Source organism: Cellulosilyticum sp. (genome assembly GCF_982396655.1).
This window is the reverse complement of the sequence record NZ_CEVXFV010000021.1, coordinates 1-57,530: the sequence shown is the minus strand read 5'-3', so window position 1 is coordinate 57,530 and position 57,530 is coordinate 1. Positions and strand designations below refer to the sequence as shown.

Here is a 57,530-nt window from a genome sequence, read left to right as displayed (position 1 = left end):
AGAAACATGATATAACATAGTAAATAGGAGGCATGCCTATGAATGAGAGGATTTATTATGTATCGGATTATCACTTTTTCCATGAGCTATCATTAAAAAGAAGCAGGTCATCATATTTTAGTAGCATTGAAGAGATGAATAAGGAAATGATATATCGTCATAATCAAAAGGTTAAGGCAGAAGATCATATATTTATTTTAGGGGATATAATTGTTTGTAAGGAAACAGCATTAGAAGAATGTCTGATAGAAACAGTGGATAAATTAAATGGACATTTACATTTAATTTTGGGAAATCATGATTATAAGTTTAGGGAGGAAGATGCCTTTATCAAGCGATTTGAAACTGTGGATGAGGCGAAGCTTATAAAAGACCAGGAGAGGTGGATTCAATTATTTCATTATCCTATTTTAAGATGGTATCGCAAAAATAAGGGGGCTTTTCATATTTATGGGCATCTACATGATGAGCAGAAAGGAAAAGAAACGCAGTGGCTAAGAAGAAAAAATTATGCCTTAAATGCTTGCGTTGAGGTGAATGGGTTTGAACCTTGTACCTTGCAGGAATTAATTATTAATAACCAAAAAATAAAAGATGTTGCCCTAGATGAAAGCATTAAGAAAGTGCTGACATATGGTGAGGCATAAGTATAGAAGTAAAATAACCGTGAAGAGAAATGAGACATTGGAGAATGTCTCATTTTTTATGCAATAAGAATATATAAATAACTAGAAATGCCAATACTATATTAAATAACTAGAAATGAGAAGACGCTAGGCCTGTAGAAATGAATGAAAGGGAGGGTGTAATCTATATGGCAAGGAAGAGACAGTTAAAAATGAAAAAGGTTGGTGTTGAACATCTAGAACAATATAATCAACTTTTAAGATACGTTTTTCAAGTAACAGATCAGGAATTGCAGCAGATTGGCTGGGAAGAAAAAGAAATGATTAGGGCCAAATCACCTACCTTAGAAAAGGCAGATGTACTAGGGTGGTTTGATAGAGAGAAGCTTATTTCACAAGTAGCTGTCTATCCTATGAAGGTACGTATATTTAATAGGACTTATGAAATGGGAGGGCTTACTGGCGTAGGAACTTATCCAGAATATGCCAATCAAGGCCTTATGCATAAGTTATTGGAACAAGCCTTAAAAAATATGAAGAAGCGTCATCAAACCATATCTTATTTATTCCCATATTCTATTCCATATTATCGTAGAAAAGGATGGGAGATTATATCAGATAAGATTACATTTGAAATAAATGATTATCAGTTACCTAAGAATAAGCAGGTTTCAGGTGAAGTAGAAAGGGTGTCTGTAGAGAGTGAAGTGATTAAAACAGCATATCACCGATTTGCCATGCAGACTCATGGCGCGTTGCTACGTGATGAGCTAGCATGGAATGAGTATTTTCTTTGGGATCCGGATGACCTTATGGCAGCAGTTTATTACAATGATAAAAATGAGCCAGATGGTTATGTGCTTTATAGCATTAGAGAAGAAGTTTTTCATATAAAAGATATGATTTTTATAAATGAAGAGGCACGTACGGGTTTGTGGAACTTCATTAGCGCACATTTTTCTATGATTTCTAAAGTAATAGGTAACACTTATACGGATGAGCCTTTAGCCTTTTTATTAGAAGATGCAGATATTAAGGAGAGTATTTCACCTTATTTTATGGCACGTATTGTAGACCTAGAGGCGTTTATTGCCCAGTATCCATTTAAGCCAGATACAATAAAGCGAGAATGGACATTTACAATGGATGACCCTATTTTAGCTTGTAATCAAGGCACCTTTATTTTAACTATTTCTAATGAGGGAAAGGGCCAGGTTGTGCATACATCAGGCAAGACAAATGACCGCATTGATATTCAGACAATGACGACTATGTTATTGGGATATAAGCGGCCAGATTATTTATATAAAATAGGGCGACTTGTATGTAGTATGGAAACATTAGATATGTTAGAAGATGCTATTGAGCAGCAGACACCTTATTTCTCAGATTACTTTTAAAGATTATTTTTAAAGATTATTTTTAGATTTTATGAAGAGTTATTTTTAATAGAGTGGGAGACGTCACGAGAGCTATGTCGCGATGCCTCCTTTATTTTATAGATATCCTTGACAACGTAACATTGTTATGCTAATCTGAGTTTAATCAATAAAACAATGTTACGAAGGGGTGGTTGGAATGGAAAATAAGAAATTATATTCAGTTAATATAAATGGCATGGGTAAATACACAGGTGGAGAATTTGACTGTGTGAATATTGCAGGAACCGGAAAGGTTGAAGGAAACGTAAAGTGTAATGAGCTAAATGTATCAGGCACTATTGCAATAAATGGAGATTTGGCATCTAAGGTAAGTACAGTCTCAGGAACGGCTAAAGTAGGAGGCGATCTCTTCGGAGATGACCTTACTGTATCTGGTATGTTAAAAGCAATAGGGAGTGGCATGGTTAAAAATGTGACTATTAATGGGATGATGATGCTAGAAAAAACTTTTAAGGTAAGAAGGCTAGAGAATAATGGCTCAATTAAGGTAGATGGAGATTTAAGTGGTGAGCAGATTTATTCCAATGGCATGATTGAATGTAGTGGTCTTTTAAATTGTGAGAACTTAGAGCTTAGATTATCGGGTGTATCACATGTTCATGAGATTGGGGCAACTACTATAAAAGTAGAAGAAGGTAATTCAGGAGTTGGCGGGTTATTGAGTTTCCTAATACCTAAGCGATATAAAAATAATCAATTAGTAGTAACAACCATTGAAGGCGATGAGATTTACTTAGAAAATTGTGAGGTGGAAGTAGTAAGAGGTAAGCATATTACAATTGGACCAAATTGCAATATTAAAACCATAGAATACATTGAAACACTAGCAGTTGATGACAAATCAATCGTTAAAAATAGTATGAGACAATAATAGGAGGTGAAAATAAAGATGAGTAGTGTAGATATTAAGATTATGGGTGATGGATTTATTTCAGAAGGTGAATACGGCAGTATTAAGATTATGGGGAATACTTCTTCTGAGGGAAATGTAAAAGCAAGTTTAGTAAGTGATATGGGGAATGCAACGTTTAATGGGGATGTAGATTTTGAGACATTAAAGGTTATGGGAAATATGCAGCAGCAAGGTAATTTAGTGTCTCAGCGTACAAAGGTATTAGGCAGTCTAGAAGTAAAAGGAGATGCACAGATAGAGAACTTAGTTGTTGATGGCGAAACGGTATTGAATGGCGACTTAAAGTGTAACAATGTTACAGTTAGCGGCAAATTAACTGTAAGAGGGAATATATATGCCAAAGAAGTCAAAGTACAAGGGGAAATGAGAGCAGAAGGCAATATTTCATCAGAAGAAGTTAGCGTAGAGGGTGAAATATGCTGTCAGGGGTTACTTAATGCTGAAAATATCATGATTACGCCAAGAACAACTTGTTACTGCAAGGAAATAGGTGCAACTAAAGTAACTATTCGAAAACCTAAACATAATTTATGGGTGAGTTTATTTATAAATGGCCGATATGGCAAGTTAAAAAGCGAACTAATAGAAGCAGATGAGATTGAGTTACAACGTGTAGAAGCAAAAGAAGTTAAGGGGCATAATATCAATCTTATTGACGATTGCAAGATTAATCATGTAGAGTATTCAGGAACATTTACGATGTCAGAGACATGTAGCGTGGAAACACAGACACAAAGAGGGTAAGAGAAGTTAATGAGAAAGGGCGAGATCAATGGATGAACTTATTTCAAAAAAAGACCTATTAGAGACTGCAAAAATATCCTATGGTCAACTTTATAGATGGAAACGCATGGACCTTATACCAGAAGAGTGGTTTATTAAGAAGGCAACCCCTACAGGACAAGAAACATTTTTTGTTAGAGATAAAATTTTAGAACGCATTGAACTTATTTTATCCATGAAGGATACAACCTCTTTAGATGAGATTGCAGAGGTATTGGGCAAAAAAGAAGGAGAAAAAACTTATAAAATAGATGCCTTATTGGAAAAAGGGGCAATTAGTCCTTATACAAAGGAAGTATTTTGTAATATATATGAAGCAGAAAAAGGCATTGCAAAAAAAGAGCTACTAATCTTAGCTATTATTGAAAAATATATTTTAAAGTCTGTGATGACGGTAGAAGAACTTAAACTGATGGTTCAGATTATTGAAAAAGAGTTTGAAGGGCTTTATACAGAAGAAGGGCGCATTTATTTGCTTAGAAAATATGGCGTTTCATTTGTTATGGGATGTAAAGATTTTAAGCAGGTAGTATGGGAGGAACAAGCGGTAAAAGTGGTAGAAGTAGAGTTACTAAAAGAAGTTAGTCAGATGAATAAGGCATTAATTTAGCAAAGCCATAAAATTAATAATGCAAAATTAAAAAAGTAGTATTCTACATAAGGAATACTACTTTTTTTATGATTTTTAGTTGGTTTCTCTTTAAAGTCGATTAAGTAAACCTTGGAGCATGCTTGCGTGTCTTGCTTCATCTCGGGCAGCATGGTCAATAAAGGTATAGAGTTCTTCGAGGCCTGCAGCTTTAGCCTTTTGAGCAAGTTCGGCTTTAAATTTATTCGCACCGATTTCACCATTCATCATATTAGTAATATTGGTTTTTGTGCAGTCAGATATTTTACCTGTAAGTTCGGCGTACTGAGCGGCATGTTCAGCTTCTTCCCAAGCAATAACCTTTAGAACTTCAGCAGCTTCTGGATAGCCAGCACGTTGAGCTACTCTAGCCATAGCAAGATAGAGTCCAACTTCAGCAGTTTCACCTGCGAATTGCCCATTTAAGCTAGCTTTGAGTTCTTCATTATCCTTGGCATGACCAAGTTCATTTTCAAGTACAAAGTTTAATTTTTCCATGATATACACTCCTTTTAATGTAATATATATAGTATGCCAAGAAAGAAAAAATTTAATATTTTTTTAGGTAATGATTAAGGAAAAGAGGAATAGATTATAAAAGAGATAAGCTAACAAAAAATAGGGGGAAAATGATAAATAATTTTACATTCTAAGCACTATATTATCTGGCAGAGATAGTATAGAATAAATACCGAATGAAATAAAAGGTAACTTATACAAAAGACTATAGACAGGAATAAGGAGGATATGTATGCAGCAAGGAAAGGTTAAAAATATGACAGTAGGCTCACCTATGAAATTGATTTTGGGCTTCTTTATGCCAATGTTACTAGGGATGCTTTTTCAACAATTTTATAATATGATGGATACCATGATTGTAGGTCGTTTCTTAGGTGCAAAGGCATTAGCTGCAGTAGGTGGTACGGGATCGATTAACTTTATGATTATTGGATTTTGTATGGGTGTATGTAGCGGGTTTGCTATCCCGGTAGCAAAGGCGTTCGGTGCAGGGGATGAATCAGCTCTTCGAAAATATGTGGCAAATAGTGTATGGCTATCTGTGGTATTTTCAACAGTTACAACAGTTATTGTTTGTGTACTATGCCGTAAAATTTTAACATGGATGGATACACCAAGTGATATATTAGAAGGTTCATTTGATTACATATTTGTCATTTTCTTAGGAATACCAATTGTGTATTTATATAATTTATTAGCAGGTATTTTAAGATCTTTAGGAGATAGTAAGACACCACTGTATTTCTTAGTGATGTCATCTCTTTTAAACATTGTACTAGATTTAGTAGCTATTTTAGGTTTAAAAATGGGCGTAGGCGGTGCTGCTTGGGCAACCGTTGTTTCACAAGGCATATCAGGCGTTTTATGTTTAATCTATATTGCTAAAAAGTATCCTGTTTTAAAGATTAGTAAAGAGGAGTGGCGCCCAAGAGGACGTTTTATGCGTCATTTATGTGGGATGGGAATTCCAATGGGACTTCAATATTCAATTACGGCTATCGGAAGTATTATATTGCAAGTGGCTGTTAACTCATTAGGCTCTATGGCAGTAGCTGCAATTACAGCAGGTGGAAAGATTAGTATGTTCTTTGCTTGTCCATTTGATGCAATGGGAGCAACGATGGCAACTTATGCAGGACAAAATACGGGGGCAGGAAAATTAGACCGTATTACAGATGGGATTAAGGCATGTAGTATTATTGCAGTGATATATTCCATTGCTGCACTCATTATATTAGTGTTATTTGGTGAGCAAATCTCATTATTGTTTGTAGATGCAGCAGAGACGGAAGTCATTAGAAACTCAGCAATTATGCTAAAATGGACAGCTGTATTCTTTATTCCATTAGCTTACGTAAATATCGTACGTTTTACAATTCAAGGGATGGGCTTTGGAAACCTGGCAATGATAGCTGGGGTATGTGAAATGATTGCACGTGGTATGGTAGGATTTATCCTTGTACCAATGTTTGGTTATATTGCAGCTTGTTTTGCAGGGCCTGTGGCTTGGCTTATGGCTGATGCCTTTTTAATACCAGCATATTTTTATGTATTAGGTAAGTTGAAGAAGGAAATTGCAAGTAGAAAGATAGAAGCAGTAGATGCTATAGAAATGACTTTATAAATATAAAATAAGGCATTCTCTCTTAGGGGAGAATGCCTTATTTTATGTCTAAATATTTGATTGGATAAAAAACAAAATGGTACGAGTTATTTGTTTGTATATAAAAAAACGTCTAATTAGAATAGAAAAAAATGTTTGACAAAACAAAGGATATAATTGTAAAATGATTTAGAAAATAATAATGATTATCAAAGTCAAGGAAAATGATATAGGAGGTGCTTGAGGTGAAAGGTCATTTTAAGAGTCAAATAGATGAGTATATGACGTATTTATCAGACTGCGAGCATATAGAAAGCTGTAAATATTTTGTAGATATTGCTTCAAATTATTTTGAGAAAGCATCTAATGATAAAAATCAAATTGGTATAACGTCTACGACATTCCCGGAGATATTTATAAGGGCATGTGGCGCTAAGCCAGTTTATCTTTTGGGGGGATATGAAGGAAACATAGGAGAAGTAGATGAGATTTTCCCACAGATATCAGATCATACAACTAAAGCAGTAGTTAATTTATTACTGAATAAGGAGATGCCTTTTGAAAAGAGTTTGAAGGGAGTTGTTGTACCTATCACTAACGATAGCAACCGAAAGATTGCCCCTTACTTAGAAGCACATGGATATAAAGTGATACGCGTAGATAATACAGCATTTGTACTTGAACATACACCAAGTAATTATAAAAAACAGCAGAGCACATTTTTAATAGGACTCATGAAAGTGCTAAAAAGACCTATTACTAAGAAACGGCTTCTTGAAAGTGCTAGGCAGATTACAAAATCACATCAATTATTTGAAAGCATTGATAAAGCACAGCTTGCAACTAAGTTAAAGATTTTCCTCAAGGAGACCTATTATTTAACAAGCGATATGGAGACATGGCAAAAAGAAGTGGAAAAATTACTTAGCATTGTACCAAGGGCGGCGGAAGGAGAAAAACAACTCCACCTAGTAGGCGGCGATATTCAATTTCCTAACCATAAGGTGGGGCTCATATTAGAAGAGACTGGGATACAAAACTATACCAGTGCATGCTCGGTGCTATACCCATATGATTATAGCGCATTAAATGAAAAGGCATCGTTATACCAGCTATGTAAGCAGATTTATGATATTCATTATAAAAACGAGTACAGTAGTGAGGCTTTAGGAAGTCATAAAGTATCGTTTGATGAAAAGACGCAGGCTGTGATATTTCATTTACTAAAGGGGCAGTTATTATCTGCTTATTATGCGGATAAGGTGGAGAAGAACTGCATTGCACAAAATATACCGTTTTTATGTATTGAGACAGATTGTACCAAAGCGGATAAAGAGCAGATTAAGATTAGAATAGAAGCCTTTACAGAGTTATTGCAGGTAAATAGAAGGAGTGGGAATCGTGAAAAGAAGATGGCATAAATCAGGATATATATTACTGGGTATGATGTGCTTGAATTTATTAGCAGGACCTAGGGTGATATATGGTACAGAAGCTAATGAGCAAGCGGTAAGTAAAACAGTCATTACAGAAGGTAGAAATGGGCAGCCAAATCAAGTGGCACAGAATGGTCAGGGAAAGCAAGATACTAAGTCAGAGCAAGTAACAGAGTTACAATCAAAAGACCAAGGAAATGAAAGTAGCCAGAGCAATCAAAATATACAAAAAGAGCAAGGCAGCCAAAATGTCCAGGAGGCACAAAATAATCAAGGGGGTAAAAGTGGGAAGCAGCAGGAAGCTTCGGACCCTACACAAGTATGTTTAACCTTAGTTGCATTGTTTGGCATAGGAAGTTTTGCAGCTGTATTATCATCTGTTTTATATAAACTATACGTTTCAAAGAAGGTAGTGGCACTTCCGGTATTATACTATGGCAATAGAGAGGAAGGACTACATGAATAGTAATGTGCAGCAAGAGATACAAAAGAGGCCTGGGTATACCCCTAAAGTGAAGAAACGTAAGATACAATTCACAAGAACGGCAATTCAAGCTATAGCCACCTTTATATTATCTTATGGGGCATATATTACAGGAGAAAGTACAGGATTATTGGTACCAGTTTTTCAATGTGTGTATGTGCCAGAAAAGGTTGCTAGTGGAATTTGTAAGAGTTTGACTAAGTCAGGCAAGATATTTACAAATATGACTATGACTACGGCAATTGCGTGGGCCGTAATGCTTATAAGTATATTGATTCTAGGGAAAATCTGGTGTGGTTATTTATGTCCTTTTGGATTTTTCCAAGATATTTTAACAATCATCAGGAAAAAGCTAAAGATAGCCCCAGTTAGAATACCTGATAAAGGAAAGCCTTTGGTAAAGCTACTTAAATGGGGAATTTTGATATGTTTAATGTTTGGTATTGGCTTTTGTAGATTGTGTCCAATTAAGTATATTATGCAGCCTTTAGCAGGGTCTTTTCCTGGATTTAATGTATGGGGACTTATCATTGCAGGGGTGGTAGCTGGGATATGCTTTATGAAAGAAAGTGCTTTTTGTGAAATCTGTCCTTTAGGCGTGCTGATGGGATTACTACATAAGGTATCAGGGGCTAGAATCAAGAAAAATGGTAGTGCGTGTACACATTGTAGAGCCTGTTTAGAAGTGTGTCCTATGGGCATTGAATCTGTATATCAGTTAAGAAATCAGTCAGATGTCACCCATGCAGACTGTATCTTCTGTATGAAATGCATAGATGCTTGCCCAGAGAAAGATGCACTTTCAATCAGCGTATTAGGAAAAACAATATTAACTTCTAAGAGAGGAATAGTAGAGGATGGAAGCAAGAATTAAAGAGCGATATGAAAGAAATGTAAAGCGTATAGCTAATTCTACATTAGCAAACTTTCAGGATAAGATTGCGCAGTTTCCTAGTCTAGAGTATTTTACAGGTGTACTGAGTCGGGCTTTTGTAGAATTAAAAGAAGATGAGACAGAGTATATCGGAAGTTATTGTGTGATGATACCTGATGAGATTATATATGGATTTGGTTATACCCCCCTTAGGCTATGTGCAAGCCATAGTACAGCAGCATTAGTAGGAGATGATATTGTACCACGAGATGCTTGCCCTGTGGTAAAGGCTTCTGTGGCTTTTAATTATATGAATATTATGCCTATGTATAAGCAGTGTAAATGTGCGATTGTACCCATGACCTGTGATGCAAAACGTAAAAGTGCAGAACTATTAGCACAGTATATGCCTATTATTCCAATGCCTTTTTATGCTGCCAAAAATAATATGACATTTGAGCAAAATGTATATGACTTAAAAGGCCTTATTCAAACCATTGGACAGATGACAGGTAAAAGATTTTCACATAAAAATTTATTAAATGCGTATAGGGAGATTAACTTTGCGCAGCAGCAAGCTTATGTTTTATATAACTATTTGCAGATGGAAAATCCGCCTGTTGAGGGGGCCACAGTTATGATGGTCTTAAATAGTTTTTGCTATGCAAAGCCATTAGAATGGGCAGAAAAGGTCGCAGAACTTAATAGAGAAATTAAAGCACATTTAGCAGTAAGGCAGGAGCGAAAAAATAAAAAACCCCGTGTCTTTATAGCAGGTTCACCTATTAGCTTTCCAAACTACAAAGCCCCATTTTTATTAGAAGAATTGGGCGCTCAGATTGTAGGGGATGAGTCTTGTTTATCAGGAAGATTGCTTTATGATCCCGTGATGCCAAAGGATGAGAGCGAAGAGAGTATGATGAGAGCCTTGGCAGCGAGATATGTGGCGGCGTGTACTTGCCCTGTATTTGATGATGTAGAAGACCGCCAGACCGCTTTAATGGAAAAGGTGAGAAATGCTAAGGCAGAAGGCATTATTTATCATGTCTTAAGGGGATGTACACCCTATGATTTTGAACTGCCAATGATAGAGAAGGTGGCTAGAGAATATGATATACCGTTGTTAAGAATAGAGACGGATTTCTCCTCAGAAGATGTGGAGCAAGTGAAAATTAGATTTGAAGCTTTCGTAGAAATGATTGAAAAAAGGAGAAGAACTGTAAATGGAAAAGTATTATCTAGGATTTGATGCGGGCTCAACCTATGTAAAGAGTGCTTTAATTAGAGGAAATGAAGTAGTCTGTACGAAGGTACTGCCAACTGGTATTGATAATGATAGAACTTCAAAAATACTAAAAGATGAGCTCCTTAAGATGGCAAATATCACAGATGAAGATGTGGCATACATAACAGCAACAGGATATAGCCGTAGAAATATTGCTATTGCCAATGATACAATCTCAGAAATTACAGCTCATGCCTATGGGACTAAGCTTACAGCACCAGAAGGAATTAAGCCTACAATGATTATTGATATTGGTGGGCAAGATAGTAAAATTATTAGCTTAGATGAAAATCATGGCGTTAGAAACTTTACCATGAATGATAAATGCGCTGCAGGTACAGGTAAGTTCATAGAGGTAATTTGTGGCTTATTAGAAACAACCATTGATAAGGTAACAGAATTATCATTAGCGAGTACAGCACCTTGTACAATTAATAGTACTTGTGTTGTTTTTGCTCAGACAGAGGTTATTTCCCTTATTGCACAGAAAAAAGATAGAAATGATATATTAGCAGGTATTCATATTTCCATGGCAAAACGTATTGCAAGATTAGCCAAGAAGTATAAAAGTAGTGGGGATATCTTGATGACTGGGGGCGGGGCTAAAAATGGTGGCCTTAGAACAGCTATTGAAGATGAATTAATGTGTGATGTACATCCTGCAGTACATGCACAGTTTAATGGGGCAATAGGTGCCGCACTTATAGCAAGAGAACGAGAGGAAGAAGAATGTCAGTAACAATGATTTTTGCCACAGTTATGATGACAGGACTTGGCTGCGGCGTAGGTTGTGGTTCTTTATCTACACCACTTCTAGTTGGAAAAATGCTAGGAGAGGCAAGAAGTAAGAGGGGCTGTATGGTAGCAACCGGAGTCTTTTCATTAGGAAAGATTCTCATGTATATGGCATTAGGTGTATTAGCAGCGCTTTTTGGTAGTATCGTTATAGAAGGTATAGAAGAAATACTGCCAAATATTATGCAAAACGTTTTCCGCATTGTGAGTGTCTTTTTTGGATTAGTGATTATAAGAAATGCCTTTAAAAAAGATAAATGTAGCACATGCAAGCAATGCGGAGGCACCAATAAACTTTTGAGTAAGTTTAAGGATTCCTCATACTTTGTAATAGGATTGATTTATGCTGTGATTCCTTGTAGTCCATTGATTATTGCATTAACGTATGCCGCAGGAATGGACCCTGTGCTAGCAAGTATATTGATGCTATGCTTTGGGGTGGTGAATTCTATATTTACTGTAGTGATTTATGCACCTATTGTGGGAACCATTATCGGAAAGATGCAGGAAGAGATTCCACAATATTATAAATGGATTCAAGTATTTGCTGCTTTGATGTTTATGTGGATGGCACTTTTGGGCAATACCTGAAGAGCAAAGAGAGGATAAAGGCAGCGGATAGTATTTGTTTATGTTTTAAGCTGAGCTAAAGGATATATGAAAGAGGCTAGTGCACTTCAATTGAGTGCAGTAGCCTCTTTGCTATTTGGGAGTACAATTTAATGGTTTCGTGTATAATGTATATAGACTTTGAAAGGAGAGGCAGACAGAATTTTGTCTGTAAGTATAAATGGTAAGAGAAATTGTAAAAGATAACGAACGATTAGTATTAAAAGCAGTAGAAGCAACAAAAGAGGATTTACATATCATTGAGGATATGATTGATACAGCTAAGGCCAATGAAGATATTTGTGTAGGACTTGCAGCAAATCAGATAGGTGAACGTGCACGCATTATTATTGCTAAAATGGGAAAACAGTTTATTCCTTTAGTAAATCCTGAGATTGTGAGTCATAGTCAATCAACATTTGAAGATGACGAAGCTTGCTTATCACATGAAGGGACTAAGAAAGCAAAAAGATATGTTTGGATAGAAGTTGCTTATCGTGATAGACAGTTTAAAAAGAAGAAACAGAAGTTTAATGGCTTTGTAGCACAGGTTATTCAACATGAGATGGATCATTGTGAGGGGATACTTATTTAATGAATAATAGAAAAAGACGTATGAGATGGGAGAACATGGAAGGTAATAAAGAAATATAAGAGAGGCATAAGAGATGGACAAAGAAGGCATACAAAAGATTTTAGGAATTTTAGATCAGGAATATGGGACAAGCAAAGAAGGCTTTTTGCATTTTGCAGATTGGCAGCTGCTTTTAGCTATAATGCTTAGTGCACAGAGTACTGATAAGCAAGTATATGCAGCCCTTCCAAGATTATGGGAAAGATTTTCTAAGATAGAGCAAATGGCTGAGGCGCCAGTGGAAGAGATAGAGGAATATATTAAGTCCATTGGCTTATACAAGAGCAAAGCTAAAAATATGAAGAAGTGCTGTCAGCAAATAATAGAAGAATTCGGTGGGAAAGTGCCTATGACGGTTAATGAATTAGTGAAGTTAGCCGGTGTAGGTAGAAAATCAGCCACATTATTTCTAGCAGATGCTTATGGTATTCCAGGCGTAACCGTAGACACACATGTTTTACGCATTGCAAAAAGACTTGGCTGGGCAAAGGGGAATAATCCTGTACAAGTGGAGAAAGAACTAATGGAAGTATTGCCAGAAGAAAATTGGAATAGGATTAACTTCCAGCTTATCTATCATGGCAGAGATATTTGTACAGCTAGAAAATGTCATTGTGAGAAATGTCTACTAAGGGACTGGTGCGAAAGCAAAGGAGCAGAGGATAAGTAGGAGATAAGTAATAAGGTGAAGGGCGGTTTCCTAAACCGTATGTTGAAGGTTTGAATCCTTTCAGATGTACTAGGTTAAACATAATAAAATCAAGGCTTGTAGAGGTTGTTATAAGTCTTGATTTTTTTTGATGTTCATTTTTACGGTAAATTTACGGTAGTTATATATTTTGAGAGTAATAGATGCTTAAGTATAGATTAAAAGTAGACTATCATAAGCGTTAACGAGTACCTATCAATAGACGTCATTGTTGTGCTTGTATACATCGGCTCCACATTTAGCTTTTTCTTAATTTCATTAGTGAACCATTCCCATGTATGATGTGGTGAGGCTTGATGTGTCGTGAAAATACGAGGGCACTCCTTAATAGCCCAATCCTTATGTCTTCTAAGCTTAGCAATTGTCCATTCACGAGCATTTAAAAAATCTGAGGCAACCTGAATGGCGTTCTGTAAGGTTTTTTCTCTATCTCCACTTTCGCAAATTTCAATACCTACCGTAATTTTATTTCCATCTAAATTTCCACAGTGATAGGCCACTTCATCAAGAGGGACGACTTCAATTGCCTCTTTATAGTCAACAACAATGTGAAATGCTGTATCTGATGTATTTTCTGGGTTGAGTAGGTAACTTCTTTCGCCCCAAGCATCAGAATCTAGATTAGCTGTAGAATGAATTGTTAAATACACCGGGTCCATATGCATCAATGTTCTTTTTCCTGTAGAGTCTACTGGAATATGATCTACAGTATATGGCAGTTCAGCTCGTGGATCTCTTAGGGTGTTTCCTCCCCAATTCCCATACATACAAATTTCAGTAGGTCCACTACCTTCATCAAATAGGCCTGTATCTACAAATCCGAATTTATATTCATCATCATCATTATAAACTGGAACCTATGATAAATTGAAATTTTTCTGAAAGAAGTTAATTTTCTTATAATACGAATTACTATTTCCGAATTTTGCATCAGTACACGCAACTAACATATAAGTTCCGACCCTGCCCCAACTTCCGCCGGATGAATCATAAACACGTCGTTGTTTTTTTAATTGGAAAATATAATGTTGAGTGCCATTAATACTTTCCTTTCTAAACGCTCTATCCAAAATTGATGTTTTTTGATCCGATGTAATATTTGTTACGTAGCCTAAATATCGGGTATTATCTTTACAAAAATGAACTAAATTCTTATTTCCATCTTCACCAATAGTTTGCTTAATGATAGATACATGTCCAGATGGAATTGTATCTATTACTGAGTCATACAAATTAGCATCCTTTCTTACTCTGTATACAAAATAAGATGCCCCATTACTTACTTCTCTGGCATAGGGCCTCTCCGTAATGTCTTTCATGGCAGATGAAGCAAGTTCTTTTTTTATCTGACCTGATTGCAGCTTACCATCTTTTGAAAAATAAACATGATATGCAGATGATGTTTCCTTACTCACTACATAAACCTCATTATTTTCAATGTTCCCAACTTTACTAGCTATAGGAAGATCTCCATATACTTCTAATGGAGATCCTGATAAATTTAAATACATATAATTAGCCATAGTATATATTTGTAAAAGGGCATGTAAAAAGAGTGCATAAAAGACAATCTCTTATGCACTCTTTAGGATAGGTGAACGGGGAACAGTTCATTATTTTTTTTGCTCAATTGGCAAGTGGCTCCCTGATTATATAATTCAGAAACTCCATCATCATATAATTCAAATCATATGAATTTGAAAGATTAGAGAAAGATGTTTTATATTTTTCTAAGACTTTATCGTCGAAAGTTGTGTGAGAAGGGATAGCAATGTATCCGTGATTTTTTTGAAGATAATATCTTAACTGAAATAGTTCAGCATCTTTATCCTCTGGTATAGTTACGATATCAAAATATGGTAAACATATATATTGATTCAAATTATATTCGCTTATATTTAAGGTAAACGTGATGTTCTCTTTGAAGAAACCAATAACTTCAAATTTAGTAGGCTTAAATATGTAATTTAGTTCAAGAATATCACCCAAATGATAGAATTCCTTGTAGTCATAGCCCAATATTACAGGAACAGTGGCGCCATCCGTAAAGTCCGCATCAGTGAAGCCTACCCCCTCATAAATATCATCTGCATCAAATAAAAGATTAAAAGTTCTTTGTCCGAAGTGAACAGTTTTAAAGGGGGTAACATATTTTACATTTCCATCAACATTAACAACTTGGTTTGTCAGATCTTCTTCTACATCAAAATCTGAGAATTTTTTATCTCCAGCGTAGTAAGTATCTTGTTCTAAATGTTGGAATCCGAGTTCAAAGTATTCAAATTCAGTATTTAATTTAGCATTGAACTCTTTTAAATTGGACAGAGATGAATTATCACTAAAAAATTCATTATAGTTCATCATCCCTTTAGTATCATACAAATCAGCGACTCCTAGGCAATTTATTACTACTGATTCTTCTTTATCAATAACTTCAGTTGAAGTGATTTTAGTTGCTGATTCTTCTTTAGCAATAGCTTTAGTTGATAATTCATCTTTTAATAAACCAGGTGATAATCTTGTATTATTACCTAATCCATAATTTAAACATAGGAGGAAGGCAATACAAATAGAGAATAGTAGGATTTGATACTTTTTATTTTTTATCATCCATTAAGTGCTCCTTTAAAAACAATAATATAGTAGAGGAAATCCCTTACTGTATTATTATGTATAAGTTTCAAGTGATTAAATAATAATTACCATCCGTAGTAGATGCGTCCCTCATAGTTTTCACCTGGATAAGCTACGTCGCCTGTTTCTGCAGGAACTTTTCCTACTCCCCACTCAGTAGGACTTTTGGCATATACGCTAGAGCTCTTTTCTATTTGAACTCTTGTATAATGCTTATAATCAACGGTTCCATTTTTCACTGTTACGAAACCATCTGCATACACCCAGTTACCAGAGTTGTTACTCCACTCGTAGTTTACTTCACTATCGGTTACCTTTACTGCTCTTGGTGTTATCGTGTTTGTAACAGAACCTTCAAATACAGGAACCGGATTTGTTTTTAACTCAGGTCTTAAAGTACCTGCAAATACAGTGCTGGATAGCAGCAACATAGAACCTAGAGTTGTTAATAATACTTTTGATTTTTTTATTTTAAATTCCCCTGATTTTTTTTGATAAGAGCAATTATAAAATAATATTCCAAAAAAACAAATAAATTTATAATATAGAATATAATAAGATGATTAAGAATGGAGATATTGGCCTTGAAATATAATGTGGGTGTCATGGACAATACACCTGCTTCAAAGCTTATTAGAAACATATTCTTTGCTTTTGCAGAGTTTGAAAGGAATATGATTGTTGAACGTACCCAAGAAGGAAAAGCTATTGCGAGGACAAAGGATGGCTTTAAAGAAGGAAGACCAAAGCGTTATACAGATACACAGATTAATATGGCTTTAGAAATACTAGAAAATCATAGCTATGCGGAAGTAGAGAAGATGACAAAGATAAGCAAAAGTACATTGATTAGAGCGGTCAAAAAGCTGAGATAGAGAAATAAAGAAGGTGAACTTCTAGATAGTGCTTCTATTAAAGGAGAGTCAAATATGGGCTATCTTTTAACTATTATTTACTAGGAAACTATGATTGGATAAAAACGAAATTTAAGTATATATATTATTTCAGATAAGCTGAAATAATATATATACTTAATAAAATTTGGAATATACATATAAATATGTAATACTTAGGTGAAAAGAGCATTTATCAATAAAGAAATGAGGGGAAATATGGCAAGTAAAAAGTACTATGCAATAAGAAGAGGAAAAAAGGTAGGTATATTTGAATCATGGGATGAATGCAAAAAATATGTTCAAAGATTGTTTATGAAACGTCTATTAAAAGTGGCAAGATAGGAATGCCTAATATTAATTTTCCGTATAAGGGTGCAAACATATCCATGATGGATATACATGAAATTTTCAAGAAAAAATGTAAGAAATATAAAATTGTTTTAAAGAATATAAAGCGTTTATATATACAATTAAAACCCACATATGATGAAATAGAGTATTGTGTGGAAACTGATGTAGGTGAAGATTTAGTTATCTGCATAGGATTTGGGGAGGTAATATAAGTGGAATATGTAAATAATGGTCAATATAAAGGATTACCAACTATTCAATCAGAAGTAGAAGAGTGTTTTAATCAATATATTAATGATGTAATGCCAACATTAACATGGAAGATGGTTAAAGAAATTAATTGAGGAAAGCAGTACGAATTTACTTCAGAATTTAAGCTGCTTATAGGCTTTCATTGTACAAAGCAAGGAGAGGTTTGTTTATATGGCAAGAATTTAAATGATTGGCAGATTGAAAAGGCGAGGCGCTTGATGGCTTATGTTGCACAGGATACATATTTATTTGAGGGGACTGTTGCTGAAAATATTGGATATGGCAAGATGGATGCTACGTTTGATGAAATAGTTATGGCAGCTAAAAAGGCTTATGCGCATGACTTTATTATGGAACTGCCAGAAGGCTATCAGACGTTAGTTGCAGAAGGCGGGAGCAATCTTTCTGGTGGGCAAAGACAGCGCATTGGGATAGCAAGGGCATTTTTAAAGGATGCCCCTATCTTTTTGTTAGATGAAATGACATCAGCATTAGATGTAGAGTCAGAACGTTTAATTCAAAGAGCCATAGAGGAATATAGTAAGCGTAAGACTGTTATTTTAATTGCCCATCGTTTATCGACTATTAAGCAAGCCAATAAGATTTATGTGTTAGGAGACGGTAAAATCGTAGAGCAAGGAACGCATGAAGAACTCCTTCTAAAGAAAGGCGTATATAGTAAGCTTTATAGCAGATAAGACGGTGAGAAGGAGAAAGTACATGAATAAGTTATATAAAAATTTTAAGGATACTTTTATCTTTTTAAAAGGGCATTATAGCGTATATTTTATAGGAATTTTAGGCATTGCAGTGTTAAATGCCAGTAGTGCTATGATAGAAGCATATCTTTTAAAAGGTCTTTTAGATATAGGTGCGATGAGCGGCTTAGGGACTAGTTTTAAGATACTTATAGGGCTTGTGATTTATGTAGGATTAATGGTGCTACTACTTCCTATTTTTACGTTTATGTTTAATGGGCAGGCTAAATATGGTTTTGGGAACATTTGTAAGGAAATCTATGGCAAGCTTAATAAGTTACCAGTAGATTATTATGAAAAGCAACATAGTGGGCATGTTTTATCTCTATTTGAAAGTATTCGTTATGGGAATCCAAATGCTACAGATGAGCAAATTGTGGCAGCAGCTCAGGCGGCTTATGCAGATGAATTCATTCTAGAGCAGCCGCAAGGTTATGAAACGATTGTAGGCGAACGTGGTATGAGATTATCTGGCGGTCAATGTCAAAGAATAGGGATTGCAAGAGCAATATTAAAAGATGCACCTATTCTGATATTAGATGAAGCAACATCTGCACTGGACTCAGAGTCTGAAGAATTTATCAAGCAGGCAATAGAGGATTATGGCAAAAAGAGGACGACACTTATTATTGCCCATAGGCTTTCAGCGATTGAAAATGCCAATCGGATATTAGATATGAGTGCCATTAAGCAGCAAGCTTAGATAGAAATTAAAATAAAGCTATTAAGAGAAAAAACAATTTGAATGTGATATACTAAAAATACATTAAATGGTAATAAAGGAGATGAATTATGGATCAAACAGCATTATTTACACTATCTTATGGTGTATTTATTTTAGGCACAGAGAATAATGGTGCAAAAAACGCTTGTATTATCAATACATGCCAACAAGTAGCTTCAGAAACACCTAAAGTAAGTATATCTGTCTTAAAGACAAACTTAACGAATTATATGGTTGGGGCATCTAAGAAATTCAGTATTTCTGTACTTGGCAAACATGCCACATTAGAGCAAATTGCGCATTTTGGATTTAAGAGTGGACGTGATAAGAATAAGTTTGAGGGGATTACTTATGAAACAGATTCTTTAGGTTCACCTGTTATTAAGGAGGGAGCAATTGCTACACTTTCTTGTAAGGTGATTGAAGCTATAGATTTAGGGTCACATACTCTATTTATTGGTGAAGTGATTGAAGCAGATAAGGTGGATAATGAAGAACCAATGACTTATGCTTTTTACAGAGATTTAAAAGCAGGAAAAGTAAGTTATCATTCAGAAAAGGGTGATACTATAATTCAGCCAGAAGAAGAGACTGTACAATATGAATGCTCAGTGTGCCACTATATTTATGATGGGGAAATACCATTTGAAGAGTTGCCACAAGATTACACTTGTCCAATCTGTGGTAAGCCAAAATCAGCTTTTCATAAAGCATAATGTGTATAACAATATATAATGAAGCAGCAAAGTGATAGATGCGGATAGGATAATATTTTTTGGGATAAGCTAAGGTATGAAAGGAGCATTTGCTATGAATACATTTGTTCGCATATTTTGGATTATCACATCTATCTTAATGATTTTAGTAGGGGTATATTGTTTAATTAACCCAGGAGCTGCTTTACTTTCAGTAGCGTGGCTATTGGGAATAAGTGTACTATTAGATGGTATTTCAGCAGTAGTATATTATTTTAATGGTGGCAAGGAGATAAAGGGAGGGGGATGGGTCTTATTTGATGGAATCGTAAGTATCATATTAGGACTCATTGTAACCTTCTCAAATGTGGCTATAGTCATGGCAGACTTTTTACCATTATTCTTTAGTGTATGGATTATTTTAAAAGGAATCTTTACATTTTGTCATGCCTTCCATTTCAAGGGTGAGAGTAATTCATGCTGGTGGGCTTTTCTCATAGTAGGTATTATTATGGTACTTATAGGACTTGCTACATTTATAAATCCAATCCTTAGTATTATTACAATTGCAACCGTAGTAGGATTGTATTTTATTTTGTCAGGGGTGTATTCATTATTTCAGTGCTTTATATTTAAAAACTTATAATGTTATTATAAGTAAATTCGAAGTGGTAGTTTAATGATGAGAAGCAATATTAAAACGAAAATCCCTATACAAGTAGAAAGTTATGAAGAACTATTTAATGAATTTGATGGAAATATTTTAGAAAAAAGATTACTTCGTGACGATATTAATGATTTTATTTATGAATACTTTAAAACAATGGCAGAGGTAGATGCACTTTATTTAGAAATTAGTTTACCTCAGCGGATATATGATGAGGAAAAAGAAGCTGCCGTGTTTAAAGCAATTCCATATTACTATGATTCTAAACTAAAGTTTGAAGGAAAAATTGTAAATACTGGTATAAGACGAATTATTTATTATATGCTTATGTCGGTTATATTATTTATAGCTTGGTTCTATTTGAGGAAGATAGGAGGAGAAACATTACTTACGACAGCACTTAATGCAGGGGCAACTGTATTACTTTGGCAAGTAATGACACTTATATTTATCGAAGGAAAGAATTTTCAGCTAAATTATAAGTTACTAAAAAGGTTGTATCACTTAGAAATTGTATTTACGTACAAAAGAGACTAATCCTAGAACATAATTAAACGAGTTGATTCATTATGTTCTAGGATTTTTTATTTTGGATAATCTTAAAAATACAGGGGGTATATTATGATGAGTAATACAATATGTGAAGTTGATTGTAGCAATGTGTTCAAAGCAAAGGACATGAGAATTGTATTAAATAATTAAAGGGAGAATGAATATGAAATTTACATACTGTCCACATTGTGGAGAAAAGTTAGTTCAGAAAGAAATAGGTGATGAGGGTTTAATGCCTTACTGCAATAAATGTGAAAGGCCTATATTTGACTTGCCTTATACATGTACGATAACACTTGCAATCAATGAAATGGGTGAAGTAGCCTTAATTAGGCAAGGTTATGTTTCAACTACGAATTATGTATGTGTCGCAGGTTATATTAAAACGGGGGAAACAGCAGAAGAGACAGCTATAAGAGAAGTAGGGGAAGAGTTGGGACTTAAGGTGGAAGCTATAAAATATATAAAAAGTTATTATTATGAGAAACGAGATATGCTGATGTTAGGTTATGTAGCACAGGTAAAAAAGGCTGATTTTAATATATCAACTGAAGTTGACCAAGCTGAATGGTTTAAGATTGAAATAGCTAAGGAAAAGGTAAGAAAGGGCAGTATAGCCATGCAGCTTATAGAAGATTATATGAACGTGCAATAAATTTGTAGTTGATTATTTTATAAGACATTAAGTGATATGCTATAGAGGTGAAAATAATTTGGAATTAATAGACTATATTATATTGAAAAATAATTATAAGTATTATAAAATTAAGAAAAAGGGGGCGTAGCTCACCTGGGAGAGCGCTTGAATGGCATTCAAGAGGTAGAGGGTTCGAGTCCCTTCGTCTCCATAGAAAGCACCAATTTTATAAGAATTGGTGCTTTTTTTATAGAGTAAAAAGGATAATATCTTAATTATAAAATAGGAGAATAGTGTATGGTAACACCTCAAGAAGGAAAGGTATGAGGAAGAACTAGAAACTCTAGAAAGAGGGCATACCCAATATATGCAAACAAAGCAAGATATGGAGAAAATGGTTACCTAATATTTAGGTAAATAGATAAATGTGTAAATATACTAGGAATTAGAATGGATAATAATAATTTCATATAAAAAATTAACAAAATTAACATAAAAAATAAAAAATTACTTGCATTCATAAAAACACATATGCTAAGATGACGATAACTTAAAAATAACAAATGCAACGAAAAGAAGAGTAAGTTTATGAGGTCTTTTACCAGAGAGCTTCGGGAGCTGAGAAGAAGCAAAGAATAGTAAACTGAACATGGTCTTGGAGCAGTGTAGCTGAAGTTCTAGAACTAAGGTTACAACGGGTTCGCCTGTTATAGCGATAGAGTATAACCATAGATTAAATCTAAGATGTAGTTTAATTTATGCCGTACTTGAAGAGGTCTGTATTGTGAAATACAGGTGAAATAGAGTGGTACCGCGTGGCGTAATATATATAGCCCCGCCTCTATAGCAATTTAGCTATAGAGGCGGGGCTTTTTTGCTCCCCAATAACAAAAATTAAATATTTGAATAAAGCATACAGTAGAGATGCTAGGTGATAGAAACAGTAAGGAGATAAGTAAATGATTAAATTAACGCATATACAAAAAGTTTTTAATGGCGGAGAAGTGAAGGCTTTAGATAATGTTTCACTGGAGATTACAAAAGGTGATATCTTTGGAATCATTGGTTATAGTGGGGCAGGAAAAAGTACATTGATTCGTTGTATCAATGGCCTAGAGCAACCGACATCAGGACAGGTGAAAGTTATGGGGCAAGAAATAAGTGAACTTGGTGAAGCCGGACTTAGAGAGGTGAGAAAGGAAATTGGTATGATCTTTCAGCATTTTAACTTGATGAAAAGTAAAAATGTCTTTGAGAATATTGCGTTTCCCTTAAAATATACCAAGCTTAGCAGGGGAGAAAAAGAAGCACGTGTACAGGAGCTTTTAAAACTTGTAGGGCTAGAAGATAAAATCAAAGCTTACCCATCTCAGCTGAGTGGTGGACAGAAACAAAGAGTAGCTATAGCTAGAGCATTAGCAACTAATCCTAAAATCCTTTTATGCGATGAGGCAACTTCAGCTTTAGACCCTCAGACGACAAAGTCTATTTTAAAATTATTAAAGGAAATTAATGAACAGCTTGGGATTACTATTGTACTCATTACACATCAAATGGAAGTTATTAAAGAAATTTGTACCAAGGTGGCGGTAATGGAAAAGGGGAAACTCTTAGAAATAGGTTCCTTAGTCGAAGTATTTGGTACGCCTAAGAGTCATATTACAAGGGAATTTGTAAGTAAGGATTTCCATTATGAACGTTTTAGTCAGCCAAAGGTAGGGGAAATTGCAAAACTTCTTCATTTGAGATATATAGGAGAATCATCAGGGAAACCACTGATATCAGATATTTCAAGACGATTTGATATTGAAGCTAATATCACTGTAGGAAATATAGAAAAATTACAAGACACTTGGATTGGCAATTTAGTCATTGATTTACAAGGCAAGGCAGAAGCCGTAAAAGATGCAATTGAATATCTTAGAACACAAAAAGTAGAAATGGAGGTCATTGAGGATGAGAGAATTATTAATGCAAATTATGCCTAATGTGGTGGAGTTTTTCCCGGATATGATGAAAGCTTTAGGGGAAACACTTCAAATGGTATCCGTAGCAACACTTATTTCATCAGTACTAGGAATCCCATTAGGGATACTCATGTTAGTGACCAGTCCTAAGCATATTTTAGAAAATAAAGGAGTTTATAGTGTGCTATCTAAGGTGGTCAATGGTTTTAGGTCAGTGCCATTTGTGATTCTTATTGCAGCTATTGTACCTTTTACAAGATGGATTGTAGGGACAACAATTGGTACTAAGGGTGCTTATGTGCCACTTATTGTAGGCGTAACCCCTTTTATTGCAAGGCAAGTAGAAGTAGCGCTTTATCAAATTGACAAAGGCGTAATTGAAGCAGCTAGAGCTATGGGATTTAGTCCATTTCAGATTATTAAAGAAGTGATTATTCCTGAAGGCTTAGCAGGCATTGTTCATGCCATTACTTTATCCGTTATTAGTTTAATTAGCTTTTCAGCGATGGCTGGAACTGTAGGTGGCGGTGGACTTGGTAGCTTTGCTATTCAATATGGCTATCAATATTTTAAGACAGACATTATGATTGTCACCGTTATTTTATTACTTATTCTTGTAAGTATTGTTCAGGCCATAGGTGATATAGTGGCTAGGAAGTTAACTCATTAATAGAGTCATATAAGTAGAGATAAAACAGATAGCAGTTCCATAAGAAATCTAGATAAGGTAAATATATTATTCATAATTATAAGGAGGATTTAGTATGAAAAATTTAAAGAGATTAATCGTAAGCATTTTATTCATTAGTATTTTAGGTGTTTTTACAGGATGTGGCAGTAACACAAGTGCAGACACAAAAATTAAGGTAGGTGTAAATGGTACAGACTTTACCATTTGGAATTATATTAAAGATGAATTAGCTAAAGAAGATATTGAATTAGAAGTGGTAAGTTTTTCAGATTATATTCAACCTAATATAGCTTTAGCAGAAGGAGAAATTGATATTAATTCATTCCAGACAGAAATTTATTTCAATCAATTTATCAAAGATCGTAATTTAGACTTAGTTTCAATCGGATATAGCGTGATTGCACCAATGGCAGTTTTCTCAGAAACAGTGACAGATATTGGTGATACACCTCAAAATGCTAAGGTGGCTATTCCAACAGATGCTACAAATGGTGGGCGTGCCCTTATTATTTTAGAGCAAGCGGGGCTCATTAAATTAAAAGAAGGTGTAGGAGCAACACCAACAGTCAATGATATTATAGAGAACCCTAAAAACTTAGAAATTACTTCAGTAGACCCTAATATTATTCCACGTTCTCTTCAGGATATTGATTTAGGTGTAATCAATAGTAATGTAGCGGTTACAGCAGGACTTAAACCATTGGAGGATTCTATTTACATTCAAGATATTAATAATGAAGATGCAAAAAACTACTATAATATTTTTGCAGTTAGAAATGGGGATGAGGAACGCCCTGAACTTAAACGTTTAGTTGAGATTTATAGAACAGAGCCAGTAAAAGAATTAATTAATAAGGTATATGGAGGCGCACAAATCCCATTATTTTAAAGTAAGAGGAAAATAATATGAAAGCACGTAAACAAATCATCGAATATATTGATCAATCAACAAAAATTTGGGTACATATGAGTCATAAGATTCATGCCAATCCAGAGGTAGGAAATAAAGAAGTCTATGCGTCTTCCCTTCTAATTGCAGCGTTAGAAGGAGCAGGATTTGAGGTGGAAAAAGATATTGCAGGTTATCATACAGGCTTTATTGCGACTAAGACCTCTAAGAAAGAAGGACCAACTATTGGGTATTTAGCTGAATACGATGCGTTAGAAGGCTTAGGTCATGCTTGTGGCCATAATATGATAGGGGTAAGCAGTACGGCAGCAGCCATTGCCTTAGGTCAGTGTATTGAAGAAGTAGGTGGTACAGTCAAGGTATTTGGAACGCCAGCAGAAGAAGGCGGTGTAAACGGCAGTGCCAAGGCAAGTTATGTAAAGGCTGGAGTCTTTGAAGGGACAGATGTGGCAATGATGGTACATCCTTCTTCTTATACACAAAGAACAAGTACAGCTATTGCTGTAGCGCCTATTGATTTTGAGTTCTTCGGCAAATCAGCTCATGCTTCAGCTATGCCAGAAGAAGGCATCAATGCCTTAGATGCTATGATTTTATTTTATAATGGCATTAATGCTCTAAGACAGCAGGTGACTTCAGATGTACGTATCCATGGGGTAATTTTAGATGGCGGAAAAGCAGCTAATATCATTCCTGATTATACAAAGGCACGTTTTTATTTAAGAGCAGCGACTGCTAAGAAATTAGAAGCTCTTATACAGAAGGTGTATAATATTGCAGATGGTGCGGCAAATATGACAGGCTGCACAGCACAATATGCACCGATTCAAAATATGGTGGAGGACTTAGCACCTAATAAAACATTGGATGAAGTCTTTGCAGAAGAGATGGAAAGCTTAGGGGAGCGTGTCGAAGAGAGAATCTTAAGGGAAGTAGGGTCAACCGATACTGGAAATGTAAGCCATGTCATTCCTACGATTCAACCAACCATTGCTATTTCAGAGTGCCCTATTGCTGCCCATACAGAAGAATTCAGAGTAGCAGCAGCCTCTAAAAAGGCAGATGAAGGCCTCAGTTTATCAGCAAAAGCATTAGCATTAACAGGATTAAAGGTTCTAAGAGAGCATGAATTATTAGAAGCCATTAAAAGAGAATTTGAGCAGCGTGAGGCTTAAAAGACAAAAGAAATAAAAGATAAATAAGAGATAAATAAGAGATAAATAAAAGATAAATAAAAGGAAGTAGCATAAGCTAATAAGTGCTACTTCCTTTTTAGTTGGCTAAAAGGATGTGATGTACCTGTATAAAAGGACAATTATATTTATAAGGAAATGGGAAATACTAGTTTCATAACATTAATGGACTTGGAGGCAGTTATGAGTAAAGAATTAGAGAAGAACTTAGGGATTTCAGCAGCTATTTCTACAGTAGTTGGCTTAGTCATTGGATCAGGCGTATTTTTTAAGCCACAAGCAATCTATACAGCCACAAACGGTGCACCGGGATTCGGTATTCTTGCATGGATTTTAGGTGGTATCGTCACCATAACAGGAGGGCTTACAGCTACAGAAGTTTCAGCAGCCATTCCTAAGACAGGCGGTATGATGATTTATATTGAAGAAATATATGGGAAACGTTATGGCTTTTTAACGGGGTGGATGCAGACCGTATTATTTTTCCCTGGGACAATTGCAGCTTCGGCAGTAATTTTCGCCCAACAAGCTGCTGAACTTTTAGGATTTGAAGCAAGTAATAGAGGAATCATATTACCTATTGCCTTAGGGTTAATTATTCTATTAGCCTTTTTTAATGTGCTTGGGTCTTCATTGGGAGGATATATTCAGACCATAGCAACAGTAGGCAAGTTAGTGCCTTTAGCACTGATTATTATATTTGGATTTATAAAGGGAAATAGTACGCCTATTTTTAGTCCTATGGTAGGAGAAGACGTAAATGTAGCAACAATGGCAGGCAAGGTTTTGATTGCCACATTGTTTGCCTATGATGGTTGGATTAACGTAGGGGCAATAGCAGGTGAAATGAAAGAACCAGGTAAGGATTTACCAATAGCTATTGTAGGCGGATTATCTTTGGTGATGGCAGTTTACTTAACGATTAATATTGCCTACTTATGGGTTGCACCGGCTAGTGAACTTGCAAGTGTTACTTCACCAGCTTCTTTAGTTGCTACGAAGTTATTTGGTAATATAGGTGGGAAGCTTATTTCAGCAGGTATTTTGATTTCTGTATTTGGGACAACCAATGGCTATATCTTGACAGGGTCAAGAATACCTTATGTATTAAGTAAAGCAGGTTTAATACCAGGTGCTAAAACTATTTCTAAAGTTAATAAAGGAAGTTCACCATACAATGCAATTTGGTTGGTGGCAATTCTTGCTTGTTTATATGCTTTAACAGGTCAATTTAATTTATTATCTGACTTAACCATATTTGCAGTATGGGCATTTTATGTTTTAACATTTATTGGCGTTATCATATTAAGAAAGACAAGACCAGAACTTGATAGGCCTTATAAGGTGCCTTTATATCCAGTAATTCCTATAATTGCTATAGTAGGCGGCTTATTTGTTGTAATCAATCAACTTATTACAGATACCTATATTTCAATAGGCGGAATCATTATCACGCTCATAGGTCTGCCAATTTATTCTTATATGAGTAAGAAGCAAGTTAAAGAAAAGTAATAGGATTAATTCCCAAGCGGCAAAGGAAGATTTGCCGTGAGGGGAAGTTCCTTATCATCTTTAAATAGGATGACAATAATTGTAAACTTTGAGAAATCATTGAGTTGACAAATAAAGGTGAAATGATTAGAATTTACTTATCATATAAGTGTGGAGGTAAAAATGGATACGATAATGAATGAAGCATCAACGACTAAAAAATTGACAGCTACTGATTTGGCATACATTGCACTTTTTACCGCATTAATTACTATTTGTTCTTGGATTTCGGTACCTATGACGATTCCTTTTACCATGCAGACATTTGCTATTTTTATGGCAGTTGGTTTACTGGGAACAAAGCGAGGAACGTTGTCGCTTATTGTATACATATTACTAGGGATGATTGGCGTACCTGTATTTGCTGGATTTAATAGTGGTATAGGTGTACTTATGGGAAATACAGGAGGCTATATTATAGGGTTTATTTTTTCAGCACTTATTACAGGCACAATTATAGATAAGTTTGGTAAGAAGGCATGGGTTATGGCGCTTGCTATGGTAGGTGGACTTATTGTGTGTTATGTTTTTGGAACTGCATGGTTTATGTATTTCTATGCGAAAACATCAGGTGCTGTTGGGGTGATAACTGCACTTGGATGGTGTGTATTTCCTTATGTAATTCCAGATTTAGTGAAAATTGCTTTGGCTTTAATTATAGTAAAGAGGGTAGGTCCTTATGTTAAAGCTTAGACTGAGACCACATCATATATTATGTTTAACATTCTTTGAAGGGAAGGGCTATTCTTCAGATTTTGTAATCAATATGGGAAATATCCATAAGGCACTTAAGGATGAGAATGAAATAGAAATTATCTTAGGAAAAGATGCTATTTGTGAGAAGTGCCCGAATATGATTGGGGAAGGATGTACTTCTCAAAGTAAGGTAGAACGATATGATCAGCAAGTAGCAAAGCTCTGCGGACTTAAGGAAGGACAAGTATTAAACTACGGTAAATTTAAAAATTTAGCATACACTCAAATTATAGAACAAAAGCAGTTAAATAGTGTTTGTGGGGATTGCCAATGGATTGAAATATGCAAGAAAGGTATCCCAGTATTATAAGTTTTATCATAAAGGAAAGTGTACTCTAAAAGATAGAGACTAAAAAAGGTCTCTGCCCTTTAGGGTACACTTTCCTTTTATATTGTCTTATTCACATGGTAATAAACGATAAACTTTAGCACCATGAGCAGGAACTTTGGCACTTAGTACTTGCGTGCAGCTCCCAATTTCCTCTTTTGCCCAGATGTCATAAACATTATAGGTACCATCAATCGGTAAGGTAGCTGTAAGGGTTGCTTCTTGGTTATCACAGTTAAAGAGGGCGAGGTAGTAGCCCTTTTCTTCATGAGTTGTAAACCAGGCAATTTGTTCTTTACCAGCTTCACCACGCCTAAAGAGTTGATGTGCAGAGTGGGTATGATTAACGATTTCAAGTAGTGCCTCATTGGTTAAAAGACGCATTGTAAAGTCATCAAAGCCAGTCATGTCGCCACCAATAATAAGGGGGGAACGCATCATACACCACAGTGTTAACATTGTAATTTGCTCATCTTTTGTAAATTTGGTCCAGTTTTCTTTTTTGTAATCTTGGAGAATGGGTCCGATAGGTAACATATCGCAATCTGGCCAGCTACCAGGTCCAGAATGGGTACACCATTTTTCACTGCGGGAGAACATATCATAAAGCAGCTCCCACTTGTCCCAGAAATCATCTGTAATACGCCACATGTTAGCAAGTTCTTTAAATTCCTCTGCATGTTCCAGTGGTGCAGGGCCTGGAGAAAGGCTAAGAATCATTTCACGTCCGCTATTTTTAATGGCATTATGAATGAGCTGAATCTCTCCAATACGAAATTCTCTACAAATATCATCAACTTTTACAAAGTCAACACCCCAAGAAGCATAGAGTTCAAATAAACTGTTATAATACTCGGCAGCACCAGGTGCATTTGCATGAATGCCATACATATCTGGGTTCCATTCACAGACATCATTAGGGTTTGCAATCTCATTGGCAGTAATTGATGTACCTTTAATGGCACTGTGTTGATGAGCAGCCTGGCGAGGAATGCCACGCATAATATGAATACCAAATTTTAGGCCAAGAGAATGTATGTAATCGGCAAGTGGTTTAAAACCTTGTCCATCTTTTGCAGAAGGAAAACGATTAACAGCAGGAAGCAGCCTAGAATACTCATCCATTTCAAGTGGTACAAACTTATGATATTCATGGTTTTCAGCAGTTGGTTCATACCACTGAATATCTACTACAATGTATTGCCAACCATATTGTTTTAAATGATTTGCCATAAATTCTGCATTAGAACGAACTGTAGCTTCTGTAACAGAAGCACCATAACAATCCCAACTATTCCAGCCCATAGGTGGTGTTTGTGCTAGTTTCATAAGAGTCACTCCTTTATTTTGTGTAGTAGAGGATTAATAAAAAGTAGTATATATATGGAATCCCTATGCTAATTATAACAGATAGTATTTTTAAAATATAATAATATTTAAAATATTTAATAAAAATCAAAAGTATATATAGATTTCACATTTATAAAATTTAGTTATTCATGATTTTTAGTTATGTGAAATATACTTAGACATATTTAATATGTTGAAAAATATATTTATAGTAAAGGACTTAGTTTTTCTATTAAAAGGGGTGAAACGATATGGCAGGAGAAAGGAAAATTGATAAATTGATAATAGCTATTTTACAAAGTGGGGATTATGAGGCTGTGGTTTCTCTACTTAATAAGCGTAATATCTGTGCTACCAAAATAAGTAGCAACGGTGGTTTTTTAAAGAAGGAAAACGTTACGATTATGATGGGAATAGAAGCGGAGCGTCTTGAGGAGGCAATTGATATTTTAAGAAGAAAGGCAGGCAAACGTAAACAAACACAATATACAACATTAATTGCATCAGCCATATATCGCTGCCCAGAGGCTGCCATGACCTTTCCCGTTGAAATGGAAGCAGGTGGTGTCACTATATTTGTGATGGATGTCAGTCAGTATAAAACATTTTAAGATGAAACTGTGAAAGCATTTAGCAATAAGGACTTTTTTGCTTAGGATCAAATCCGTTAGCTTTGATTTGTTTATCTGTCATATGGCTCATGAAGAATGCAAAGCATTTTGTAAAGATGAGGGACATTTTTCCTTCTAGGTTTTCATATAAGCTATCAGGTGAAACGGACTTGGTTTTAATAGCGTTGGTAAACTGCTCAAAGGCAGGGAGAATCTTCTTTGCCATTTTATGCTTTTCTAGAGGTTGACCGTTGAGTAGAGGTGCCATTGTAATCATGAAACCGCCATTATAGGACATGCCACAAGACTTGCAGAAGTATTCAAGATGTTTAAGTCCTGATTGGTGTGTATGTGTGTAAGGCATACCACCTTCTATGATGCCGTACCATACTTTACCCTGAAGTTCCTTGGTGTGGTCAGCTAAGTATTCAAAAAGCTCTGTGACCTGACCGGGAAAGGTATTCACATAACAAGGACCCACAAGAACGATGGTATCAGCTTGTTTAATCTTTAAAAGTAATGATTCTAAAGAATGAGGCTTTTGATAAAGGCTCATATAATCTCCAGCTAAGCTTTGCTGTAAGCGCATGCAAAGCATATGGGCAGTGCCATTTTCTCGTGGACTTGCATTAAGTATTAAAAACTTAGGCATTAAGAATCACCTCCGCAAATTGATTTAATTTATCTTGGTCTGGATTTTCCTCAACTACAATGCCCTTACCCTTAACATTCATAATCTTTCTATTTTCTTCTACGAGATGTGTGAAAAGCTTTTCTTCTTCAAGATTACAGTGGTCTTTGACGCCAATGGCCCATATGCCACCTTGAGCAGTATTAGTGCCTTTGACTAATTCGCCATTTACCTCGTAGTAATGTGTATCCCCCAAGACAACTAGGCGGTCGAAGGCTTTTTTAATCTTTGAAGAATAGCTTCCAAAACTTAATGGACACACTAAAATAGTATGTGTAGCTTTAGCTACTTCGTAAAGAAGTTGCTGCATATCATCTTTGATGCAACATTTGCCATATTCTTTTGTATGGCAGTAATTACAATTATAACAGGTACTAATATTTAAATTTGAGACAGAGATATATTGTACATCATTAGTTTTCGTATGTAAGGTTTCATAGAGTCTTTTTCCAACACTTTGATGAGCATCATCAGATAAAATCAAAAACATGATGAACCTCCTTAATAATAAACGTAATATATTACCTATTGCTAGTATAGTACATGAAAAGATAAAAGTAAATAAAATTTAGAATTTTTAAGAAGATAGGGGGGAGGACACTGTCGTTATAGTAACCCTTAATAATGAAGATTATAAATGGGATGTTTCAGAGGCAAAAATCAAGGGCATAAAAGGCTTTGAATCTTTAGAAGCAGGGACAGAAGCCTTTGAAGTTGTCGGTAAAAATACATTAAAAATGACCTTGCCCAATGGAACAGATGAAATGTCTAAAGAAACTTTTATGATAAAAGGCCTAAAGTTAATGACGGATAAGAAGGGGGCTAATAATGTTATCGAGGCTACTTTTCAAGGGGATATAATTGAAACAATTACAAGTAAGATAGCTAAGGTACAAGACTATAGTATAAGCTTAGTTGCAAATCCAGATAAAAAGGCGTATGCAGGAGAAAGTACACTTGTTAACTTTAGTCTTGAAGAAGCCGTGGCTGATTCTATGATTAAAGAAAGAGAATTAGATATTACATTTAATGGTGGGGTGAACTTAGCATTAAATAGTAAGGACAAAGTAGAGGTTTCTCTTAATAATGAAACTAAATTTTATGATCCTATTTATAAAGAAGAAAAGGTAATAGGTTTTAGTGTACCATCAATTGATACTGAGCTTCTTAAACAAAATCTTGCAGTAAAAGTAAATACGTCTTTAGTTGAGTCTGAAGGACAGGTAAATGTGACAGTAGCAGGAAGAGCACTTGGTGATAAAGAATTGACACAACCTGTTTTGCAAGTTAAAAAGCCGGTGGATGTGGCTATTGATCCAATTGCCTTAGAGGTTTTTATGAAAATCGGTGATGTGAACCTAGAAGTTAAGACAACAGCAGTTTTTACGATTAATAAAAATATCTATTCTGTAAATAACCAAGCGAAAACGATGGATGTAAAACCTTATAATAAATATGGCCGTACAATGTTACCAGTCAAATATGTAGCATATGCCCTTGGTTTAGATGAAAGCCAAGTAGAATGGGATAATGAAAAGAAAATCGTCACAATCCATGGAGAACAAATTGTGCAGCTTACTTTATGGAGTAAAGAAATGTTTATAAATGGTGTGCCAACTACAATGAGCGCACCAGCCACATTAGATCAAGGTAGAACATTTATTCCAGTAGCAGAAGTAGCTAGAGCCTTAAATGTAGATGTAAGTTGGGATAATGAGACGAAGAGTGCCACATTTAGAGCATATAAGTATATAGTACTAGAGATAGTATCACAATATTATGTTTTAGAAATTAGAGGAGACCCCACCTCAGCCAGAATAGACTATGGCGAGGGTTAAAGTGAGAAGTAACGGGAAGCGTTTCAAACGATTTTTTTCCATTCCAGTAAGTAGTCTTTTGTCTCCTAGTTTTACAAGAAGAAGCACAATAAAGGAGCTATTCTAAATCACAATGAATGATTTAGAATAGCTCCTTTTACTGCATACTTAAATAATGAATTTTTAAAAAGCTTCGGAAACCGCATCCTTATAATTTGGAGATTCTGTAAAGATTTCATTTGTATAAGGATTTTTCTTGAGTTTAATAGCTTTAGCAAAGACTACAACGACAAGAATAATGTTTGCAATAAGCGCTAGAATACTAACGACTGTCATAGGAACGAAGTTATTAGCATATTGTACACTCTTAACTGAGAACACACTTGAATCTTGGAAAAGAGGAAAAACTTGTGCAAACATACACCAGATTGCAAGGGTATGTGCACGGTTTTGAAGCCAAGCCCCTTTTGTCCAGCCAAAGGCAGCAATAGTAGGTGCAAGAAGAAGTGCCACCCCGCAATACCAAGCGTGTGTTGGTAAGCAGTTGTAAGTATAAGCAAAGTTCCAAATATCATAAGCGATTATGTAAAGCCAAATCATATCAGGCCAGAGCATGTTACGTTTATCTTTTGAAACACGGATGCCTAACCAGCCTGTAATACCAATGATATTTAGAATACCTGCTAAAGCATTGAAGATATTATGCCCCCCCCCATAGAGACTTACACCTTCAGAAGAAACCCACCAAGTATTGAAACCACGAATAGCAGATTCAAAGTCGCTACAAACAGCAATAAGAATATTAATTGCTAAAATGGCATAAGGGAAATAAAGAAACCATTTCTTTTTCCCAATCCACCAATCGTAACGAATAAGCATAAAACCAATACAACCAGCTAGTGCGGCATAGAGTTTTGCATAGTGGAACCAGCTATTCATATTTGTGTAAGTCACATTATTAAGCGCCCATGGCATATCTAAAGCCACGCCGATATAAATAGCTATAAAATATACGGTAAGGATAGAAGGAATAACAAATAACATGGTAATGCCACCAGCTTTAGAGCGCCTTGTAAATTCATTAAGTCCAATGAGACAAATTAATACAAGAAAGACGCCTAGCCATTGATATAAACTATTCTCCCCATAAACTTGAAACAACATAACTAAGACCTCCATAATAATATTAGAAACAAATCAGTTTATAAAATTAAGTGGTTAAATATTAGGTCAAGATGATTTGCTTATAAAAAGTATAACATAAAATCAGTTAAAATATTTACCTTATTTAAAAAGTTTAAAATACAATGATTAAAAAATGTTGCTTGATTTAAAAAATAAGTTAGATAATAAACTAAATATATTTGTTATAAAATGGAAACACATGCTAAGATATAATAAATTAGATAACTGGTTCTAAATTCTAACTAGTAAATTAGTGTAGCTGGCTCTAACAATAGGTAGATAAAAACTAGTATATTTTTGAAAACAAAAGTTTAGGAGAAATTACATGAAAGAAACAAGGGGATATAAGCGCGTTAAAACCAAAAGGATGAGTATTGCATCTAAAGTGGCACTAAACGGTATTATAGTTGGAGTAGTAATTTGTTTAGTATTAATAGGGATGACTTATAATATCGTATCACAATATTTAGAGGATGCAATGAAGGGTAATGTAATAGCTATGGCAGAAATGGCAGCCTCTGAAACGGATGGTGACTTATTTGAAACACTGGCACCAGGAGATGAAATAACTGAAGTATATCAGGAAATGCAAGAAGAAATGTTTAAGTTTTTTAAGGATAAAGATGTCACATATGTTTATTCATTAAAGCCGTTAAATGAACAAGAAATGCAATTTATTGTAGCCGCAGATCCTGCGGGTGACCCATGCCAAATTGGTGACCCATATGATATACAAGAAGAGATGAAAGAAGCACTTAGCGGACAGGTAGCGATTACGGATGAACCAGTTCAAGATGAATGGGGTGTGTTTTATACAGCTTATGCACCTATTTATAACTCTGCCAATGAGATTGTAGGGATTATTGGCGTAGACTGTGAAAGTTCTAATATTCGCGAAAAGGCAAATAGCCTTATGATGACATTAGTAATAACAGGGCTTTTATGCCTTGTACTTATGATTTTAGTAAATATTATTTTTGCTAGAAAAGTAGGTACAAATATGAGTAGAGTTAATCAAAAGCTTCTAGATGTAGTATATAGTGATGGTGACTTAACCAAAAAATTAGAAGTAGAGTCAGGGGACGAGCTAGAGATTATTTCTGGGAATATTAATGCACTCTTAGAAAATATTCGAACCAGTATGTTAACTATTAGAAAATCATCAACAGGAATAAAAGATTCCTTTGAAGTATTTGCAGAAGATATGCAAGGGTCAGTAGGCCAAATTATGCAAGTTTCTGCGACAATGCAAGAGATGCATGATGCAATGGAAGAAACTAATAATTCTTTTGTAAAAGCTAAGGAAATGACAGAAGCGGTAGTAAGTTCTATCGGTGATATCAAAGATAAAACAACTTGCGGCTTTGAATTCTCTGGAGAGATTGAAAGTAAATCAGAAGCACTTAGACAAGGTGCAGAAAAAGCACATATCGCAACAAGTGAGAATCTAGAACATGTTCAAGGCTTATTAGCACAAAAAATAGAACAAGCTAAAGCAGTAGAAAAAATTAATGAATTAACAAAGAGTATTATAGATATTGCCGATCAAACAGGTTTACTTGCTTTAAATGCAAATATTGAAGCAGCCAGAGCAGGAGAACATGGCAGAGGTTTTGCCATCGTGGCGCAAGAGGTAGCAAAGCTTGCAGATAATACAGCTTTAACAGCAAGTGAAATTCAAGCTACTAGCCATAATATTATTACAGTTGTAAATGATTTGGTAGAGGTAGGAACTTCTATGGCAACTTATATTCAAAATAATGTTATGACTGATTATGAAAAATTTGTACAAGCTGGTCATCAGTACAATGAGGATGCCAAGTCTATTAGAGAATTGATGGAAGGCTTTAAAAAAGAAGCAGAAAGTTTACAGAAAGCTATGCTACATGTAGATACAGCAGTTAATGAAATTGCAGTGACGGTAGAACAATCTATGGTAAGAACAATAAATGTTGCTAAAATAGCTGAAGAGATGGACCATAATATGCAACAAATGGGTGAAGCAACTAAGAAAAATCATGAGCAAATTGAAGTCATGAATGAAGTGGTAAATCAGTATAAAGTAGATTAAAGGATTTATTACTTTTAAAAACTGGAAAAGAGATGTCGTGAAACGATTTTATGGTTTACGATATCTCTTTTTTGATTGTAAGGTTTTAAAATGAAATCTATGCATCTAATGGATATTTTGTGACTAAATATTGAAAAAATAAAAACTATAAAATATAGTATTTTTGCGAGAGCAATGATTTCACATAACTAAAAATCATGAATAACTAAGACCTTATAAATGTGAAATCTATAAGATAAATAAAAGGGGATTTAATGCAGGAAGACAATTTGTAAGAGATGTTAAAAATAAATTTTTCTAGGATAAATGAGGAGGAAAAGAAATGAATAATGAGTTTTTTAGTATAGTGATGAGAGGTATGGTAAGTGGAATTATTAGAAATAGGACATATAAGAATAGTAAGCATGTTAACAAGCTTATGTTTTATATCTGCAATAATATTAAAGGCATTTAATATCACACATATAAATGGATATTACCTGACATGCTTTACGATAATGTTTTTCTTGTCAATCATACAGGTGAAATTAAATACTCTAGAACAGATGACATTAAAAGCTAACGACATGTATTTATGGGGAAGCATATTTATTTGGGATATGTTTTATGTCGTACTAATAGCCTTTAAATTAGAGCGCTACTTTATAAAAGCTATTTAAATAAAAGCTTGATAGGCTCCTTTCTAGGTAGACAAGTGTGGTAATAAAAACTTGCTTACCTAGAAGGGGGCTTTTTATGTTTTTTAAATATAAGTTTTCTTACGAGGAAATTTTCTTTTGAGGAAAACAAGAAATTAGAAATAGTAGTTAACCATAATTGATAAAGCAGGAGAGTTATATTAAAATGAATACTATATTTAAAATAATTTTTACATAAAACAAGATTGAAATACGAGGTAAAATTATGAAAATAGGTATTTGTGAAGATGAAAACATATTAAGGCAAGAGGTTAGACTACTAGTAGAAAAGTATTGCCAGCAATGTACTATAGAGGCGGAGATTTTTGAGTACAGTAGTGGTGAAGAATTACTTCAGAGTAATAATGAAGAGTCTATACTTTTATTAGATATATCTATGAAAGAGATTGATGGTATACAAACGGCAGAGAAAATTAGAGCATTGGGTAACAATAGTATTATTATATTTTTGACAAGTCATAAGGAAAGAGTTTTTGAGGCCTTTAAAGTACAAGCTTTTAGATATTTGCTTAAGTCCATAGAAGAAATTGAGTTTAATAAAACACTGGATGATGCAGTAAATTATTTGAAAAAGGAAGAGAAGAAATTTCTTACAATAAGTATTAAGAAAAATATTATAAAGCTTAACTACGAAGATATATTATACGTAGAAAGTATCGGGAAGAATATTAATATTCACACATTAGAACAGTGCTATACCATTAGGGAGAAAATTAGTGATTTAGAAAAGAAATTACAATCCAATGGTTTCTTCAGGGTGCATAAATCCTACATAGTAAATCTAGAAAAAGTAACGAAAATAGATAATGATAGAGCAACGCTTCAGAATAATGAGATAGTATACGTAAGTAGGTTACGCTATAAAGCTTTTAAAGAAGCATTTATGAATCATCTAATAAAGGATAAAAAGATATGGAACTAATGTTAGAAAGCATACGAGAAATGATTATATATGCCATAGAATTCCTGATTTTTTTATTTGTATATAATACTTTTTTAGAGGTGAAACCCAGATATAAAGGAATTTATATAGGGATAGGATTAGCGTATTGTTTCATGATTGTAGCTGGAGAATATTATGCATATCCATTAAGGAATATCATTTATTACGTGTATATCTTTACAACCTGCTTTTATCTATTTAATGGGAAGTTTATATTGAAACTTGGTATATTATTTTTAAGCTTATGTTTAGACTTGATATTAGAAGAAACATTGATTATAGGAGTAAGTTTTATACTCCAGAAAGATTATGCAGTAGTAAGTGAAAGTAAATTGTTAGCACAGGTTGTTGTACAGTATATAAAATTTATTATACTTGTTGGATTTAGCAGGGTATACAAGCTATATATTAAGAAGAATCCGCAGAAAAAGCAGTATATGAACCATTTAGGTGGGACAGTGACGACATTACTTATTATATTGCCTATTTCAAGTTATATCATATTAGCAATTTTCTTAGAGACCTTTATTGTGAACTTAACGAAAATGGAAGCACTCATTATGGAAAGTGCAGTGATGTGTTGCTTATTGGCATTTAATATACTGATTATAGTATGTATTAATAAAGTAATCGCTAATAAAGAATATGAGTATACAAATGCTATGATCAAAGAACAATTAATAATACAGTTTAATCATTATAAATATTTAGAACGTATTAATAGAGAAACACGTGGGCTTAAGCATGATATGAAGAACCATATGATTTGTATTCAAAGCCTTTTAAAAAATAATAAAAACGAAGAGGCAATAACCTATGTTGAAAACGTGACAAAGCGTATTGAACAATTAGGAAATAAGATTAATACAGGAGATACGATTATAGATGCTATATTACAAGAAAAGTTAGGGAGAGCAGAAGAACAAAATATAGCACTTAAGGTTAAGGGAAGATTTGTAGCACCATTAGAAATGGATGCCATGGATAAATGTACATTGTTTGCAAATGCATTAGATAATGCCATAGAAGCTTGTGTAAAAATAGAAGAGGTTCGTAAGCGTACAATAAGCGTTGAGTTAGCACATAATAGGGAATATCTTATTATAAGTATTTGTAATCCTATAGCAGAGAATATACAAATTCAAGCTGGTAAGATAAAAACATCTAAAAAAGATACAAAGTATCATGGATTTGGTATTGAAAATATGAGGGCAGTAGCAGAGAAATATGATATGCATTTTAAGACGGAAGTAAAAGAGGAGCAATTCTGCGTTGAAATGATATGTAGCATTACTTCAAAATAATACATTTGATGTCTTTTTTATAACATGTTATGACAAGTTGTTGAAAAGATGTAGAAGAATGAAGTATATTTTTTAGGTAAGGAAAAACAGATATATACTAAAAAAAGGCTGAAGGAATAAATAATTCCTTCAGCCTTTTTTTAATACATTTCATGGCTATAAAACAACATTTTGTGACAAAATATTGTTTTGAGATAAGTAAAATAATACAATATATTATATAAAATCAAAAAATAACAGGAGAAAATAGATATGAAAAAGAATACAAAAACTACAGTATGGAATGTAAAAAAATTTAAAGAGATTACAGATGAAAAGGAATTAAGAAAAATAGAAGGTGGCACACTAAACAGCTTAAATAGCTCGATTATTAAAGTTTTAAAAAAGTTATTTGGATAATTTAAAGATAAAAGACAATACTTAATACACATGAGAGGACTTTATGAAATATAATTGCATTAAACAACATGATATAACAGACTGTGGTGCAGCTTGCCTTGCAACAATTTGCAAGCAATATGGATTTAAAACACCTATTACAAAAATTAGGGAAGTAGCAGGAACAGATAAACAAGGCACAAATGCCTTTGGTGTGATTAAAGCTGCTGAGCAATTAGGATTTAGTGCAAAAGGGGTAAAGGGAAATCAGGAAGCATTTTTTAGTGAATTTCCACTGCCAGCTATTGCTCATGTTGTAGTAGATGGCATGTTGCTGCATTATGTTGTCATCCATAAGATTACTAAAAAAGAAGTGATCATTGCGGACCCCGCAAAAGGAATTGTGAAGTATACACCAGATGAATTTTTCAAGATTTGGACAGGTGTTCTTATTTTATTAGTACCAAATCAAAACTTTAAAAAGGGGAAAGAAACAAAAGGTCTTTTTGAGCGATTCTTTCATTTGTTATTACCGCAAAAGGGACTGCTTATTCAAGTATTTTTAGCATCACTTATTTATACCGCATTGGGGATCTTAGGTGCCTTCTATATGAAGGCTCTTTTAGATGATATATTGCCCTATGGACTTATGAAAACGTTACATGTATTATCACTTGGGGTAATTGGATTATACATATTACAAACTATTTTAAGTGGTTTCAGGTCACATTTATTACTCTACCTGAGTCAAAAGTTAGATATAGCATTATTACTTGGTTATTATGAGCATGTTCTGAAATTACCAATGAGTTTCTTTGGAACGCGAAGAGTGGGGGAAATTATTTCTCGCTTTCAAGATGCAGGCCATGTAAGAGATGCCATATCTGGTGCCACATTAACTATAATGATTGACACATTAATGGTAATTGGTGGAGGTATCATTTTGTATATGCAAGATGGTCTTCTATTTGGTGTGGCATTTATTATTGTACTGTTATATGCAGTAATTGTGTTTGCCTTTAATAAGTCGCTTAAAAAGGGAAATCAAAGGCAGATGGAGGAGAATGCCCAGCTTACATCTTACTTAGTAGAATCACTTAATGGGATTCAGACTGTAAAGGCATTTAATGCAGAACGTAAGGTGAATTTAGAGACAGAAGGTAAGTTTATCAAGCTTTTAAGAAGCATTTTTAAATTGGCTTTAACGACTAATGTACAAGGGATTCTTAAAAATCTTGTAGAACTTATAGGTGGTGTAGTGATTTTGTGGGTAGGGGCATATCAGGTTTTACAAGGGAATATGTCAGTGGGAAGTTTAATCACGTTTAATTCATTACTTGCATATTTCTTAACACCAATGAAGAACCTTATTAATCTGCAACCTGAACTGCAAACTGCCATGGTAGCAGCAGAGCGTTTAGGTGAAATCTTAGATTTAGAACTAGAATGTGATGAAAATGAAGAAAAGAAAATGCAGCCTGAAAAATTTGAAGGTGCAGTAAGCTTAAGGAATGTAGACTTTAGATATGGCACTAGAAATTTAGTGTTAAAGCATATTAATATGGAGATTAAAAAGGGCGAACGCATTGCTCTAGTAGGTGAGAGTGGCTGCGGTAAGACAACACTTGTGAAGCTCTTGCTTAATTTCTATCCAATAGAAAAGGGTGACATTCTAATTGATGGCAATAATATTTTAGATATCAAGAAAGAAGCTTTAAGGGAGCATATTGCCTATGTACCACAAGAAACCTTCTTATTTAGTGGGACCATTTTAGAAAATTTATTATTAGGAACAGAAGATATAGGTATGGAAGAGGTAGTGGAAGCAGCCAAGATGGCAAGGGCTCATGAGTTTATTAATGAATTACCGCTTAGATATAATACCCACCTTGAAGAAAATGGTGCAAATCTATCTGGTGGGCAGAGACAAAGGCTTGCAATCACAAGAGCAATCCTTAAAAAGCCAGATATTTTAATATTAGATGAGGCAACAAGTAATCTAGATTCTATTACAGAAGCAGCTATTGAAAATACTATTAATACATTTAGCAAGGGTATGACCACTATTATTATTGCGCATAGACTCAGTACAATTAAGCGTTGTGACCGTATCTTTGTAATGGATAAAGGTGAGATTATTGAAGAGGGTAGCCATGAGGAACTAATGAAAGCTGAAAAACGCTATTATGAATTATGGCAGCAACAATTACCTAGTCTAGAAATAGAAGATAGGAAGGTGAGAAGTTAATGCAGCCAATTATAAAAAACATACAAGAAATTACAGATAGTAAGGAAATGTATGAAAGTAAACCTCACCGATTTCTAAGCTATTTTATTTATATTTTACTAATCAGTATTATTTTAGCAGGTGTATGGATGTACTTTGGAGAAATAGATGTTGTTTCTAAGGGAACAGGTGTCGTGCGCCCAAATGAAAATATCAGTAGTGTACGCAATAAGGTACAAGGAGAAATAACAGCTAGTTATTTAGAAGAAGGCAAGCAGGTACAAAAAGGAGAGGTTCTTTTTACAGTTGCTTATGATGACCTGGAAATTTCACGTTTGAAACAAGAAGAGCTTATTAAAGATATTGAAGTGCAGCTTGAAAGGCTTAAGAAGTTAAGGGATAGCATCGAACAGGATAAAAATCTTTTTTCAAAAACTGAAGAAAAGGAATACTATGAGCGCTATATAAAATATACTCAAGACTTCGAAAATCTTAAAAATGCCAATCAAATTGCAAGTAAAAATGAAACTATATCTGCAAGTCAAACGGATATTAATAAGCAGATTTATGAAAATAAAATTTTAGAGTATGACAATACGCTTAAAGAGCTTACAGATTATAAAGCCTCTATTACGCAAGGCGAAAACGTTTTTGAAAATAAGACCTGTGCGTATGCCTTAGCATTTGATACCTATATTTTTGAAGTAAGAGAACTAGAACAGGAAGTGATGGATAAGAAGGTAGCTTATGAGCTAAATTGTAGCTTAGATGAAGAGAATCTCGTAGCAAAGAAGGAATTAGAAAGTTCAAAAGCAGAATTTGAAGCAGCACAAAATAAATTAGTAAGCTTGAAGGTAAGTGCATTAGGCGAAGTAGAGCGTAAGATAGAAGAAATTAAGCTGACCAAAACAAATGCAGAACAGGAAAAAAGTAAACTCGTTGTAGATGAGACTTTATTAGCAGCTAATGAAGAACAAAGACAATTGAGTTTAAAAAAATATAAGACAGATATACTCGTAGAGTTAAATAGCCAGATTGAAGAAATGGAACAAACATATCGTACAGGTCAGAGGGAATTAGAGCGCATAGAAGTCGCTATTGCTGACTGCAGCGTAGTTGCACCAATTGATGGCACAATTCATATAGGGACCAATATAAGTACTGGTGACCTCATTAGTGCAGGTGCAGATATTGCAACGATTATCCCAATGAGTGATAGCTTATATAAGATTGAAATCTTCATGCCAAACCGTGAAATAGCGGGCATTGAAGTGGGTGATCAAATTAAGTACAAGTTTGATGCATTACCATATAAAGAATATGGCCAGCTAGAAGGGGAAATTCAAAAAATTTCTACAGATGCTAAAGTTAGTGAAAGTCAAGGCATTAGTGGCTACCTAGTAGAAGGAAGCATTGCAAAGCAAACTGTTTATAGCTACAAAGGAGAAGCTGCTGAAATAAAAGTAGGGATGACCTGTGAAGCACATGTTATAACGGAGCAGAAGAAGATATTATACTACTTACTTGAAAAGATTAATTTAATGGATTAGAGAAAATTATATGATTTGCATTATGAGAGTGGCTGAAGTAAAAGAAGAAATTATAAGATAGAATAAGTGGCATAGACAATTACTATAAAAGTAGTAAGAGTCTATGCCATTTATGCATTCATATAAAATAGGTTATAGATTAGTTTACGCAAATATCTTGAGTAAAAGTGAAATGTGATATAATAAACTTGAAATTAAATTTGAAATTGAAAATAAATTTATAAAATAGATAAGGGAAAGATGTCATATGCAAATAGAAAATAATTTTTTACCTATGTATTATCAGCTTAAGAATATAATTATTGATATGATTGAAAATGAAGAGATTGGTGTAGATGAATGTATTCCTTCAGAACCCAAACTTATGCAGACATATAATTTAAGTCGCACAACGGTTAGAAAGGCTATTGATGAACTTGTAAACGAAGGTTATTTATATAAGAGACAAGGCAAAGGAACCTTTGTAAAAGGACGTGGTTTTGAACAAGGACTTATAAAATTATCTGGATGTAGTGAGGATATTAGGCGTTATGGCTTAGAACCTAAACCCTATGTACTTAAGGCACAAATAGAAAAGCCTTCTAAGAAGACTGCAAAAATGCTGGAGATTAGTCCTGAGGAAGATACATTTTATATGGAACGCGTTATTTATGGTGATGATATACCTATCAATAAAAATAAAAGTCATATTCCCTATTATTTAGTACCTGGCATTGAAAAAATAGATTTTAATAAAGAGTCTCTTTATAAGGTTATTGAAAAAGATTACGGGATAGTCATTAAAAGAGCAATTCGAACAGTAGAGGCCATTTTGGCAAGTGAAGAAATTGCACTTCAGCTAAAAGTAAAAGAAGGTGCACCAGTTATGCTCTTTAAGGGACAAGTATATGGTGAGTTTAAGGGAAAAGAAGTGATTGTAGAATATTTTGAAGCTATTTATCGCTCAGATCAATTTCAATTTTATATTGAACAACATAGATAAATACATATGTGCAATTTGTATCTGAAATAATATCAATAAAAAAATAATATAGATGAGGTTGTATAAAAATAAAATTTTGTTTTATTAATTACATACTATTGAAAAATATTCAGAAAAATAGTATAGTTAACTTGTACGTACAACATGACGACCGAACAATTAGACCCATAGGTAAATTAAAATATAATATACACTCATCTAGGAGGAAAAAAGCAATGAAATTATTCGTAGATACAGCCAACACAGAAGAAATCCGTAAAGCAAATGATTTAGGTGTCATTTGTGGTGTAACAACTAACCCATCACTTATTGCGCGTGAAGGTCTTGAATTTAAATCTGTTATTACTGAAATTACAAGTATTGTAGATGGACCTATCAGTGCAGAGGTTATTTCACTTGAAGCCCCTAAAATGGTAGAAGAAGCAGTGGAACTTGCTAAAATACATAAAAATATTGTAATCAAGCTTCCAATGACTGAAGAAGGCTTAAAAGCTACAAAACAATTAACAGAAAAAGGCATTCATACAAATGTAACTTTAATTTTCTCAGCAGCACAAGCATTACTTGCAGCAAAAGCTGGTGCAACATATGTTAGTCCATTCATTGGACGTCTTGATGATATCGGCATGGATGGTATGGCGCTTGTAAAAGATATCGCAGACATTTTCAAACTTCACGGTATCAAAACAGAAATCATTGCAGCAAGTATTCGTGGACCACTTCATGTAGTAGAAGCGGCTAAAGCGGGTGCACATATTGCAACTGTACCTTATAAAGTAATTGTACAAATGACAAAACATCCTCTTACAGACAATGGAATTGAACGATTCCTTAAAGACTGGGAAGGTTTAGAACAAAAACTTAAATAAAGTGAATAAGGGTAGGGCTTGCGTAAGGGAGTAGGCTGAGTCTTCTTGTGGAGGCATTGAGGGCATGGATAAGTTGGCGTATTTATTTTTCCTTGACCCTCGCTACGCTCGAAGGTCAGATAAAAATAAATACGCCAACTTACCCACACCCACGCAAGATGTTGAAGAAGACTCAGAGCTGGCCCTTACGAAGACACTTATTTTGAAGCAGGAAGCGAACTTATTTGTGGTGAAAATCGGGTGGTGACGGTAGTCTCTTTTATATAGGAAGTAGTTGCAGAAAGTAACTGCTTTGCTAGCGGGGGAAAGATGACTTTGCATAAGTAAGTAAGTAAGTAAGTATGAAGGTTATAGAGTAGGAAATAAAAAGGTTAAACTTTAGGAAATATAGAATACGTAAAAAATACGGATTCTTGGGCAAACTCATTCATTCATAGGTTTTAAAGGGAAGGCATTGGCATGTTAAGGGGCTGATGCCTTTTTGTGTGAATTCATTTAGGGGCAAAAATGTGGCAGAGTGGTATAAGATAAAAGAAGGATATAGATGAGAGAGAGAATACTTGAAGCCGTAAATCAACGGGTATAGGCAAGAAGAAATAATATGAAATAGTATGAGATAAGATAAGATAAGATAGGGATGTGATAAAAAGATGAGATATGTAGTGGTATGCGTTGTGAAAGGCGAAGCTGGGGTGAGTAACAATAACTTAAGAAAGGAGATATGGGAGAAGTTCCAAGCAAGGTCTTCTAAGTTGCCAGCGCATTTTACGATTAAAGCACCTTTTGAACATGAGGGAGAGCTTACAGAACTTACGGATGCATTGGAGAAATTCTGTCATAGTGAAAAGGCAGCGCCTTTTAGGTTAGAGGGGTATGATCATTTTGATAACCGTGTGATTTATATGCATGTCAATATGTCTAAGGCTGGTAAAGCGATGCATGATAGGTTGATTGATACAATGGGTGAGGTACCTTATATTCATTTTGATTCAAAAGATGGAAAGGATAAGACCTTCCACGTTACCATAGCTTCTAAAAGGCTTCAGCCTCTTTATGAAACTGTATGGCAGTATGTACAGCAGTATCCTTGTGACTATGATTGCCAGTTTGATAATGTTTCTATTTATAAATGGGAAGATGAAACATGGAAATTATATAGGGAATTTTTATTAGGGGAGTAATGCCATATGCAAGTTGCGCTTAATTATAATCTTGATATAATGTGATTAGACTAAAAAGAGATATTTCCCAAATTGATAGATCAAAATATATAGATGGGGGAGGAAAGTATGAGAAAAGTTATATTATATATTGCGATGAGTATAGATGGTTATATTGCAGATGAAAAGGGAGGCGTGGACTGGTTAGCAGGGGATGGAAGTGATAAAGACAATCAAGGGAGTTTCCCACGCTTTATAGAAACGGTGGATATAGTAATTTTGGGATATAAAACATACTATCAAATTGTCACAGAGCTATCTCCTGACTCATGGGCGTACCTTGGTAAAAAGAGCTATGTTTTAACGCATAAGAAATTAGATAGTACTGATGAGATTATTTTTACTGATGAAAATTTATCTGATTTAATAAACCGGCTTAAACTAGAAGATGGAAAAGATATATGGATTTGTGGTGGGGCATCTATAGTTAATCAATTGATAAATTTAGATTTAATTGACAAGGTGTGTGTTTCACTCATACCAACATTATTAGGAAAAGGCATTAGCCTATTTACAAAGCACGAAAAAGAAATGCCCCTAAAACTTATTTCAACAGAAATTAATAACGGCATAATCGACCTATTTTATGAACGCAGAGATTTTAAATAAAAGTTATGTTGGAGTTACTTTTTTTCTTTTTAAAAGTAACTCCAACATAACTTTTTTCTGTTTCCCATATACATCTCTTATTTATTCAAAGATATCAACCTTTTCTCCAGCAAGGACTTTGTTCATGCTGCGGACAGCACACATTTTACCACACATTGTACAGGTATCTTCGTGTTCGGGTTTTGATTCTTCACGATAACGTCTTGGTTTCTCTGGTTCTAAGGCGAGGTCAAACATAGCTTCCCAGTTGATATCTGCACGGGCTTTGCTCATTTTGTTATCCCAGTCTCTTGCACCAGGGATATTTTTTGCAATATCACCAGCATGGGCTGCTATTTTAGTAGCTACGATTCCTTCTTTCATATCTTCAAGGTTAGGTAGGCGAAGGTGTTCAGCTGGTGTAACATAGCATAAGAAGTCTACGCCAGCCGCTGCCGCAATAGCACCCCCGATAGCACTTGTAATGTGATCATAGCCAGGCGCAACATCTGTTACAAGTGGTCCGAGTACATAGAATGGTGCACCATGACAAAGTTTTTTCTCTAGCATAACGTTTGCCTCAATTTCATTGAGTGCCATGTGCCCTGGTCCTTCAATCATGACTTGAACATTTCTTTCCCAAGCACGTTTTGTAAGCTCTCCAAGTGTAATGAGTTCTTTGATTTGAACTGCATCTGTTGCATCAGCAATACTACCAGGTCTACAGGCATCTCCAAGACTTAAGGTAACATCATATTTTTCACAGATATCGAGAAGTCTATCATAGTATTCATAAAATGGATTTTCAGCATGATTAGCTTCCATCCAAGCAAATAGGAGAGAGCCGCCACGAGAAACGATATTTGTAAGACGTTTATTGCGTTTAAAGGTTTCAACTGTTTCACGATTAAGACCTACGTGAATTGTCATGAAGTCTACGCCGTCTTCAGCATGTTTTTCAACTACTTTAAAGAACTCATCTATTGTGATATCTGCAATGTCTTTTTGTAAGAAACCAATGGCATCGTACATTGGTACTGTTCCAATCATAGCAGGAGCAGTGGCAATGAGTTTTTTTCTAAACATTTCTGTATGACCATAGTTTGAAAGGTCCATAATAGCTTCAGTTCCCATTTGAATCGCCATATTTACCTTTTCCATTTCTTTTTCAATGTTGCAGCAGTCTCTAGAAATACCAAGGTTAACGTTGATTTTAGTTTTTAAGCCTTCACCTACACCTTCAGCAGAAAGACAAGCATGATTTTTATTAGCAGGAATAGCAATTTTACCCTCAGCTACTTTTTGCATAATAAGTTTTACATCTACATTTTCCTTTTTTGCAACAGTTTCCATTTCCTTTGTGACAATCCCTTTTTTTGCAGCATCCATTTGTGTTGTATAATTCACTTTAAAGCCTCCCATTTTATAGTATTCTCAAACATTCTAAAGCTGAAATTATTTTTATTTATAAGGGGTACAATATAAAAAGCAATAAAAAAACCTCCAAATAGAAAATCTATTTAGAGGCAATAAAATTTATGGTTTGAAGGATTTAAATATCTATATAAAAGATAATTAATCATAATCGACTTGCTTCCCTACGATGGTATTAACCATATCAGGTTCAACGAGTTGGAATAATCCTCTCAGCCAAATGGCACCCCTAGCTAGTGTGTTTGTATAATTTAGTATAATATACAGATTAATAAAAGTAAACTTTAAATTCAATGAAATATAAAAAGATAAATAAAAAACGTGGTAAATAATGGAATTAATTTAACGATAAATAGCTTGTATAAAATAAATGGGAAATAGTGTAAAACGTATGCTTTTAAATACCTATATTATAAATAGGAAGAAATTTTTTTTGGTTTTGGGCATATTTTGAAGGCTATGGAACATTTTACTCCTTGAGGTTTTTCCAAATATGTAGTATTATTCAATGTAGTATGTAAGCGAAGACTCGTTTTTTATGGATTAGGAAAGTATAACTATAATTTCCTATCCTAAAGATAACGCGACGCTAGACTCTTTATTTTAGAGTAGGAAAGTTCGGTTTTTAACTGTGCGGCTCAAATATAGATAATGTGACGCTAGTCACTTTATTTAAGAGCAAGGAAGTTCGAGTAGAAAACGGTGTTTCAAATATTTTCTTACTCCGAAGAGAAGATGGCACTAGCCATTTGATGTTTATATAAATTATAGATAGATTGTAGAGGTAATGATCATAGAAAGTATATTATTTAACCAATTAGAAGTATCAGAAGAAATTATTAGAGCGGCTCAGGACATGGGATTTGAGGAGACAACTCCTATTCAAGCAAAAGCAATCCCAGTTATTTTAGAAGGAAAAGACATTATTGCACAAGCACCTACAGGAACAGGTAAAACATGTGCTTTCGGTATCCCAGCAATCGAACTTGTGGATACAAGTGATGATAATGTACAAGTTTTAATTCTTTGTCCAACACGTGAGCTCGTTATCCAAGTAGCTGAAGAAATAACAGCTTTATCAAAATACAAAAAGGGTGTACGTGTCCTTCCGATTTATGGTGGACAACAAATTGATCGTCAAATTTCTGCCCTTAGAAAAAAACCACAAGTTATCATTGGAACACCAGGTCGTGTAATGGATCACATCAGAAGAAGAACACTTAAACTTGATGATTTAAACATGATTATCTTAGATGAAGCAGATGAAATGCTTAACATGGGATTCCGTGAAGATATTGATATTATTTTAGAAAGTGTACCAGAAGAACGTCAATTCGTACTTTTCTCAGCGACACTTGCAAAAGCAATCTTAGACATTGCAAACAAATATCAAAATGATCCAGTAAAAGTAAACGTAGTTCATAAAGAGCTTACAGTACCTACTATCGAGCAGTACTACTTAGAAGTTAGAGATGCTAACAAAGTAGAGGTATTATCACGTTTAATCGATGCAAATAACTTCAAACTTTCAGTAGTATTCTGTAATACAAAACGCCGCGTTGATGACCTTTGCCGTGATCTTCAAGCAAGAGGATACAGTGCAGAATCTCTTCATGGTGATATGAAACAACTTCAAAGAGATAATGTTATGTCTCGTTTCAGAAATGGTCTTATTGATATTCTTATTGCAACAGACGTAGCAGCTCGCGGTATTGACGTTGATGATGTAGATGCAGTATTCAACTATGATGTACCAAGTGATGAAGAATATTATGTACACCGTATCGGTAGAACTGGTCGTGCAAAACGTCAAGGTGTATCTTATACATTTGCAGCTGGTAAAGAACTTGTTAAATTAAGAGATATCCAACGTTATACAAAATCAAAAATTAAACTTATCAAACCACCTTCAATCGAAGATATCCAAGAAAATAAACTTTCAGGTATCATGGATGAAGTAAAAGAAGTACTTGCTGAAGGCGGACTTTCTAAATATACAAATTATATTGAAACACTTTTAGAAGAAGTGGGCGATATCACAGAAGAAAACTATGCAACTTCTCTTGAAGTAGCAGCAGCTTTCCTTAAAATGACTATGGACAAACTTGTAATGGGTGCATCTGCAGAGCTTTCTGTAGAAGATTTATCAGCGCGTTCAAGCTTTGATGCAAGTAAATTTGATGGCAACATGGTTCGTCTTTTCATCAACCTTGGTAAAAAAGACAACTTACAAGTTTCAGACTTAGTTAAATTCATTGCATCTAACTGTGAAATTAAAGGAAAAGAAATTGGTCGTGTAGATATGCTTGAGAAATTCTCATTCTTCGAAGTACCAAAAAATCATTTAGAAAATGTAATGACAAGTCTTATTGGTGAAAGCTTAAAAGGTAGAAAAGTTAACATCGAAGTTGCTAACAAAAAACAAGGTGGCAATGGTGGCGGTGGCCAGAGACGTGACCGCGGAGACCGCGGTGACAGACGTCAAGAAGGTGGACGCAATAACTACAAACCAAGAAGAAAAGTTAAAGAAGACTAATTATAACTAAAGAGGGCTATAGTACTAGTGAAAAAATCTAGTGCTATAGCCTTTTTATTGTGAATAGATGTATTATCAATAAATGAATAACTCAATTGTATAAATGCAAAATCTATAAAATATGACTAAGATAAAGATACAACTTAGACAATGAGATGGCAGAAATGTATAAATAATTACAGGATAGACACAAAAATTATACATAATGTACTAGAGATGTTGATTTATTTTTTTGAGATAAATAATATATCTGTAACGAGCTCAATATAGATTTCATATCTATAATTTTTTTAAAATAATCGGATACGTTTCTAATAAGAGTTAAGATTGAATAAGGATTTGATATAAAAAAGATATGGAGGGATAATTTTATGAAACGAAGGAATTTTATGAAACGAAGGAATTTTATAAAACGTATAGGGGCTATTATTTTATCTACTATGGTAACGTTACCAGTTGGACCATTGCAGAATATTATGCAAAATACTATTTTTGCAGCTTCACCGGTAACGGTATCAGAAAAGGTACAAGATGGTGTTATGCTACATGCTTTTAACTGGTCTTTTAATACAATTAAGGCGAAGTTACCTGAAATTGCAGCTGCTGGCTATACGGGAGTTCAAGTTTCTCCAGTACAAGGTACGAAGGATAGTACGAAAGATGCAAGTAAGTGGTGGATTTTATATCAACCTACTAATCAATCAATTGGAAATGCTCAATTAGGAACAAAAGACGAATTTGCTGCATTATGTCAAAAAGCAGATAAATATGGTATTAAAATCATTGTTGATGCAGTTATGAATCATATGGCGAATAATGGAGATCAAAATAGTTGGTCAGGCGTGGTAGATCCAGCATTTGATCGTTATGATTTTTATCATAATTTAGGTCAATGTACTGATTGGAATAATAGATGGGCAGTTACACAACAAGGTATAGGTATGCCAGACTTAAATACGCAGAGCTCAGAAGTTCAAGCTAAAGCAAGTGCCTTTTTGAATGAGTGTATTGCCTGTGGTGCCGATGGCTTTAGATTTGATGCTGCAAAACATATTGAGACAAATAGAGGCGCCGATAGTGGCCAAAGTTGGCAAGGTAGTTATTGGGATAATGTATTAGGAAGTTTAAATAATAAGGATAATATATTCTTATATGGTGAGATATTACAAGGTGGGGCAGATAACTTAGGTGCTTATACAAGTTATATGCGTATTACAGATCATAGTTATGGATGGACATTAAGAGAGGCCGTAGCTAATAAAAACCTTTATTCAATAGGTGATTACAATACAGGTATGTCAGCTTCTAATCTTGTAAGCTACTTTGAAAATCATGATACGTATGAAGATGGAAATTCAACTTGGCTTACAGATTATGAAAGAAAGATGTGTTGGGGAATTTTAGCAGCAAGAGCTAATGTAGCACCATTACTTTTATCTAGACCAGCAGGAACAATCGGTGAAGCAGGAGAAGAGTTATGGAAAAATCAAGAAGTTGTGGCAGTTAACTTCTTCCATAATGCAATGGCCGGACAAGGTGAATATATTCGTTATCCAAGACAAGAAACAGTAATGATTGATCGTGGTACAAAAGGCACTGCTATTATTAATACTTCAGATAGTTTCTATTTAAATAGCCCAACAAATTTAGCGGATGGGAACTATACAGATAAGGCAGGTTCAGGGGCGACATTTAATGTTTCTGGTGGATATATTACAGGTCAAGTACCAGGTGGTAGAATCGTTGTAATTGGTGATTATGTAGTAGGTGAAACAGGTTCAGGAGATATAACTAATAATTCAAATAGGGCAACAACATCTCCAGAGAAACCAGTTATTGGTGAAGCAGTTACAGTTAAATATGATGCAACAGGTACAACACTTGATGGTTCAGGTGAGATGTTACTTCACTGGGGATATGATGGCTGGCTTACAAGTGAAGATGTTCAAATGAATCAAACAGGTGCCAATAAGTGGGAAGCTACAATTACAGTGCCATCAGAAGCTACAAGCACATTAGACTTTGTATTTACAAACGGTACAGGATGGGATAATAATAGTAGCAATGATTGGCATGTAGCACTTACTGAATCACAGGGAGAAGAAGATCCATTAGCTGCTTATTTTGTAAAACCATCTGATTGGAGTGACCAGGTTAATATTTATGTATATGATGAAAGTGGTTCTACTGTAAAAGAAGTAGCACAATGGCCAGGCGTAGCAATGACAAATGAGGGCAATAATTTATATAGTTATACATTACCTGAAGGTTGGGATGAAGCACAGGTAATCTTTAATGATGGCAATAATCAGGTGCCAGGGGCTAATCAATCTGGTTATGTATTAAAAGGTACAATGATTTATGATAATGGTAACTGGAGCACATATACAGTTAGTGATGAAGATAATGATAATGATGATGATGTAACTTCATCTAAAATAGCATATTTTGATAACGCATCATACAACTGGAGTCAAGTTTATATTTATGCATATGATGAAAGTGATGATACAGTTAAAGAAAATGCAGCATGGCCAGGTGTACTTATGACAAATGAAGGCAATAATATTTATAGCTATGTAGCACCAGAAGAATGGGAGGATGTACATGTAATATTTACTGATGGTAATGGTGTACGGATTCCAGGTTCAACTCAAACAGGATTTAGCCTAACAGGTTCAATGATTTATAGTAATGGTAACTGGACTGTAAAATAGGGTGAAAAATAAGAATATAAGATAACGGAAGATAATAAAAGAAGGAAGTGTTGCAAAACTAGTTGTTTAGTTTCGCAACACTTCCTTTTGTCTTAGCGTAGGAAAGTCCATTTTTAACTTTACTTTTAACCTATTCATTAAAATACTGCAGAATAAGAGCAGCAGCTAGATGAAAACCTGTGTTAAGGCTTGCTATATTTACCCATTCCTCCCTTGTATGTGCGCCACCGCCTTCATAAAGACCGAAGCATACAGTAGGAATGCCTAGAGAAAAAGGAATGTTACAATCTGTAGAAGCTGATACTAGTTTAGGCTTATGGCCTGTATAGTATGTAAGAAGTGTTTCACATTTCTTAGTTAGAGCAGATTGTAGGGCAATATTAGTGTGCTGCATACATGGCCTAGTCCCTAGGTTTTCGAGTGTGATATCTAGTCCCTTAGCCTTATAAGAGGCTAGAAGACGCATAAGGTTTTCCTCCATAATGCGGAGGCATTCATGCGTATCTGAGCGATATTCATAGAGGATATAGGCATCTTCTGCAATGGTATTCACAGAAGTACCACCTTCAATTACACCTACATTATAAGTGGTATGGCTATCACCAATTTTAGGAACCTGTATAGCATAAAGTTCTGTAATTAATGCAGAGAGATAGTAAATTGCATTACGATTACCGAAATCCTGGAAGCTATGGCCACCTTCTGTACGGATTGTGATTTTGTATCTTGAAGAGCCCACTGCCTTTTGACAGAGTGTATTATAAGTACAATCAAAGGAAATAACTTCACGGATACGTTTGCCATAATCTTTAATAAGCTGTTTACAGCCTTTGAGGTTACCAAGGCCTTCTTCTCCAGAATTAGCAACAAATAAGATACCACAGTTTGGTGAGAGATTATAAGTGGTAACGTATTTCGCCATAAGAAGTAAAATAGCTAAGTTAGCTGTATCATCACCTACACCGGGCGCATAGATGTTGCCATCTTTCACTTCTACAGGCATAGGTGAAGTATCTGGAAAAACTGTATCTGTATGTGCCATAAAGATAACGATTTCCTCATGTTCTTTGCATCCTAGTGGATAAAGTACGTTAAGGGCTTCATCAATGTGGACATTTTTGGCACCGAAGCTTTCTAGATAGTTTTTACAAAATGTGGCACGCCCTTCCTCATGAAGTGAGGGGGCAGGAATTTTACAAAGCGCTATAAGTAAATCTGTAAGTGCCTGAGTGTTTTCTTTAATATAATATTCCAGTTGCTGAGGGAGCTTGTAAGGATTAACCATTATAATGCCTCCAATCATTCAACATATTATTTTCTTTTCCAAACAGTAAAAGCAAAGCTATGCCCATCTTCGGTCATAGTTTCACCTGGTGTAGATTTAATAAGCTCAAATTGGTCTTCATATGAAGGAAAATCTGTATCACCGTTAATAACTTTATCAACTAGTGTAATATATAAGTAATCTGCATAAGGAAGGAAGAGTGAATAGATTTCACCACCCCCTATAATAAAGATTTCATCTTCTAATTTACAGAGTTCTAAAGCGTCTTCTAACGTATGAATCACAGTAACGCCTTCAGCTGAAAAGTTCATATCTCTTGTTAAAACAATATTTTTACGGTTAGGAAGAGGTCTTCCAATGCTTTCAAATGTTTTGCGGCCCATTAAAACTGTTTTGCCACTTGTAGTTTGTCTGAAGTATTTAAGGTCCTCTGAAATATGCCATGGAAGCTGATTATTAATGCCAATTTGATTATTTTTGCTTGTTGCAACAATCATATTAATCATAGTAAGATCTCCCCTTTATTTTAAACTGCCACAGGTGCTTTAATAGCAGGATGTGGATTATAACCAATGAGTTCTAAATCTTCTAGTTCAAAATCAAATACATTTGTTTTGTTAGTATTTAATTTAAGCGTTGGAAGTGGGCGAGGCTCTCTAGTGAGTTGCTCCTTGATTTGGTCAATGTGGTTAGCATAAAGATGAACATCCGCACCAGTATAAACAAGCTCTCCAACTTCAAGTCCGCATTCATGGGCAATAAGGTGTGTGAGTAATGCATAAGAAGCAATATTAAAAGGTAAACCTAGAAATACATCATTAGAACGCATATTAAACATACAGCTTAATTTATTATTTAAAACATAGAATTGGAAGCAGAAGTGACAAGGAGGAAGTTCCATAAGTCCTTCATATACAGAAGCAACATCCCAAGCATTTACGAGAAGTCTTCTAGAAGTTGGATTTGTTTTAATTTCGTTGATAACCCATTTAATTTGGTCATAAACTTTGCCATTGCCACCTTCCCAGTTACGCCATTGCTTACCGTATACATTGCCAAGATCACCATAAGTATTAGAGAATTCATCATCTGTAAGCACTTTTTCTTGGTAAATGGCAAGTTGTTCTTCATAAACTTTATTGAATTCAGGGTCCTGAGTACAGCGAATACCGAAGTTAGTCATATCAGGACCTTGATAATCATCAGAATCTACCCATTTTTTGAAACCCCATTCATCCCAGATATGGTTATTATTTTGAAGTAAATAGCGAAGTTTAGTATCACCTTTTAAAAACCATAAAAGCTCTGAAGCAATGAGACGGAAAGGTACTCTTTTAGTTGTAAGAAGTGGAAAACCTTGAGAAAGGTCAAAGCGAAGCTGCTTACCGAAGGTACTATAAGTACCTACTCCTGTACGGTCTTCTTTGAAAGTACCATTTTCTAATATATCTTTACACATATCTAAATAAACTTTATCGACTTGATTCATGTTGAAAAAACCTCCTTAATAGTTTTAGTATATAGGAATTTTTGAGGGGCGTACAGGCATATTGAATAAATCAAAAACATTAATACAAATATTTTGAGCAAAAAGCATAAAAATAAAGCGTAATAAATAGGAAAGTTGTGCAAGAGGTTAGTCCTAATAAGTGGAATAATTTGATGAAAAATTATAATTGTTTTGAGAAAATACACAATAATGTTTGAATTGCCTTGATTTTTCTATACATTTATGATAATATTACGTTGTAGGTTAAAATATTGAAACAAAAACGATGGTAGGCCTCTTGTAGTAGTAAACATAGCAAGACCGAAGAACGTTTTAAGTAACAGTGTTTTAGCAATAATGTATTATAAGGAGGCCTAGTTAACATGACAGGTAAAGTAAAATGGTTTAACGCAGAAAAAGGATTTGGATTTATTGAAAGAGAAGGTGGAGATGACGTATTCGTACATTTCTCAGCTATTCAATCAGAAGGATACAAAACATTAGAAGAAGGTCAAGAAGTTGAATTCGATATCGTTGAAGGCAACAGAGGACCACAAGCTGCTAACGTTATTAAAAAATAATAAATAAAATGAGGTTGCTGGCACAAAGTGCTGGCAACCTTTTTTTTTGGTGTGCCCAGCATGGGCGTAGTCTAACGGGTGAAAGTCCCGAGTGTGGGTTGA

61 protein-coding genes, 1 tRNA gene, 1 riboswitch and 1 other annotated feature are annotated in these 57,530 nt (G+C 34.6%); of the genes, 49 read left to right on the top strand and 13 right to left on the bottom strand.

The genetic code is table 11. From position 1 onward, the window contains the following. Window positions 1–38 precede the first annotated feature (38 nt). The 5 genes from AC1VAQ_RS10775 to AC1VAQ_RS10755 all read left to right on the top strand — a co-directional run bounded on the left by AC1VAQ_RS10775 (window position 39) and on the right by AC1VAQ_RS10755 (window position 4,374). Window positions 39–647: a metallophosphoesterase gene (locus AC1VAQ_RS10775; RefSeq protein WP_302598084.1), complete on the top strand. Its 609-nt coding sequence runs from the start codon at window positions 39–41 to the stop codon at window positions 645–647. A 167-nt stretch (window positions 648–814) separates the two neighbouring features. Then, the gene (locus AC1VAQ_RS10770; protein WP_302598085.1) at window positions 815–2,026 is read left to right on the top strand and encodes a GNAT family N-acetyltransferase; all 1,212 of its coding nucleotides are present in this window, start codon (window positions 815–817) and stop codon (window positions 2,024–2,026) included. A gap of 178 nt (window positions 2,027–2,204) precedes the next feature. Beyond that, window positions 2,205–2,939, top strand: coding sequence for a bactofilin family protein (locus AC1VAQ_RS10765; RefSeq protein ID WP_302598086.1), 735 nt, complete (start codon window positions 2,205–2,207; stop codon window positions 2,937–2,939). A gap of 18 nt (window positions 2,940–2,957) precedes the next feature. After that, window positions 2,958–3,725 carry a polymer-forming cytoskeletal protein gene (locus AC1VAQ_RS10760; protein WP_302598087.1) on the top strand — a complete coding sequence of 256 codons (768 nt, stop codon included), beginning with the start codon at window positions 2,958–2,960 and terminating at the stop codon, window positions 3,723–3,725. A 28-nt stretch (window positions 3,726–3,753) separates the two neighbouring features. Continuing rightward, complete coding sequence (locus AC1VAQ_RS10755; RefSeq protein ID WP_302598088.1) at window positions 3,754–4,374, top strand: DUF4004 family protein; 621 nt, start codon at window positions 3,754–3,756, stop codon at window positions 4,372–4,374. A gap of 90 nt (window positions 4,375–4,464) precedes the next feature. On the opposite strand, the gene AC1VAQ_RS10750 is transcribed toward AC1VAQ_RS10755, so the two are convergent. After that, complete coding sequence (locus AC1VAQ_RS10750; RefSeq protein ID WP_302598090.1) at window positions 4,465–4,890, bottom strand: ferritin-like domain-containing protein; 426 nt, start codon at window positions 4,888–4,890, stop codon at window positions 4,465–4,467. A 253-nt stretch (window positions 4,891–5,143) separates the two neighbouring features. Here AC1VAQ_RS10750 and AC1VAQ_RS10745 point away from each other — a divergent pair, with 253 nt between their 5' ends. From AC1VAQ_RS10745 to nth, 9 genes are all read left to right on the top strand, one after another. Next, on the top strand, window positions 5,144–6,535 hold the full coding sequence (locus tag AC1VAQ_RS10745) for an MATE family efflux transporter (protein ID WP_302598091.1): 1,392 nt from the start codon (window positions 5,144–5,146) through the stop codon (window positions 6,533–6,535). Window positions 6,536–6,759: 224 nt separating this feature from the next. Next, the gene (locus AC1VAQ_RS10740) at window positions 6,760–7,935 is read left to right on the top strand and encodes a 2-hydroxyacyl-CoA dehydratase family protein (RefSeq protein ID WP_479903890.1); all 1,176 of its coding nucleotides are present in this window, start codon (window positions 6,760–6,762) and stop codon (window positions 7,933–7,935) included. After that, window positions 7,916–8,416: a hypothetical protein gene (locus AC1VAQ_RS10735; RefSeq protein ID WP_302598094.1), complete on the top strand. Its 501-nt coding sequence runs from the start codon at window positions 7,916–7,918 to the stop codon at window positions 8,414–8,416. Before AC1VAQ_RS10740 ends, AC1VAQ_RS10735 begins: the two co-directional genes overlap by 20 nt. Then, window positions 8,409–9,308, top strand: coding sequence for a 4Fe-4S binding protein (locus AC1VAQ_RS10730; protein WP_302598096.1), 900 nt, complete (start codon window positions 8,409–8,411; stop codon window positions 9,306–9,308). The genes AC1VAQ_RS10735 and AC1VAQ_RS10730 overlap by 8 nt, the downstream gene beginning before the upstream one ends. After that, window positions 9,292–10,557 (top strand): 2-hydroxyacyl-CoA dehydratase subunit D, encoded by a 1,266-nt coding sequence (locus tag AC1VAQ_RS10725; protein ID WP_302598098.1) that lies wholly within the window; start codon window positions 9,292–9,294, stop codon window positions 10,555–10,557. The genes AC1VAQ_RS10730 and AC1VAQ_RS10725 overlap by 17 nt, the downstream gene beginning before the upstream one ends. Then, on the top strand, window positions 10,532–11,332 hold the full coding sequence (locus AC1VAQ_RS10720; protein WP_302598100.1) for an acyl-CoA dehydratase activase: 801 nt from the start codon (window positions 10,532–10,534) through the stop codon (window positions 11,330–11,332). The genes AC1VAQ_RS10725 and AC1VAQ_RS10720 overlap by 26 nt, the downstream gene beginning before the upstream one ends. Continuing rightward, on the top strand, window positions 11,323–11,979 hold the full coding sequence (locus AC1VAQ_RS10715; RefSeq protein WP_302598101.1) for an urease accessory protein UreH domain-containing protein: 657 nt from the start codon (window positions 11,323–11,325) through the stop codon (window positions 11,977–11,979). Before AC1VAQ_RS10720 ends, AC1VAQ_RS10715 begins: the two co-directional genes overlap by 10 nt. A gap of 199 nt (window positions 11,980–12,178) precedes the next feature. Continuing rightward, window positions 12,179–12,592, top strand: a complete 414-nt coding sequence (locus tag AC1VAQ_RS10710; protein WP_302598102.1) for a peptide deformylase — start codon at window positions 12,179–12,181, stop codon at window positions 12,590–12,592. A gap of 73 nt (window positions 12,593–12,665) precedes the next feature. Then, window positions 12,666–13,301, top strand: coding sequence for an endonuclease III (nth, locus tag AC1VAQ_RS10705; RefSeq protein WP_302598105.1), 636 nt, complete (start codon window positions 12,666–12,668; stop codon window positions 13,299–13,301). Window positions 13,302–13,498: 197 nt separating this feature from the next. On the opposite strand, the gene AC1VAQ_RS10700 is transcribed toward nth, so the two are convergent. The 4 genes from AC1VAQ_RS10700 to AC1VAQ_RS10685 all read right to left on the bottom strand — a co-directional run bounded on the left by AC1VAQ_RS10700 (window position 13,499) and on the right by AC1VAQ_RS10685 (window position 16,405). Further along, window positions 13,499–14,107, bottom strand: coding sequence for a peptidoglycan recognition protein family protein (locus tag AC1VAQ_RS10700; protein WP_302598107.1), 609 nt, complete (start codon window positions 14,105–14,107; stop codon window positions 13,499–13,501). Between the two features lie 90 nt (window positions 14,108–14,197). Beyond that, complete coding sequence (locus AC1VAQ_RS10695) at window positions 14,198–14,863, bottom strand: hypothetical protein (RefSeq protein WP_479903889.1); 666 nt, start codon at window positions 14,861–14,863, stop codon at window positions 14,198–14,200. Between the two features lie 103 nt (window positions 14,864–14,966). Beyond that, window positions 14,967–15,950, bottom strand: a complete 984-nt coding sequence (locus AC1VAQ_RS10690; RefSeq protein ID WP_302600049.1) for a hypothetical protein — start codon at window positions 15,948–15,950, stop codon at window positions 14,967–14,969. 89 nt (window positions 15,951–16,039) lie between these two features. Next, window positions 16,040–16,405 (bottom strand): hypothetical protein, encoded by a 366-nt coding sequence (locus AC1VAQ_RS10685; protein ID WP_302600050.1) that lies wholly within the window; start codon window positions 16,403–16,405, stop codon window positions 16,040–16,042. A gap of 153 nt (window positions 16,406–16,558) precedes the next feature. On the opposite strand from AC1VAQ_RS10685, the gene AC1VAQ_RS10680 reads away from it, so the two are divergent. From AC1VAQ_RS10680 to AC1VAQ_RS10595, 18 genes are all read left to right on the top strand, one after another. Continuing rightward, on the top strand, window positions 16,559–16,849 hold the full coding sequence (locus AC1VAQ_RS10680; protein ID WP_479903888.1) for a recombinase family protein: 291 nt from the start codon (window positions 16,559–16,561) through the stop codon (window positions 16,847–16,849). A gap of 237 nt (window positions 16,850–17,086) precedes the next feature. After that, on the top strand, window positions 17,087–17,212 hold the full coding sequence (locus AC1VAQ_RS10675) for an RNase H1/viroplasmin domain-containing protein (protein WP_302600052.1): 126 nt from the start codon (window positions 17,087–17,089) through the stop codon (window positions 17,210–17,212). Between the two features lie 2 nt (window positions 17,213–17,214). Further along, entirely contained in the window at window positions 17,215–17,433 is a 219-nt protein-coding gene (locus AC1VAQ_RS10670) for a hypothetical protein (protein WP_479903887.1), read from the top strand. Then, window positions 17,434–17,565 (top strand): hypothetical protein, encoded by a 132-nt coding sequence (locus tag AC1VAQ_RS10665; RefSeq protein WP_303244273.1) that lies wholly within the window; start codon window positions 17,434–17,436, stop codon window positions 17,563–17,565. A 33-nt stretch (window positions 17,566–17,598) separates the two neighbouring features. After that, on the top strand, window positions 17,599–18,171 hold the full coding sequence (locus AC1VAQ_RS10660) for an ABC transporter ATP-binding protein (RefSeq protein WP_330699220.1): 573 nt from the start codon (window positions 17,599–17,601) through the stop codon (window positions 18,169–18,171). A 22-nt stretch (window positions 18,172–18,193) separates the two neighbouring features. Then, window positions 18,194–18,934, top strand: a complete 741-nt coding sequence (locus AC1VAQ_RS10655; RefSeq protein WP_303244272.1) for an ATP-binding cassette domain-containing protein — start codon at window positions 18,194–18,196, stop codon at window positions 18,932–18,934. 89 nt (window positions 18,935–19,023) lie between these two features. After that, window positions 19,024–19,671, top strand: a complete 648-nt coding sequence (locus tag AC1VAQ_RS10650) for a flavin reductase (RefSeq protein WP_302600055.1) — start codon at window positions 19,024–19,026, stop codon at window positions 19,669–19,671. Window positions 19,672–19,765: 94 nt separating this feature from the next. Further along, a complete protein-coding gene (locus AC1VAQ_RS10645; protein ID WP_302600056.1) occupies window positions 19,766–20,296 on the top strand; it encodes an HdeD family acid-resistance protein in 531 nt (176 codons plus the stop codon). A 33-nt stretch (window positions 20,297–20,329) separates the two neighbouring features. After that, a complete protein-coding gene (locus tag AC1VAQ_RS10640; protein ID WP_302600057.1) occupies window positions 20,330–20,854 on the top strand; it encodes a hypothetical protein in 525 nt (174 codons plus the stop codon). A gap of 178 nt (window positions 20,855–21,032) precedes the next feature. Beyond that, window positions 21,033–21,524, top strand: coding sequence for an NAD(+) diphosphatase (locus AC1VAQ_RS10635; RefSeq protein WP_302600058.1), 492 nt, complete (start codon window positions 21,033–21,035; stop codon window positions 21,522–21,524). Between the two features lie 120 nt (window positions 21,525–21,644). After that, window positions 21,645–21,717, top strand: a tRNA-Ala gene (locus AC1VAQ_RS10630). A 348-nt stretch (window positions 21,718–22,065) separates the two neighbouring features. After that, window positions 22,066–22,352, top strand: a binding site (T-box leader). Window positions 22,353–22,465: 113 nt separating this feature from the next. Beyond that, window positions 22,466–23,494, top strand: coding sequence for a methionine ABC transporter ATP-binding protein (locus AC1VAQ_RS10625; RefSeq protein ID WP_302600059.1), 1,029 nt, complete (start codon window positions 22,466–22,468; stop codon window positions 23,492–23,494). After that, a complete protein-coding gene (locus AC1VAQ_RS10620; protein WP_303244271.1) occupies window positions 23,463–24,143 on the top strand; it encodes a methionine ABC transporter permease in 681 nt (226 codons plus the stop codon). Before AC1VAQ_RS10625 ends, AC1VAQ_RS10620 begins: the two co-directional genes overlap by 32 nt. Window positions 24,144–24,237: 94 nt before the next feature. Further along, on the top strand, window positions 24,238–25,053 hold the full coding sequence (locus AC1VAQ_RS10615) for a MetQ/NlpA family ABC transporter substrate-binding protein (RefSeq protein WP_302600061.1): 816 nt from the start codon (window positions 24,238–24,240) through the stop codon (window positions 25,051–25,053). A 17-nt stretch (window positions 25,054–25,070) separates the two neighbouring features. Next, entirely contained in the window at window positions 25,071–26,249 is a 1,179-nt protein-coding gene (locus tag AC1VAQ_RS10610; RefSeq protein WP_303244270.1) for a M20 family metallopeptidase, read from the top strand. Between the two features lie 201 nt (window positions 26,250–26,450). After that, window positions 26,451–27,779, top strand: a complete 1,329-nt coding sequence (locus AC1VAQ_RS10605; RefSeq protein WP_302599939.1) for an APC family permease — start codon at window positions 26,451–26,453, stop codon at window positions 27,777–27,779. Between the two features lie 162 nt (window positions 27,780–27,941). Further along, the gene (locus tag AC1VAQ_RS10600) at window positions 27,942–28,511 is read left to right on the top strand and encodes a biotin transporter BioY (RefSeq protein WP_302599941.1); all 570 of its coding nucleotides are present in this window, start codon (window positions 27,942–27,944) and stop codon (window positions 28,509–28,511) included. After that, window positions 28,498–28,884 carry a DUF1284 domain-containing protein gene (locus AC1VAQ_RS10595; protein ID WP_302599942.1) on the top strand — a complete coding sequence of 129 codons (387 nt, stop codon included), beginning with the start codon at window positions 28,498–28,500 and terminating at the stop codon, window positions 28,882–28,884. Before AC1VAQ_RS10600 ends, AC1VAQ_RS10595 begins: the two co-directional genes overlap by 14 nt. 87 nt (window positions 28,885–28,971) lie before the next feature. Here AC1VAQ_RS10595 and AC1VAQ_RS10590 read toward each other — a convergent pair whose 3' ends face one another. After that, the gene (locus AC1VAQ_RS10590; RefSeq protein ID WP_479903886.1) at window positions 28,972–30,231 is read right to left on the bottom strand and encodes a glycoside hydrolase family 27 protein; all 1,260 of its coding nucleotides are present in this window, start codon (window positions 30,229–30,231) and stop codon (window positions 28,972–28,974) included. Between the two features lie 272 nt (window positions 30,232–30,503). Between AC1VAQ_RS10590 and AC1VAQ_RS10585 the strand changes: the two genes are divergently transcribed. Beyond that, a complete protein-coding gene (locus AC1VAQ_RS10585) occupies window positions 30,504–30,863 on the top strand; it encodes a cyclic-di-AMP receptor (RefSeq protein WP_479903885.1) in 360 nt (119 codons plus the stop codon). 19 nt (window positions 30,864–30,882) lie between these two features. Here the strand turns inward: AC1VAQ_RS10585 and AC1VAQ_RS10580 are convergent, their stop codons facing one another. Then, complete coding sequence (locus tag AC1VAQ_RS10580; protein WP_302599945.1) at window positions 30,883–31,515, bottom strand: NAD(P)H-dependent oxidoreductase; 633 nt, start codon at window positions 31,513–31,515, stop codon at window positions 30,883–30,885. Beyond that, window positions 31,508–32,044, bottom strand: coding sequence for an NAD(P)H-dependent oxidoreductase (locus AC1VAQ_RS10575; protein WP_302599946.1), 537 nt, complete (start codon window positions 32,042–32,044; stop codon window positions 31,508–31,510). The genes AC1VAQ_RS10580 and AC1VAQ_RS10575 overlap by 8 nt, the downstream gene beginning before the upstream one ends. A 292-nt stretch (window positions 32,045–32,336) precedes the next feature. On the opposite strand from AC1VAQ_RS10575, the gene AC1VAQ_RS10570 reads away from it, so the two are divergent. Further along, window positions 32,337–33,392, top strand: a complete 1,056-nt coding sequence (locus tag AC1VAQ_RS10570) for a copper amine oxidase N-terminal domain-containing protein (protein WP_479903884.1) — start codon at window positions 32,337–32,339, stop codon at window positions 33,390–33,392. A 162-nt stretch (window positions 33,393–33,554) separates the two neighbouring features. On the opposite strand, the gene AC1VAQ_RS10565 is transcribed toward AC1VAQ_RS10570, so the two are convergent. After that, window positions 33,555–34,535 carry a DUF5692 family protein gene (locus tag AC1VAQ_RS10565; RefSeq protein ID WP_479903883.1) on the bottom strand — a complete coding sequence of 327 codons (981 nt, stop codon included), beginning with the start codon at window positions 34,533–34,535 and terminating at the stop codon, window positions 33,555–33,557. A 346-nt stretch (window positions 34,536–34,881) separates the two neighbouring features. Between AC1VAQ_RS10565 and AC1VAQ_RS10560 the strand changes: the two genes are divergently transcribed. The 12 genes from AC1VAQ_RS10560 to AC1VAQ_RS10505 all read left to right on the top strand — a co-directional run bounded on the left by AC1VAQ_RS10560 (window position 34,882) and on the right by AC1VAQ_RS10505 (window position 47,407). After that, window positions 34,882–36,627: a methyl-accepting chemotaxis protein gene (locus tag AC1VAQ_RS10560; protein WP_303244154.1), complete on the top strand. Its 1,746-nt coding sequence runs from the start codon at window positions 34,882–34,884 to the stop codon at window positions 36,625–36,627. A gap of 322 nt (window positions 36,628–36,949) precedes the next feature. Beyond that, a complete protein-coding gene (locus tag AC1VAQ_RS10555) occupies window positions 36,950–37,081 on the top strand; it encodes a hypothetical protein (RefSeq protein ID WP_302599950.1) in 132 nt (43 codons plus the stop codon). Window positions 37,082–37,530: 449 nt separating this feature from the next. Then, window positions 37,531–38,247, top strand: a complete 717-nt coding sequence (locus tag AC1VAQ_RS10550; protein ID WP_303244153.1) for a LytR/AlgR family response regulator transcription factor — start codon at window positions 37,531–37,533, stop codon at window positions 38,245–38,247. Continuing rightward, on the top strand, window positions 38,238–39,572 hold the full coding sequence (locus AC1VAQ_RS10545; protein ID WP_479903882.1) for a sensor histidine kinase: 1,335 nt from the start codon (window positions 38,238–38,240) through the stop codon (window positions 39,570–39,572). Before AC1VAQ_RS10550 ends, AC1VAQ_RS10545 begins: the two co-directional genes overlap by 10 nt. A gap of 252 nt (window positions 39,573–39,824) precedes the next feature. After that, on the top strand, window positions 39,825–39,971 hold the full coding sequence (locus tag AC1VAQ_RS10540; RefSeq protein WP_479903881.1) for a hypothetical protein: 147 nt from the start codon (window positions 39,825–39,827) through the stop codon (window positions 39,969–39,971). 43 nt (window positions 39,972–40,014) lie between these two features. Beyond that, a complete protein-coding gene (locus AC1VAQ_RS10535) occupies window positions 40,015–42,198 on the top strand; it encodes a peptidase domain-containing ABC transporter (RefSeq protein ID WP_302600220.1) in 2,184 nt (727 codons plus the stop codon). Continuing rightward, a complete protein-coding gene (locus AC1VAQ_RS10530) occupies window positions 42,198–43,727 on the top strand; it encodes a beta-barrel domain-containing protein (RefSeq protein ID WP_303244151.1) in 1,530 nt (509 codons plus the stop codon). The genes AC1VAQ_RS10535 and AC1VAQ_RS10530 overlap by 1 nt, the downstream gene beginning before the upstream one ends. Before the next feature lie 247 nt (window positions 43,728–43,974). Beyond that, on the top strand, window positions 43,975–44,709 hold the full coding sequence (locus AC1VAQ_RS10525; RefSeq protein ID WP_303244150.1) for a GntR family transcriptional regulator: 735 nt from the start codon (window positions 43,975–43,977) through the stop codon (window positions 44,707–44,709). Between the two features lie 215 nt (window positions 44,710–44,924). Continuing rightward, window positions 44,925–45,578: a fructose-6-phosphate aldolase gene (gene fsa, locus AC1VAQ_RS10520; RefSeq protein ID WP_479903880.1), complete on the top strand. Its 654-nt coding sequence runs from the start codon at window positions 44,925–44,927 to the stop codon at window positions 45,576–45,578. Between the two features lie 64 nt (window positions 45,579–45,642). Beyond that, window positions 45,643–45,825, top strand: coding sequence for a hypothetical protein (locus tag AC1VAQ_RS10515; RefSeq protein ID WP_302597073.1), 183 nt, complete (start codon window positions 45,643–45,645; stop codon window positions 45,823–45,825). 403 nt (window positions 45,826–46,228) lie between these two features. Next, on the top strand, window positions 46,229–46,759 hold the full coding sequence (locus AC1VAQ_RS10510; RefSeq protein WP_302597074.1) for a 2'-5' RNA ligase family protein: 531 nt from the start codon (window positions 46,229–46,231) through the stop codon (window positions 46,757–46,759). A 108-nt stretch (window positions 46,760–46,867) separates the two neighbouring features. Then, window positions 46,868–47,407: a dihydrofolate reductase family protein gene (locus tag AC1VAQ_RS10505; protein WP_302597076.1), complete on the top strand. Its 540-nt coding sequence runs from the start codon at window positions 46,868–46,870 to the stop codon at window positions 47,405–47,407. A gap of 81 nt (window positions 47,408–47,488) precedes the next feature. Here AC1VAQ_RS10505 and thiC read toward each other — a convergent pair whose 3' ends face one another. Continuing rightward, window positions 47,489–48,793 (bottom strand): phosphomethylpyrimidine synthase ThiC, encoded by a 1,305-nt coding sequence (gene thiC, locus AC1VAQ_RS10500; RefSeq protein ID WP_302597077.1) that lies wholly within the window; start codon window positions 48,791–48,793, stop codon window positions 47,489–47,491. A gap of 171 nt (window positions 48,794–48,964) precedes the next feature. Next, window positions 48,965–49,061, bottom strand: a riboswitch (TPP riboswitch). A 546-nt stretch (window positions 49,062–49,607) separates the two neighbouring features. On the opposite strand from thiC, the gene AC1VAQ_RS10495 reads away from it, so the two are divergent. Both AC1VAQ_RS10495 and AC1VAQ_RS10490 read left to right on the top strand, forming a co-directional pair. Beyond that, window positions 49,608–51,356, top strand: coding sequence for a DEAD/DEAH box helicase (locus tag AC1VAQ_RS10495; RefSeq protein WP_302597079.1), 1,749 nt, complete (start codon window positions 49,608–49,610; stop codon window positions 51,354–51,356). Between the two features lie 371 nt (window positions 51,357–51,727). After that, on the top strand, window positions 51,728–54,073 hold the full coding sequence (locus tag AC1VAQ_RS10490) for a starch-binding protein (RefSeq protein ID WP_479903879.1): 2,346 nt from the start codon (window positions 51,728–51,730) through the stop codon (window positions 54,071–54,073). 130 nt (window positions 54,074–54,203) lie between these two features. Here the strand turns inward: AC1VAQ_RS10490 and AC1VAQ_RS10485 are convergent, their stop codons facing one another. The 3 genes from AC1VAQ_RS10485 to AC1VAQ_RS10475 are packed head-to-tail and all read right to left on the bottom strand — an operon-like array spanning window position 54,204 to window position 56,847. Further along, the gene (locus AC1VAQ_RS10485; protein ID WP_302597081.1) at window positions 54,204–55,358 is read right to left on the bottom strand and encodes a M20/M25/M40 family metallo-hydrolase; all 1,155 of its coding nucleotides are present in this window, start codon (window positions 55,356–55,358) and stop codon (window positions 54,204–54,206) included. Window positions 55,359–55,384: 26 nt separating this feature from the next. After that, window positions 55,385–55,864, bottom strand: a complete 480-nt coding sequence (locus tag AC1VAQ_RS10480; RefSeq protein WP_302597082.1) for a dihydrofolate reductase — start codon at window positions 55,862–55,864, stop codon at window positions 55,385–55,387. Window positions 55,865–55,884: 20 nt separating this feature from the next. Continuing rightward, window positions 55,885–56,847: a thymidylate synthase gene (locus AC1VAQ_RS10475; protein WP_302597083.1), complete on the bottom strand. Its 963-nt coding sequence runs from the start codon at window positions 56,845–56,847 to the stop codon at window positions 55,885–55,887. Window positions 56,848–57,230: 383 nt separating this feature from the next. On the opposite strand from AC1VAQ_RS10475, the gene cspD reads away from it, so the two are divergent. Continuing rightward, window positions 57,231–57,428, top strand: coding sequence for a cold-shock protein CspD (gene cspD, locus AC1VAQ_RS10470; protein WP_054740022.1), 198 nt, complete (start codon window positions 57,231–57,233; stop codon window positions 57,426–57,428). Window positions 57,429–57,530: the final 102 nt, after the last annotated feature.

Excerpts from the sequence above, each read along its gene's own strand:
- AC1VAQ_RS10775 (WP_302598084.1), top strand. The coding sequence starts at position 39 with ATGAATGAGAGGATTTATTATGTATCGGATTATCACTTTTTCCATGAG.
- AC1VAQ_RS10770 (WP_302598085.1), top strand. The coding sequence starts at position 815 with ATGGCAAGGAAGAGACAGTTAAAAATGAAAAAGGTTGGTGTTGAACAT.
- AC1VAQ_RS10765 (WP_302598086.1), top strand. The coding sequence starts at position 2,205 with ATGGAAAATAAGAAATTATATTCAGTTAATATAAATGGCATGGGTAAA.
- AC1VAQ_RS10760 (WP_302598087.1), top strand. The coding sequence starts at position 2,958 with ATGAGTAGTGTAGATATTAAGATTATGGGTGATGGATTTATTTCAGAA.
- AC1VAQ_RS10755 (WP_302598088.1), top strand. The coding sequence starts at position 3,754 with ATGGATGAACTTATTTCAAAAAAAGACCTATTAGAGACTGCAAAAATA.
- AC1VAQ_RS10750 (WP_302598090.1), bottom strand. The coding sequence starts at position 4,890 with ATGGAAAAATTAAACTTTGTACTTGAAAATGAACTTGGTCATGCCAAG.
- AC1VAQ_RS10745 (WP_302598091.1), top strand. The coding sequence starts at position 5,144 with ATGCAGCAAGGAAAGGTTAAAAATATGACAGTAGGCTCACCTATGAAA.
- AC1VAQ_RS10730 (WP_302598096.1), top strand. The coding sequence starts at position 8,409 with ATGAATAGTAATGTGCAGCAAGAGATACAAAAGAGGCCTGGGTATACC.
- AC1VAQ_RS10725 (WP_302598098.1), top strand. The coding sequence starts at position 9,292 with ATGGAAGCAAGAATTAAAGAGCGATATGAAAGAAATGTAAAGCGTATA.
- AC1VAQ_RS10720 (WP_302598100.1), top strand. The coding sequence starts at position 10,532 with ATGGAAAAGTATTATCTAGGATTTGATGCGGGCTCAACCTATGTAAAG.
- AC1VAQ_RS10715 (WP_302598101.1), top strand. The coding sequence starts at position 11,323 with ATGTCAGTAACAATGATTTTTGCCACAGTTATGATGACAGGACTTGGC.
- AC1VAQ_RS10710 (WP_302598102.1), top strand. The coding sequence starts at position 12,179 with ATGGTAAGAGAAATTGTAAAAGATAACGAACGATTAGTATTAAAAGCA.
- nth (WP_302598105.1), top strand. The coding sequence starts at position 12,666 with ATGGACAAAGAAGGCATACAAAAGATTTTAGGAATTTTAGATCAGGAA.
- AC1VAQ_RS10700 (WP_302598107.1), bottom strand. The coding sequence starts at position 14,107 with ATGTATGGGAATTGGGGAGGAAACACCCTAAGAGATCCACGAGCTGAA.
- AC1VAQ_RS10695 (WP_479903889.1), bottom strand. The coding sequence starts at position 14,863 with ATGGCTAATTATATGTATTTAAATTTATCAGGATCTCCATTAGAAGTA.
- AC1VAQ_RS10690 (WP_302600049.1), bottom strand. The coding sequence starts at position 15,950 with ATGATAAAAAATAAAAAGTATCAAATCCTACTATTCTCTATTTGTATT.
- AC1VAQ_RS10685 (WP_302600050.1), bottom strand. The coding sequence starts at position 16,405 with ATGTTGCTGCTATCCAGCACTGTATTTGCAGGTACTTTAAGACCTGAG.
- AC1VAQ_RS10675 (WP_302600052.1), top strand. The coding sequence starts at position 17,087 with ATGGCAAGTAAAAAGTACTATGCAATAAGAAGAGGAAAAAAGGTAGGT.
- AC1VAQ_RS10670 (WP_479903887.1), top strand. The coding sequence starts at position 17,215 with ATGCCTAATATTAATTTTCCGTATAAGGGTGCAAACATATCCATGATG.
- AC1VAQ_RS10655 (WP_303244272.1), top strand. The coding sequence starts at position 18,194 with ATGAATAAGTTATATAAAAATTTTAAGGATACTTTTATCTTTTTAAAA.
- AC1VAQ_RS10650 (WP_302600055.1), top strand. The coding sequence starts at position 19,024 with ATGGATCAAACAGCATTATTTACACTATCTTATGGTGTATTTATTTTA.
- AC1VAQ_RS10645 (WP_302600056.1), top strand. The coding sequence starts at position 19,766 with ATGAATACATTTGTTCGCATATTTTGGATTATCACATCTATCTTAATG.
- AC1VAQ_RS10640 (WP_302600057.1), top strand. The coding sequence starts at position 20,330 with ATGATGAGAAGCAATATTAAAACGAAAATCCCTATACAAGTAGAAAGT.
- AC1VAQ_RS10635 (WP_302600058.1), top strand. The coding sequence starts at position 21,033 with ATGAAATTTACATACTGTCCACATTGTGGAGAAAAGTTAGTTCAGAAA.
- AC1VAQ_RS10625 (WP_302600059.1), top strand. The coding sequence starts at position 22,466 with ATGATTAAATTAACGCATATACAAAAAGTTTTTAATGGCGGAGAAGTG.
- AC1VAQ_RS10620 (WP_303244271.1), top strand. The coding sequence starts at position 23,463 with ATGAGAGAATTATTAATGCAAATTATGCCTAATGTGGTGGAGTTTTTC.
- AC1VAQ_RS10615 (WP_302600061.1), top strand. The coding sequence starts at position 24,238 with ATGAAAAATTTAAAGAGATTAATCGTAAGCATTTTATTCATTAGTATT.
- AC1VAQ_RS10610 (WP_303244270.1), top strand. The coding sequence starts at position 25,071 with ATGAAAGCACGTAAACAAATCATCGAATATATTGATCAATCAACAAAA.
- AC1VAQ_RS10605 (WP_302599939.1), top strand. The coding sequence starts at position 26,451 with ATGAGTAAAGAATTAGAGAAGAACTTAGGGATTTCAGCAGCTATTTCT.
- AC1VAQ_RS10600 (WP_302599941.1), top strand. The coding sequence starts at position 27,942 with ATGGATACGATAATGAATGAAGCATCAACGACTAAAAAATTGACAGCT.
- AC1VAQ_RS10595 (WP_302599942.1), top strand. The coding sequence starts at position 28,498 with ATGTTAAAGCTTAGACTGAGACCACATCATATATTATGTTTAACATTC.
- AC1VAQ_RS10590 (WP_479903886.1), bottom strand. The coding sequence starts at position 30,231 with ATGAAACTAGCACAAACACCACCTATGGGCTGGAATAGTTGGGATTGT.
- AC1VAQ_RS10585 (WP_479903885.1), top strand. The coding sequence starts at position 30,504 with ATGGCAGGAGAAAGGAAAATTGATAAATTGATAATAGCTATTTTACAA.
- AC1VAQ_RS10580 (WP_302599945.1), bottom strand. The coding sequence starts at position 31,515 with ATGCCTAAGTTTTTAATACTTAATGCAAGTCCACGAGAAAATGGCACT.
- AC1VAQ_RS10575 (WP_302599946.1), bottom strand. The coding sequence starts at position 32,044 with ATGTTTTTGATTTTATCTGATGATGCTCATCAAAGTGTTGGAAAAAGA.
- AC1VAQ_RS10570 (WP_479903884.1), top strand. The coding sequence starts at position 32,337 with ATGATAAAAGGCCTAAAGTTAATGACGGATAAGAAGGGGGCTAATAAT.
- AC1VAQ_RS10565 (WP_479903883.1), bottom strand. The coding sequence starts at position 34,535 with ATGTTGTTTCAAGTTTATGGGGAGAATAGTTTATATCAATGGCTAGGC.
- AC1VAQ_RS10560 (WP_303244154.1), top strand. The coding sequence starts at position 34,882 with ATGAAAGAAACAAGGGGATATAAGCGCGTTAAAACCAAAAGGATGAGT.
- AC1VAQ_RS10555 (WP_302599950.1), top strand. The coding sequence starts at position 36,950 with ATGAATAATGAGTTTTTTAGTATAGTGATGAGAGGTATGGTAAGTGGA.
- AC1VAQ_RS10550 (WP_303244153.1), top strand. The coding sequence starts at position 37,531 with ATGAAAATAGGTATTTGTGAAGATGAAAACATATTAAGGCAAGAGGTT.
- AC1VAQ_RS10545 (WP_479903882.1), top strand. The coding sequence starts at position 38,238 with ATGGAACTAATGTTAGAAAGCATACGAGAAATGATTATATATGCCATA.
- AC1VAQ_RS10540 (WP_479903881.1), top strand. The coding sequence starts at position 39,825 with ATGAAAAAGAATACAAAAACTACAGTATGGAATGTAAAAAAATTTAAA.
- AC1VAQ_RS10535 (WP_302600220.1), top strand. The coding sequence starts at position 40,015 with ATGAAATATAATTGCATTAAACAACATGATATAACAGACTGTGGTGCA.
- AC1VAQ_RS10530 (WP_303244151.1), top strand. The coding sequence starts at position 42,198 with ATGCAGCCAATTATAAAAAACATACAAGAAATTACAGATAGTAAGGAA.
- AC1VAQ_RS10525 (WP_303244150.1), top strand. The coding sequence starts at position 43,975 with ATGCAAATAGAAAATAATTTTTTACCTATGTATTATCAGCTTAAGAAT.
- fsa (WP_479903880.1), top strand. The coding sequence starts at position 44,925 with ATGAAATTATTCGTAGATACAGCCAACACAGAAGAAATCCGTAAAGCA.
- AC1VAQ_RS10515 (WP_302597073.1), top strand. The coding sequence starts at position 45,643 with ATGGATAAGTTGGCGTATTTATTTTTCCTTGACCCTCGCTACGCTCGA.
- AC1VAQ_RS10510 (WP_302597074.1), top strand. The coding sequence starts at position 46,229 with ATGAGATATGTAGTGGTATGCGTTGTGAAAGGCGAAGCTGGGGTGAGT.
- AC1VAQ_RS10505 (WP_302597076.1), top strand. The coding sequence starts at position 46,868 with ATGAGAAAAGTTATATTATATATTGCGATGAGTATAGATGGTTATATT.
- AC1VAQ_RS10495 (WP_302597079.1), top strand. The coding sequence starts at position 49,608 with ATGATCATAGAAAGTATATTATTTAACCAATTAGAAGTATCAGAAGAA.
- AC1VAQ_RS10490 (WP_479903879.1), top strand. The coding sequence starts at position 51,728 with ATGAAACGAAGGAATTTTATGAAACGAAGGAATTTTATAAAACGTATA.
- AC1VAQ_RS10485 (WP_302597081.1), bottom strand. The coding sequence starts at position 55,358 with ATGGTTAATCCTTACAAGCTCCCTCAGCAACTGGAATATTATATTAAA.
- AC1VAQ_RS10480 (WP_302597082.1), bottom strand. The coding sequence starts at position 55,864 with ATGATTAATATGATTGTTGCAACAAGCAAAAATAATCAAATTGGCATT.
- AC1VAQ_RS10475 (WP_302597083.1), bottom strand. The coding sequence starts at position 56,847 with ATGAATCAAGTCGATAAAGTTTATTTAGATATGTGTAAAGATATATTA.
- cspD (WP_054740022.1), top strand. The coding sequence starts at position 57,231 with ATGACAGGTAAAGTAAAATGGTTTAACGCAGAAAAAGGATTTGGATTT.